General features: G+C 65.8%; 51 protein-coding genes (2 of these 51 only partly in view). 22 read left to right on the top strand and 29 right to left on the bottom strand.

The features are described 5' to 3' along the window. Positions 1-365, top strand: partial view of a galactokinase gene (galK, locus tag ATC04_RS01070; protein ID WP_047120499.1) — the final stretch only. The gene continues 820 nt to the left of window position 1, outside the view; 365 of the gene's 1185 nt are visible here — the last part of the coding sequence; its start codon lies beyond the left edge, outside the window; it ends in the stop codon at positions 363-365. Then, on the top strand, positions 362-1321 hold the full coding sequence (gene galE / locus ATC04_RS01075) for a UDP-glucose 4-epimerase GalE (protein WP_047120498.1): 960 nt from the start codon (positions 362-364) through the stop codon (positions 1319-1321). The genes galK and galE overlap by 4 nt, the downstream gene beginning before the upstream one ends. Positions 1322-1406: 85 nt before the next feature. Here the strand turns inward: galE and ATC04_RS01080 are convergent, their stop codons facing one another. Beyond that, positions 1407-1880 carry a hypothetical protein gene (locus ATC04_RS01080; protein ID WP_047120497.1) on the bottom strand — a complete coding sequence of 158 codons (474 nt, stop codon included), beginning with the start codon at positions 1878-1880 and terminating at the stop codon, positions 1407-1409. A gap of 67 nt (positions 1881-1947) precedes the next feature. Continuing rightward, positions 1948-3564, bottom strand: a complete 1617-nt coding sequence (locus ATC04_RS01085; RefSeq protein ID WP_047120496.1) for an amidohydrolase — start codon at positions 3562-3564, stop codon at positions 1948-1950. Between the two features lie 101 nt (positions 3565-3665). Between ATC04_RS01085 and ATC04_RS01090 the strand changes: the two genes are divergently transcribed. Further along, positions 3666-4355, top strand: a complete 690-nt coding sequence (locus ATC04_RS01090) for a TetR family transcriptional regulator (protein ID WP_052772549.1) — start codon at positions 3666-3668, stop codon at positions 4353-4355. 324 nt (positions 4356-4679) lie between these two features. Then, positions 4680-6044 (top strand): APC family permease, encoded by a 1365-nt coding sequence (locus ATC04_RS01095; protein WP_047120495.1) that lies wholly within the window; start codon positions 4680-4682, stop codon positions 6042-6044. A 123-nt stretch (positions 6045-6167) separates the two neighbouring features. Here ATC04_RS01095 and ATC04_RS01100 read toward each other — a convergent pair whose 3' ends face one another. Further along, a complete protein-coding gene (locus ATC04_RS01100; protein WP_047120494.1) occupies positions 6168-6962 on the bottom strand; it encodes a carbon-nitrogen hydrolase family protein in 795 nt (264 codons plus the stop codon). A 267-nt stretch (positions 6963-7229) separates the two neighbouring features. Here ATC04_RS01100 and ATC04_RS01105 point away from each other — a divergent pair, with 267 nt between their 5' ends. Then, positions 7230-8177 (top strand): patatin-like phospholipase family protein, encoded by a 948-nt coding sequence (locus ATC04_RS01105; protein ID WP_152666917.1) that lies wholly within the window; start codon positions 7230-7232, stop codon positions 8175-8177. Between the two features lie 170 nt (positions 8178-8347). On the opposite strand, the gene ATC04_RS01110 is transcribed toward ATC04_RS01105, so the two are convergent. The 4 genes from ATC04_RS01110 to ATC04_RS01125 all read right to left on the bottom strand — a co-directional run bounded on the left by ATC04_RS01110 (position 8348) and on the right by ATC04_RS01125 (position 12226). Then, positions 8348-9496 (bottom strand): AlkA N-terminal domain-containing protein, encoded by a 1149-nt coding sequence (locus ATC04_RS01110; protein WP_152666916.1) that lies wholly within the window; start codon positions 9494-9496, stop codon positions 8348-8350. Positions 9497-9926: 430 nt separating this feature from the next. Next, positions 9927-10613, bottom strand: a complete 687-nt coding sequence (locus tag ATC04_RS01115) for an SDR family oxidoreductase (RefSeq protein WP_047120493.1) — start codon at positions 10611-10613, stop codon at positions 9927-9929. Positions 10614-10666: 53 nt separating this feature from the next. Continuing rightward, positions 10667-11569 carry an EamA family transporter gene (locus tag ATC04_RS01120; RefSeq protein ID WP_047120492.1) on the bottom strand — a complete coding sequence of 301 codons (903 nt, stop codon included), beginning with the start codon at positions 11567-11569 and terminating at the stop codon, positions 10667-10669. Between the two features lie 42 nt (positions 11570-11611). Further along, positions 11612-12226, bottom strand: coding sequence for an XRE family transcriptional regulator (locus tag ATC04_RS01125; RefSeq protein ID WP_047120491.1), 615 nt, complete (start codon positions 12224-12226; stop codon positions 11612-11614). Positions 12227-12579: 353 nt separating this feature from the next. Between ATC04_RS01125 and ATC04_RS01130 the strand changes: the two genes are divergently transcribed. Beyond that, positions 12580-13842 (top strand): MFS transporter, encoded by a 1263-nt coding sequence (locus ATC04_RS01130; protein WP_047120490.1) that lies wholly within the window; start codon positions 12580-12582, stop codon positions 13840-13842. 255 nt (positions 13843-14097) lie between these two features. On the opposite strand, the gene ATC04_RS01135 is transcribed toward ATC04_RS01130, so the two are convergent. Both ATC04_RS01135 and ATC04_RS19810 read right to left on the bottom strand, forming a co-directional pair. Then, on the bottom strand, positions 14098-15711 hold the full coding sequence (locus ATC04_RS01135) for an amino acid permease (RefSeq protein ID WP_231735870.1): 1614 nt from the start codon (positions 15709-15711) through the stop codon (positions 14098-14100). Positions 15712-15904: 193 nt separating this feature from the next. Beyond that, positions 15905-16087: a hypothetical protein gene (locus ATC04_RS19810; RefSeq protein WP_152666915.1), complete on the bottom strand. Its 183-nt coding sequence runs from the start codon at positions 16085-16087 to the stop codon at positions 15905-15907. Positions 16088-16116: 29 nt separating this feature from the next. Between ATC04_RS19810 and ATC04_RS01140 the strand changes: the two genes are divergently transcribed. Both ATC04_RS01140 and ATC04_RS01145 read left to right on the top strand, forming a co-directional pair. After that, positions 16117-17367 (top strand): low temperature requirement protein A, encoded by a 1251-nt coding sequence (locus ATC04_RS01140; RefSeq protein WP_052772547.1) that lies wholly within the window; start codon positions 16117-16119, stop codon positions 17365-17367. 60 nt (positions 17368-17427) lie between these two features. Continuing rightward, positions 17428-18393: an ROK family protein gene (locus tag ATC04_RS01145; protein WP_047120489.1), complete on the top strand. Its 966-nt coding sequence runs from the start codon at positions 17428-17430 to the stop codon at positions 18391-18393. A 107-nt stretch (positions 18394-18500) separates the two neighbouring features. Here ATC04_RS01145 and ATC04_RS01150 read toward each other — a convergent pair whose 3' ends face one another. Both ATC04_RS01150 and ATC04_RS01155 read right to left on the bottom strand, forming a co-directional pair. Beyond that, on the bottom strand, positions 18501-19124 hold the full coding sequence (locus ATC04_RS01150; protein ID WP_160309110.1) for a TetR/AcrR family transcriptional regulator: 624 nt from the start codon (positions 19122-19124) through the stop codon (positions 18501-18503). A 35-nt stretch (positions 19125-19159) separates the two neighbouring features. Beyond that, positions 19160-21331 carry a copper-translocating P-type ATPase gene (locus ATC04_RS01155; RefSeq protein WP_047120487.1) on the bottom strand — a complete coding sequence of 724 codons (2172 nt, stop codon included), beginning with the start codon at positions 21329-21331 and terminating at the stop codon, positions 19160-19162. Between the two features lie 455 nt (positions 21332-21786). Here ATC04_RS01155 and ATC04_RS01160 point away from each other — a divergent pair, with 455 nt between their 5' ends. Then, entirely contained in the window at positions 21787-23640 is a 1854-nt protein-coding gene (locus tag ATC04_RS01160; RefSeq protein ID WP_047120486.1) for an ABC transporter ATP-binding protein, read from the top strand. Between the two features lie 152 nt (positions 23641-23792). Here the strand turns inward: ATC04_RS01160 and ATC04_RS01165 are convergent, their stop codons facing one another. Continuing rightward, positions 23793-25514, bottom strand: coding sequence for a 3-ketosteroid-delta-1-dehydrogenase (locus ATC04_RS01165; protein ID WP_047120485.1), 1722 nt, complete (start codon positions 25512-25514; stop codon positions 23793-23795). Positions 25515-25913: 399 nt separating this feature from the next. On the opposite strand from ATC04_RS01165, the gene ATC04_RS01170 reads away from it, so the two are divergent. After that, positions 25914-27074, top strand: coding sequence for a hypothetical protein (locus ATC04_RS01170; protein ID WP_060616985.1), 1161 nt, complete (start codon positions 25914-25916; stop codon positions 27072-27074). Positions 27075-27164: 90 nt separating this feature from the next. Here the strand turns inward: ATC04_RS01170 and ATC04_RS01175 are convergent, their stop codons facing one another. Continuing rightward, entirely contained in the window at positions 27165-27938 is a 774-nt protein-coding gene (locus ATC04_RS01175) for an IclR family transcriptional regulator (RefSeq protein WP_047120483.1), read from the bottom strand. A 217-nt stretch (positions 27939-28155) separates the two neighbouring features. Here ATC04_RS01175 and ATC04_RS01180 point away from each other — a divergent pair, with 217 nt between their 5' ends. The 5 genes from ATC04_RS01180 to ATC04_RS01200 all read left to right on the top strand — a co-directional run bounded on the left by ATC04_RS01180 (position 28156) and on the right by ATC04_RS01200 (position 34242). After that, on the top strand, positions 28156-29541 hold the full coding sequence (locus ATC04_RS01180) for an NAD-dependent malic enzyme (RefSeq protein ID WP_047120482.1): 1386 nt from the start codon (positions 28156-28158) through the stop codon (positions 29539-29541). Positions 29542-29621: 80 nt separating this feature from the next. Continuing rightward, entirely contained in the window at positions 29622-31253 is a 1632-nt protein-coding gene (gene aceB / locus ATC04_RS01185; RefSeq protein WP_047120481.1) for a malate synthase A, read from the top strand. Beyond that, positions 31250-32506: an aldolase/citrate lyase family protein gene (locus ATC04_RS01190; RefSeq protein WP_047120480.1), complete on the top strand. Its 1257-nt coding sequence runs from the start codon at positions 31250-31252 to the stop codon at positions 32504-32506. The genes aceB and ATC04_RS01190 overlap by 4 nt, the downstream gene beginning before the upstream one ends. A gap of 11 nt (positions 32507-32517) precedes the next feature. Beyond that, the gene (locus ATC04_RS01195) at positions 32518-33351 is read left to right on the top strand and encodes a bifunctional allantoicase/(S)-ureidoglycine aminohydrolase (RefSeq protein WP_047120479.1); all 834 of its coding nucleotides are present in this window, start codon (positions 32518-32520) and stop codon (positions 33349-33351) included. Between the two features lie 339 nt (positions 33352-33690). Beyond that, complete coding sequence (locus tag ATC04_RS01200) at positions 33691-34242, top strand: hypothetical protein (protein WP_047120478.1); 552 nt, start codon at positions 33691-33693, stop codon at positions 34240-34242. A gap of 4 nt (positions 34243-34246) precedes the next feature. On the opposite strand, the gene ATC04_RS01205 is transcribed toward ATC04_RS01200, so the two are convergent. From ATC04_RS01205 to ATC04_RS01220, 4 genes are all read right to left on the bottom strand, one after another. Next, positions 34247-35002 carry an ankyrin repeat domain-containing protein gene (locus tag ATC04_RS01205; protein ID WP_231735871.1) on the bottom strand — a complete coding sequence of 252 codons (756 nt, stop codon included), beginning with the start codon at positions 35000-35002 and terminating at the stop codon, positions 34247-34249. Between the two features lie 126 nt (positions 35003-35128). Continuing rightward, positions 35129-36058, bottom strand: coding sequence for a VOC family protein (locus ATC04_RS01210; protein ID WP_047120477.1), 930 nt, complete (start codon positions 36056-36058; stop codon positions 35129-35131). A 65-nt stretch (positions 36059-36123) separates the two neighbouring features. Further along, a complete protein-coding gene (locus ATC04_RS01215) occupies positions 36124-36354 on the bottom strand; it encodes a hypothetical protein (protein WP_047120476.1) in 231 nt (76 codons plus the stop codon). Between the two features lie 30 nt (positions 36355-36384). After that, entirely contained in the window at positions 36385-37569 is a 1185-nt protein-coding gene (locus tag ATC04_RS01220; RefSeq protein ID WP_047120475.1) for a hydroxylase, read from the bottom strand. A 233-nt stretch (positions 37570-37802) separates the two neighbouring features. Between ATC04_RS01220 and ATC04_RS01225 the strand changes: the two genes are divergently transcribed. Both ATC04_RS01225 and ATC04_RS01230 read left to right on the top strand, forming a co-directional pair. Further along, positions 37803-38705, top strand: coding sequence for an alpha/beta fold hydrolase (locus ATC04_RS01225; RefSeq protein ID WP_047120474.1), 903 nt, complete (start codon positions 37803-37805; stop codon positions 38703-38705). Then, entirely contained in the window at positions 38702-39757 is a 1056-nt protein-coding gene (locus ATC04_RS01230; protein ID WP_047120473.1) for a ferredoxin--NADP reductase, read from the top strand. Before ATC04_RS01225 ends, ATC04_RS01230 begins: the two co-directional genes overlap by 4 nt. Before the next feature lie 644 nt (positions 39758-40401). On the opposite strand, the gene ATC04_RS01240 is transcribed toward ATC04_RS01230, so the two are convergent. Further along, the gene (locus tag ATC04_RS01240; protein ID WP_047120471.1) at positions 40402-40674 is read right to left on the bottom strand and encodes a hypothetical protein; all 273 of its coding nucleotides are present in this window, start codon (positions 40672-40674) and stop codon (positions 40402-40404) included. Continuing rightward, positions 40674-41714 carry a hypothetical protein gene (locus tag ATC04_RS01245; protein ID WP_152666914.1) on the bottom strand — a complete coding sequence of 347 codons (1041 nt, stop codon included), beginning with the start codon at positions 41712-41714 and terminating at the stop codon, positions 40674-40676. Before ATC04_RS01245 ends, ATC04_RS01240 begins: the two co-directional genes overlap by 1 nt. A gap of 253 nt (positions 41715-41967) precedes the next feature. On the opposite strand from ATC04_RS01245, the gene ATC04_RS01250 reads away from it, so the two are divergent. Then, positions 41968-43524, top strand: coding sequence for an FAD-dependent oxidoreductase (locus ATC04_RS01250; RefSeq protein WP_047120469.1), 1557 nt, complete (start codon positions 41968-41970; stop codon positions 43522-43524). 190 nt (positions 43525-43714) lie between these two features. Here ATC04_RS01250 and ATC04_RS01255 read toward each other — a convergent pair whose 3' ends face one another. The 5 genes from ATC04_RS01255 to arsB all read right to left on the bottom strand — a co-directional run bounded on the left by ATC04_RS01255 (position 43715) and on the right by arsB (position 49223). Further along, positions 43715-44395, bottom strand: a complete 681-nt coding sequence (locus ATC04_RS01255) for an enoyl-CoA hydratase/isomerase family protein (RefSeq protein WP_047120468.1) — start codon at positions 44393-44395, stop codon at positions 43715-43717. Next, positions 44388-46043 carry an AMP-binding protein gene (locus tag ATC04_RS01260; RefSeq protein WP_047120467.1) on the bottom strand — a complete coding sequence of 552 codons (1656 nt, stop codon included), beginning with the start codon at positions 46041-46043 and terminating at the stop codon, positions 44388-44390. Before ATC04_RS01260 ends, ATC04_RS01255 begins: the two co-directional genes overlap by 8 nt. A 250-nt stretch (positions 46044-46293) precedes the next feature. Next, positions 46294-47718 (bottom strand): FAD-dependent oxidoreductase, encoded by a 1425-nt coding sequence (locus tag ATC04_RS01265; RefSeq protein WP_047120466.1) that lies wholly within the window; start codon positions 47716-47718, stop codon positions 46294-46296. An 8-nt stretch (positions 47719-47726) separates the two neighbouring features. Continuing rightward, complete coding sequence (locus tag ATC04_RS01270) at positions 47727-48134, bottom strand: arsenate reductase ArsC (protein ID WP_047120465.1); 408 nt, start codon at positions 48132-48134, stop codon at positions 47727-47729. 3 nt (positions 48135-48137) lie between these two features. Then, positions 48138-49223, bottom strand: coding sequence for an ACR3 family arsenite efflux transporter (gene arsB / locus ATC04_RS01275; protein ID WP_047120464.1), 1086 nt, complete (start codon positions 49221-49223; stop codon positions 48138-48140). Between the two features lie 98 nt (positions 49224-49321). On the opposite strand from arsB, the gene ATC04_RS01280 reads away from it, so the two are divergent. Both ATC04_RS01280 and ATC04_RS01285 read left to right on the top strand, forming a co-directional pair. Further along, positions 49322-49672 carry a metalloregulator ArsR/SmtB family transcription factor gene (locus ATC04_RS01280; RefSeq protein WP_047120463.1) on the top strand — a complete coding sequence of 117 codons (351 nt, stop codon included), beginning with the start codon at positions 49322-49324 and terminating at the stop codon, positions 49670-49672. Between the two features lie 2 nt (positions 49673-49674). Further along, positions 49675-50103: a hypothetical protein gene (locus ATC04_RS01285; protein WP_052772546.1), complete on the top strand. Its 429-nt coding sequence runs from the start codon at positions 49675-49677 to the stop codon at positions 50101-50103. On the opposite strand, the gene ATC04_RS01290 is transcribed toward ATC04_RS01285, so the two are convergent. Next, positions 50100-50687, bottom strand: a complete 588-nt coding sequence (locus ATC04_RS01290; protein ID WP_047120462.1) for a TetR/AcrR family transcriptional regulator — start codon at positions 50685-50687, stop codon at positions 50100-50102. The two genes, ATC04_RS01285 and ATC04_RS01290, sit on opposite strands and share 4 nt — an antisense overlap. 227 nt (positions 50688-50914) lie before the next feature. Between ATC04_RS01290 and ATC04_RS01295 the strand changes: the two genes are divergently transcribed. Together ATC04_RS01295 and ATC04_RS01300 are read left to right on the top strand one after the other, a co-directional pair. After that, complete coding sequence (locus ATC04_RS01295) at positions 50915-51895, top strand: alpha/beta hydrolase (RefSeq protein ID WP_047120461.1); 981 nt, start codon at positions 50915-50917, stop codon at positions 51893-51895. 70 nt (positions 51896-51965) lie between these two features. Beyond that, positions 51966-53081, top strand: a complete 1116-nt coding sequence (locus ATC04_RS01300; protein WP_047120460.1) for a PrpF domain-containing protein — start codon at positions 51966-51968, stop codon at positions 53079-53081. Positions 53082-53121: 40 nt separating this feature from the next. On the opposite strand, the gene ATC04_RS01305 is transcribed toward ATC04_RS01300, so the two are convergent. The 4 genes from ATC04_RS01305 to ATC04_RS01320 form a co-directional block, all read right to left on the bottom strand. After that, on the bottom strand, positions 53122-54381 hold the full coding sequence (locus ATC04_RS01305; RefSeq protein WP_047120459.1) for an NADH:flavin oxidoreductase: 1260 nt from the start codon (positions 54379-54381) through the stop codon (positions 53122-53124). Positions 54382-54504: 123 nt separating this feature from the next. Beyond that, complete coding sequence (locus ATC04_RS01310; RefSeq protein ID WP_047120458.1) at positions 54505-54783, bottom strand: hypothetical protein; 279 nt, start codon at positions 54781-54783, stop codon at positions 54505-54507. An 85-nt stretch (positions 54784-54868) separates the two neighbouring features. Further along, complete coding sequence (locus tag ATC04_RS01315; protein ID WP_197413501.1) at positions 54869-56056, bottom strand: Rieske 2Fe-2S domain-containing protein; 1188 nt, start codon at positions 56054-56056, stop codon at positions 54869-54871. 132 nt (positions 56057-56188) lie between these two features. Beyond that, positions 56189-56664 carry the 3' portion of an SDR family oxidoreductase gene (locus ATC04_RS01320; RefSeq protein ID WP_047120457.1) on the bottom strand. 283 nt of this gene lie beyond the right edge of the window, so only the last 476 of its 759 coding nucleotides appear in the window; the start codon falls outside the window, past its right edge — the gene reads right to left on this strand; the stop codon is at positions 56189-56191.

A 56664-nucleotide genomic window follows, 5' to 3' on the forward strand; every position in this document is an offset into this window, starting at 1 on the left:
TGGTCAAGCGCCGGGCCCGGCATATCGTCACCGAAAACCGCCGGGTGCTGGATGCCGTGGCCGCGCTGCGGGACTCGGATCTGCAGGAGGTGGGCCGGCTGCTCTACGAATCCCACGAATCCATGCGGGACGACTACGAGATTTCCGCGCCCGAGCTCGACGTCGCGGTCCAGGCGGCGCGTTCCGCGGGCGCCGTCGGGGCGCGCATGACCGGAGGGGGATTCGGCGGCAGCGCCATCGCGCTGATCGACCGGGGGAAAATCCAGGAAACCAGCGAGGCGGTGTACCGGGCGTTCAGCCGGGCCGGCTTCCAGCGGCCGTCGATCTTCACCGTCAGCGCCGACGAGGGGGCGGGCAGGGCATGAGCTGGCTGGTGACCGGCGGCGCCGGATATATCGGATCCCACGTGGTCCGCGCGCTGGATGCCGCGGGGCTGGCCCCGGTGGTGGTGGACTCGCTGTCCAGCGGGCTGCGCGAATTCGTCCCGGACCACGTGCCCTTCATCCAGGCGAGCATCCTCGACGAGGACACGCTCACCGCGCTCCTGGTCGAGCACCAGGTGGCCGGCGTGATCCATCTGGCCGGCTACAAGTACGCGGGGGAGTCGGTGTCGCATCCGCTGCTGGCCTTCGAGCAGAACGCCACCGGCACCGCACGGCTGCTGGCCGCCATGGAACGGGCTGGCGTGGACCGCATGGTGTTCTCCTCTTCGGCCGCCGTCTACGGAACCCCGGGCGAAGCGCTGGTCACTGAGCAGACCGGCACCTTCCCCCAGTCCCCGTACGGGCAGAGCAAGTTGATCGGCGAGTGGCTGATCCGCGACCAGGCGGTGGCCGCCGGACTGAAGCACACCTCGCTGCGCTACTTCAACGTGGTCGGCTCGGGCAGCGAGGAGCTGTTCGATACGAGCCCGCATAACCTGTTTCCGCTGGTATTCCGCGCGCTGAACTCGGGCCAGGCCCCGAAGATCTTCGGCACCGACTACGACACCGAGGACGGCACCTGCGTGCGGGACTACGTGCACGTCGCGGACCTGGCCCTGGCGCATGTCGAGGCGGCGAAGCAGCTGGCGGCCGGATCCGGGCTGGAGCCGGTGTACAACCTGGGTTCCGGCGACGGGGCCTCGGTGCGCCAGATCATGGATGCGGTCGCAGCGGTCACCGGCATCGGATTCACCCCGCTGCTCGAGCCGCGGCGCCCTGGGGACCCCGCGCGCATCGTGGCCGACGGCACGCTGGCCGCCCGGGACCTGGGCTGGAGAATGCGCCACAGCCTGCAGGACATGGTGGACAGCGCCTGGCGGGCTTCGCGCGCCCGGTAGGCACGCGGCCCGCCCCGGGGCTTACCGGCCGGGCAAAGGCTGCGGTGGACTATTCCATCGAGGTGCTCGAAGGGTCCGGAACCATTTAGCCTCGGGCCGGTCGAGGAGGAATCGGGTCCGGGCGACCGGCGTTCAGCTTTTGCCCGGTAGCGCGTATCGCCCGTTGCATGCACCAAGCGGCGACCGCTGAGCCCAAGGCGACGAGCGCCGCGGCCGGCAGCAGGTACCCTGCGCCTTCCCAGCCGGCGAGCCCGGTCGTCATCAGACCCGCAGGAATGCAGAGGACCGCCGCAGTTGCGGCGGCTGTCGGAACCAGCCGCTGCATGACGCCCCCGGGCCTGCGCCGATGCCCGAAGGCGAGCACGGCGTAGACCCCACCGGCAACCAGCAGTCCGTACAGCGCACCGAAGGGTACGCCATACAGGAATGTGATGACGGTATACTCACGCAACTCAAGAATCACGATGCACAACACAGCGACGGCAACACCGGCAACGGTTCCGCGGGTCAAGAGCGCGAACAGCAGCTCCGAAGGATGCGTCAGGCGAAGGCGGGTCATCTGCCCAGACTAGGCCATCACGCCTCCGCGATGCGCGCTCGCCGGCAGGCTGCCTGCCTGCCGTTGCTCAGGCGGTCAGCAGCGGGTCGCCGGCGTTGACCGGCTGCCCGTCGAGGTACGTTCCCAGCACGTCGACCGTGCACAGCTGCTCGGGAGCCAGCGAGAGCGGATCTTCCGCGAAAACTGTCAGGTCCGCAGGCGCGCCGAGCACGATCCGCCCGCCAACAGCACCGGTGCTGGCGTGCACGTTCACGGTGTACCCCTCCAGGGCCTCGCGTGCGCTGAGCTTGTGGCGGGGCTGGGCCGAATCGCTGCCCGGCACCTCGGTACGCCGGCGGGTCTGGGCGTCGGCCAGGATCAGGCGCGGATCGTACGGCGCGATGGGCCAGTCGGACCCCAGGGCCAGGACCATGCCTGCGTCCTGCACATCGCGCAGGCGGAAGGCGAACGACGCGCGGTGGCCGCCCAGCCGGCGGGACCAGGCGTCGGAGCCGTCGGCGCGCACGAAGTGGGTGCAGTGGGTCGGCTGCATGCTCACCGTGGCGCCGCTGGACTTGAGCGCGGTGAAGTCTTCGTCGTTCATTTCCTCCAGGTGCTCGATCCGGTGCAGGACCCCGTTCCCAGGCAGCTCGCTGATGGCCTTGATGACGAACCCGATGCCTTGGTCGCCGATGGCGTGGGTCGTGGTGGTGATGCCGGCTGCGGCCAGCGTCCGCAGGTTCTCGACGTACCGCTGGGGCTCAGGGTACAGGGACTCCGTGGACTCGCCCTCGGTGTCCGGTTCGTAAAGCCAAGCGGTGCCGTTGTCGACGGTGCCGTCGATCATCAGCTTCACGCCCCGCACCTGCCAGCGCCTGCCGTGCTGTCCTTGCAGCTCGATCAGATGCCGCAGTTGTTCGGGAGCGTCGCTGGCCATGATCCAGGGAGCGACTCGCAATTTGATCGGCAGTTCCGTGCGTTCTTCGAGCCTGCGCAGGATCTCCAGCGAGTCGGGATCCGCCAGATCCAGCATTTCACCACCGGTCAGGCCGCTGGCGGCCATGCCGCGCAACAGGCGTTCCAGTCCGTCGACCTTGTCCTCGATGGTCAGCGGCGGCAGGGCCTCTTCCACCAGGGCCATGGCGGAGAATTCGCGGATGAAACCCGTAGGCCGGCCCTCGGAATCCACCACGATGCTGGAGGCGTCGTCAAACGTCTCCGTGCCGGTGATGCCGGCTGCTGCCAGCATGGGCTGCGAAGCCAGCGCCGAGTGTGCATCAAAGCAGGTGACGTAGCTGGCCCGGCCGGGAGCTGCCTCGTCGAGCAGCCCGCCGTGGGGTTCGGCTTCGCCGAAGACCGCTACGTTCAGTCCGTAGCCGAGCACCGGTGCATCTGCAGGCTGTGACTCGGCATGGAGGGCGAAGATCCTGCGTGCGTCGTCCAGGTCCTTGGCATCGCCCAGGAATACTCCGCGGGCGACCGACTGGCCGAATATCGGATGAATGTGCGCATCGACGAGGCCGGGAGTGATGGTTGCCGTCCCGTGGTCGATCACCTTGGTATCCGGTCCTGACCACTCCGTTGCCTCGGAGCGGGAGCCGAGGTGCGTCACTACTCCCGCGGTGATGCCCATGGCGGTGTACTGCTTTTCACCGTCCAGGCTGTGAATGGTGTCCGCGAAGATCACGGTTTCGGGCGTCTGCATCAGCTCGACTCCTAAATGAATAGTGTTAATTATCGTTGAGTCTAACCACTGGGCCCTCTACTGTCCATGATTGGATAGGAAATAACCAAGGGAGTTAGTGCATGTCTTCTACGCCGCATCGTGTTGCCGGACGCCCGGCCACGCCGATCCTCACTCAGCAACGCATCGTCGAGGCCGCCTTCTCGCTGCTCGATGAAGGTGGGGCCGAAGACTTCTCGATGGGTAAGCTCGCCCGTTCGCTGGGCGTGCGGACTCCGGCGCTTTATAACCACGTGGACAACCGGCAGCACCTGGTTAACCTCATGCGTCGCGACATGATTCGCTCCATTGACCAGAGCCTGATCGCCGAGCTCCCGTGGCCAGAAGCACTGCTCCATTTCGGCCAACTGTTCCGTGACGCCTTGCTGCGGGTTCCTGCGGCCGTCGAGCTGATCGTGGCCACGCCGATCACGGAAGAATCCGAATCAGGGCTCATCTATGAGGAGCTGGGCGGCATCCTTCGCAGGGCAGGGGTGGCCGTTCCCCGGATACTCATGATCATGATTGCCTTTGAGTCCCTCGTGGTTGGCGCAGCCTTGGACATCGTGGCTCCCGGAGCCCATGTTGCCGTAGTGCCCGAGGGGGATTCGGGGGCCCGCCAGACCCGCCATGTGGAAGTCCTGGAGCTGGGGGAGAAATTTGCGCGGCAAGCGCGCTCGACAGTCAGCGAGCAATCGTTCGACTTCGGGCTGCGCGCCATCATCGCGGCCGTTGAGCGAGAAGTGGGACAGCGCGATCACGTAGGCATGTAACACCAATGTTGCGTGGAAATTAACAATATAAATTTTCTTTTGCGGCCGAACATTCGATGTCCACCGGCCGGTTCGAGTGTCAACAATCCCCTGTTTCGCCTAGTCGGTGGCTCTTTTGCCTTGCAATTAAAGCCTTGCTCGCGATGTCAGGCGGGCTTTTCGGCGCCCTTTGCGCCGGCGGTTGCGCCAGCCCGCCCCTTGCGCCAAGTGACTCCAGTCACTACCTTTAGTGAACGTTCTTCATTTAAATCTGGCCCTTGGCTTCCAGCCCCTGCACCTCTGGCAGGTGGATTATGCCGGGTAGCGGACGGAAAGGTGCTCATCATGTCGAAATCTCCACTCAAGCCACCGGGTGGCGCAGTGCTTGCCACCGACCAGATGAACCGGGTCCTGGGCCTGCCCAATCTGGTGCTCTTCGGCATGGTCTACATGGTTCCGCTGACTATTTTCAGCACCTACGGCATCGTCACCGAGATTACCGGTGGGCGATTGCCGCTGGCGTACCTGATTACCATGGTGGCGATGATCTTCACCGCACGCTCCTATGGGCTGATGTCGCGGGCTTTCCCGGTGGGCGGGTCGGCATATGTGTACACGCAGCGATCCTTCGGCCCGAATATAGGGTTCATGGCCGGCTGGGCGCTGCTGCTGGACTACCTCTTCTTGCCGATGATCAATTACCTGCTGCTCGGGATCTACATGCATGAGTTCTTCCCGGCGATCCCACCATGGGCGTTCATGCTGGCTGGAATGGTCGTGGTGACGGTGCTGAACGTCGTTGGAATTGTCTCCGTGGCGCGGACGAACATCGTGATCATCGGCTTCCAGTTTCTCTTCATCATCCTGTTCGTCATTTTTTCGGTTGCCTACCTCAAGGAGCAGGTCTCCGTGGATCTCTGGGCACCGTTCCGGGGGAACGGAGAGCCCGGCGGCTTCGCGCCACTGGCTGCGGGAGCGGCGATCTTGTGCCTGTCGTTCCTCGGGTTCGACTCCATCACGACCTTCGCCGAAGAAGCACGCAACCCGAAACGGGACATGCCGCGGGCAATTCTGCTGACCACATTGATCTGCGGACTAATGTTCGTGGGCCTGGCTTACCTGTCTCACTTGGTATACCCCAGCCACGAATTCGAAAATGCTGACTCCGCATCGATCCAGGTGATTTTCGCGGCGGGCGGAGATTTCCTGGCCATCTTCTTCACGGCAGGATTCATCTGCGGCGCACTCGGATCCGCCCTGATTTCGCAGGCATCGGTGGCGCGTATTCTCTACAGCATGGGCCGGGACGGAGTTCTGCCGCGCAAGGTGTTCGGCTATCTGCACCCGCGATTTAAGACACCGACCTTCGTGATCCTGATCGTCTCGCTCATTTCGCTCACGTCCTTGTTCGCCAGCCTGGAAATGGTGTCGGCGATGATCAGCTTCGGCGCTTTGGTGGCATTCTCCGCAGTCAACCTTGCCGTGATCAAGTACTACTTCCTAGCCCACCGTCAGCGAGGTCTGGCGTCGACCGTGAACTACCTGTTGCTGCCGCTGGTCGGCCTATGCCTGACCATCTGGCTCTGGACCAGCCTGAGCCCGTTGTCGCTCCAGATCGGCCTGGCGTGGATTGTATTGGGTCTTGCCTACCTCGGCTACGTCACCGGCGGATTCAAGCGCAAGGCGCCAATGCTGGATCTATCCGAGTAGCGGGAGCGCATCGCCTGCCCGGGTAAGGCCAGACCGGGGATCCATGCAGCGCTCTTGAGCAGGCACTTGGCAATCGCCGGTGCCCGCTCCGCGGTGTTGTCCAGGGGTTCTGAGCGAGCGAGCCTAGAGGTCGACGGCGTTGGCCAGCACCGGAAGCTTCCTGCGGGCTTCCTCGATCAGGCCCAGGTCCAAATCCACGATCAGCAACTCGGGCGCGGGTCCTGCCTGAGCGATGACGCGGCCCAGCGGGTCGACGGCCATCGAGTAGCCCACACCCAGCGGAGCGGCACCCTTCAGCGGCCGGCCGACGCTTTCGGGATCGGCCTGGTCCACGGCGATCACGAAGGTGGTGGTGTCCAGTGCGCGGGCCTGGGCCAGCGCCTTCCACTGCTCGGCCTTGCCCTCGCCGCCGCCCCAGGACGCGGTCACGATGTTGATCTGGGCGCCGGCGCGGGCATGGCGCACAAACAGCTGCGGGAAGCGCAGGTCATAGCAGATGGCCATGCCGATGGTGGCTCCATCCAGCTCGAACTGCACCGGGGTGTCGCCAGGGGTGACGGCCTCCGACTCCAGATAGCCGAAGGCGTCGTAGAGGTGGATCTTGTCGTAGTGCGTGTCCACGCCGCGGCCCACGACCAGCAGGGTGTTGCGCACCCGGCCGCCCTCGCCGGGGGTGAACATGCCCGCCGCGATGGCGATGCCCAAGTCGCGGGCCTGCTGGCGCAGCAGCCCGGCCCAGCGGGCGTTGACCGGCTCGGCGAACTTTTCCACGGGGTTGCCGAAGGCAACCTGCATGGCTTCGGGGAAGACGATCAGCGATGCGCCAGCCTCGGCGGCCTGCTTGGCATGGTCGCGGATGATCGCCAGATTGCGCTGGGGATCGCCGGTGCTCAATACCTGTGCCAGCGCGATCTTCATGATGTTCTCGTCCCTTCGCCGGCGGCGCGTGGAGTACGCCGCATCTACGTCGACTCTACGTAGGCGGGCCAAAAAATGGCAATGCGGCCGGTCGCATGCGTCTGATACGGCCTTATGATGAATGCACGCAGTTCAAACCCGTTGCAGGGAGGTGGTACCCGATGTCCGCACGATCGACCGTGGGCGCACCCCTGTCCCGTACGACGGCCCGGCACTCCTAGCCAGGCTGCGGGTGAGCCCGAGGAATTCTTCCGAAAGGCACCCGCCATGAACTCATTCTCCTATCCGACCTCCCGCGCCAGCACGGCGTATCCCTATCTCTCCGGCCTGCCCAAAACCACCGGCGCCCGAGCCCTGGTGCTGGGCGGCGGAGGAGCCACGGGGAACGCTTGGCTGATCGGCGTGCTCGCCGGGCTGGCCTCCGAAGGCCTGGACGTCAGCGCGCCGCAATTGACGGTGGGAACTTCCGCCGGCGCCACCGCGGCCGCCCAGCTTGTCGGCTCCACCCCGGCCGAGCTCTACCAAGCGGTCATCGACGCACCGGCGCCTCCGGCGGCTGCCCCTCGACCTGCAACCGCACCGGCTGCGCCCCGAGTTCCCGACCAGCTGTCCCGCATCAGGTCCATCAGCTCCGCTTCCTCCGGACCGGGGGACATGCACCGGAGGATGGCTGCCGCCGCGCTGAATCTGCCCGGTGCCTGGGGCAGGGAGCTGAGCGCCCGGTGGAGATCCATCGTGCAATCACGCATGGCGCAGGCCGACTGGCCGCAGCGGCTGGTCTATCTCACCGCAGTGCAGGCGCAGGACGGCGAGTCGGTGGTCTTCGACAACTCCAGCCGGGTTCCGCTGGTCGATGCCGTGGCCGCCAGCTGTTCCAGCGGCCCGCCGTATTGGCTCGGGGAGCGCGCCTACATCGACGGCGGCTACCGCCGGAATGAAAACGCAGATCTGGCGCAGGGATACGACAAGGTGCTGGTGCTGTCTCCGCTGGGCGGTCGGAGCCTGCACCCGGAGAGCTGGGGCATGCAGCTGTCGGCGCAGGCGGACCAGCTTCGCGCGTCCGGAAGCAAGATCCAGATCATCGTGCCGGATGCCGCCGCCGAAGCCTACGTGGGCGTCAACGCCATGAACCAGTCCCTGCGCTCGACGGCTGCCCGCGAGGGATTCCGCCAAGGCCGGGAACAGGTCGGAGAGATCCGGGAGTTTTGGCGTTGATCCGTCGCGGTTTCCTGCTCCGTGCGGGCTGATTCTCCTCGCGGTCCCTGACGGCTGACCAGGTGTCCTTCCGGCACTCGCCATCCATCCGGATCGCGAGCGTCCGGGTTTCCGAGGCGTTGGATGGACGGGGTCATCTTGCGCGGCAAGTCGTCGATATACGAAGAGGATCAGCCGGAGGCTGCCTGCCATAGGTGCATGGAGGCATAGGAGCGCCAAGGGGACCAGCGCCGGGCGTACTCTTCGAGCAAACGGTGACTGGCGCTTTTCGAGGTCTGCGCCTCCAGAATGCCGAGCCGCACTGCTCCGGAGACCAATGCAACATCGCTGCGCATCCAAGCGTCGGGATCACCAAGCACGCGCATTGCGAGGTAGGCGGCGGTCCAAGGCCCGATTCCAGGTGTTCGGAGCAGGCTCTCCCGCGGCAGCTGGGGATTGCTCTCGAAGCCGACCTCCAGTTCACCGCTCTGAAGTGCAATGGCTGCACTTCGAAGCGTAGAGATCGAGCGGCGGGGGAGCTTCAGGACGCGATCGGGATCCAGCGGTAGATCTGCTCCGGGGTCGTGCACGGTTTCGATGATGTCCGCCGGAGCGGGAAAGATCCTGTCCAAACCGGTAAAGCTCGAAGTGTAGGCGGCTCCGGCCTGAGCTACGAGTCGGGAAAGATGGGTTCGAGCGGCCTTGACCGAAATCTGCTGGCCGATGATGGCCCGGATGACCAGCTCATGAGGGTCGACTGCGCCGGGCACCCGGATGCCCGGGGTTCGAAGGATACTCGCTTCCAGTGCCGGGTCTCTGGACAGGTTGAGATCGATGGCGCTTGAGTCGGCGTCCAGATTCAAGAGGCGCCGTATCCGGAAAATTGCGGCAGCTTGATCGCGCAAATTTTGGAGTTCAAGCTGAGCTTTCAGGACCCAGCTGGCGGATCCATAGTTACGAGCGATAAGCCTAATAGCCCCTGGCCCACTTGGGAACATGAGTGTTCGGGCATATATCAGCCTGTCTTTCTGCGAGAGATCTGTGGTCTCTACACCGGCAATCGCCCTTGCTTCCAGAAACGAGAAAATGCCTTGGGCGTCAAAGGGGTGCTGGATCGGCAAGTCGATGTTCAGAACTATGGGGGACTGTTTGCCGAAACATCGCGTCCCGAAAGGAGTCGGTGAACTTGGGTGCTTCTGGTTGCTTCCTGCACTCATGTTGTCGCCCCAATCATCCGACGAAGTTTCGAAGTCACCTTGAGTGTAACTAATTGATCGAAAGACTGATTCTGACGCGAAAGCGCCACTAGAAATTAGATTAAAATTCAGAATGAAGCACACTCGGCCGTTCTGAATTCAGCATACGCAAGAAGCTGCTCGCATTAGACGTGACCGAAATTCCGTCCATGGCACCTGCCGGTCTCGCGAACGACCTGAAATGAACAAATTTATTGATCGTAGAACGCCTCTTCTCGTGGAGCGCGTGGAAGTCTCATTCGCAGTGGAGATCCGCAAGCGGAAACTGAAACTGAACAAGTTTTTTGATCATTTTTCCGCAGACTATCGTTCGGCGCGACGGTACCCGAGCGCTCGCGATACTGCCGCCCGTGGAAGCTGTGGGTGACCCGGTGAGGTCTCATCTGAACAAATTTTTTGATCAATTTGCCGATCGGGTCTTGCCGGGCATCAAGAAAATGAATGTGGGGAGACTGCCAGGAACCATGAGAGGATGAACAAATTTTTTGTTCAACTTCGCATGGCGGCCTCAGTCCTATGGTTGCGGTGAAGGGTTGATATCGATCGAATCCAAGTTCGCGCGGTCACCCAGGGAAAGCGCGGTCATTAGAGCCTCGGCAATCTGTTCGGGGCGGACCCAGTTTTCCGCATCGTAGGTTTTCTCTTCCCAAGAGTGCAGCTGTTCCTGCATCGGCGTGGAAACGCGCCCCGGGTGGATGGAAGTGACCTTGATGCCGTTCGAAGCTTCTTCGATCCGGAGGGCGTCGGCGAATGCCTTCATGGCGAATTTGCTGGCGCTGTATGCGCCCGATCCCGCAATGGTGCGGTGCCCGAGACCTGAATTGATCATGAACACGTGGCCACGTGCCCGGCGCAAGGCAGGCAGCATGGCGCGGGTGAGCTCCACCGGAGCCAACACGTTGATCTGCATGCTCTGTGCCCAATCCTCCTGGCTAGTCTCCTCCACGGTGCCCATGCGGAGTATGCCGGCGCTGTGCACCAGAACATCGAGTGCGGGGATCTGCGCGGCAAGGTCGCCCATGCGGCCGGGGAACCCAAGGTCCGCGAGCAGCGGCGTGGCGGATCGAAAACCTTCTGCGGCGCGTTGCAGCGGCTCGAAGTCTCGCCCCACCAGAAATAGGTGATGGGTTGGCGCCAAGGCCTCGGCTATGGCGCGGCCAATGCCGCCGGTGGCTCCGGTAATCAGTGCGCTGGGTGTCATGTGGTCATCCTTGCTTGTCTGCTCGGTTCGAATCAGGGATCAGGGAACGAGCGCTACTTCGTGCTTTGCTCGGGAGCGGGGACTTCGGTGAGGTTGCCGCTGGTCTTGCGCGCTCCGTCCCATTGGGCAGCGGCGCCGGCGGTCACGACGATGACAACGCCGACAGCCTGGAAGACCGACGGGGCTTGGCCGAGGACCAGAAGTCCGATGAGCACGCCGAAGGCCGGTTCGACTGACAGCAGCGTGCCGAAGGCCGTGTGGTTCATGCGCTTGAGGGCCAGCATCTCCAGCCCGAATGCGATGACCGGGGTGATCAAGGCGATGCCGGCTGCCGCAGGCAGGACCCACCAAGCGAGGTTGCCGTTGATCACCTGGGGGAGCCCGACGGGCATGGTAGCCAGTGCGGCGATGGGGATGGTCAGCGACAGGCCGCTGATGCCGGCGAAACGGTCGCCGACACGCTGGGTGAGGACGTTGTACGAGGCCCAGCATGCGCCTGCTGCCAGCGCCAGCCCGACGCCGATGGGGTCGAAGGATCCGGACCAGGGTTCGGTCAGCAGGACGATGCCCGCCAAGGCCATCGCAGGCCAGATCAGCGCCCTGCGGTTGCCGCTCATGAGGCCGGCGACAATCAGTGGACCGAGGAACTCGATGGCTACCGCGGTGCCCAGTGGAATACGCTCCACGGCGCCCAGGAAGAACACTGTCATGAAGCCGGTGACCATGCCGAGGATAAGCAGCGAGGGGAGATCCCTGCGGCGGATGGACCGGAGCGCCGGACGGGAGATGATCCAGAGGAACACCGCTCCGAAGCAGAGGCGCAGCCATGCGGTGCCCGCCGGGCCGACTTCGCGCAGCACTCCCACCGACAGGGCGTTGGCCAGCTGGATGGACAGCATGGCCGCGATGGCCATGGTCCATGGAGGAAGGCTGGTGACGGTGAGGCGGGCCGTCATTGGGGTCTCCTTGGGCGGTTCTGGGCTGAAGCCGGGGTGTGGCTAGTCGGCTGGAGCATCGGATTCCAGCTGGCGGTGGGACGTTCCGACGCCCGGTTCGAAGACGGCCAGCGTGAAACGCAGCGGCGCATCTGAATTGTTCTCGTAGGAGTGGGGCTCATCGCCCGGGAAACAGAGTGCGTCGGACTCGGACAGCGCGTAAATTTCTGCGCCGACCTGGACCGTGAGTTCGCCTTCCAGCACCTGGAGGAGTTCTTCGGTGCCCGCGACGTGCGCGTCGCTGCCGTGGCGTTCGCCCGGCTTGAGCGTCCAGTCCCACAGTTCGATGACATTGGGGGAGCGGGTGCCGCCCAGTAGCACGCCCCGGCCGCCGTGCTTCCCGCTCCATAGCTCGGCGCCTTCGCCCCGGCGGGTGATCTTGACGGCCTTGGCGGTCGGCGGTTCGACCAGCGCGGGGAGGCCGACTCCGAGGGCGTCGCTGAGCCGAAGCAGCGTGCCGATGCTGGGATTCACGGCTCCCTGCTCGACGTTGACCAGCATGCGTCGGCTGATCCCGGCATGCTCTGCCAGCTGATCCAAGGTCCATTGGAGGCCCAACCGCTCCTGCTTGACCCGCGCGCCGATGGAATGTGCAAGGATCTGGGTATTTTCGTCCACAAATGCATAATAGTGCACTAGTGGTGCACCGTTCTACACGCCTAGCGTGCTCGATCGCTGCGGACGTGCGGCATTTCCGTGCGTCTGCCAAAATTTACATAGCAAACCTATGTAAATAAATGTATAGTGGGACTATGCAATAACGCGTGGGACCGAGTGCTCCTGCGAGTTGCAGATCCCCGAACACCGTGAAGCTGCCAAGCGGATTGCAGCGATCGCGCGGCCGGATCGTCCCCCCGGGGCATCCGTTCGGCGTGGCCGCATCGCGGGAGGACAGGCGTTTGCCACGAGTATCTACGAAGAGCGCAGACTACGCACAAAACATCGCACCAGCAAGGAATGAGAACGATCGAATGACGCAAGCCGGAAACGTACAGACATCGCTGTTGAAACAGCCTGGCTCGGTCTGGGCCATCGCCTTTGCCTGCATGGTCTCCTTCATGGGCATTGGCCTGGTCGACCCCATCCTTCCGGCCATCAGCCGAGCGCTGGAGGCAAGCCAGTCCCAAACCATGCTGCTCTTCACCAGCTACCTGTTCATCACCGGCATTGCGATGTTCTTCACCAGCTGGGTTTCCGGGCATTTGGGTGTGAAGAAGACCCTGGTTATCGGCCTGGTCCTCATCGTCGCCTTCGCCGCGCTTGCCGGTGCCAGCTCCAACGTCAACGAGATCCTGGGCTTCCGCGCCGGCTGGGGATTGGGAAATGCCCTGTTCATCTCCACCGCCTTGGCGGCTATCGTGGGCGCCGCCAGCGGCGGAAGCCGGCAGGCCATCGTCCTCTATGAAGCCGCGCTAGGTGTCGGAATGGCAGTTGGGCCGCTGGTTGGCGGCGTCTTGGGCAATCTGTCGTGGCGCGGACCGTTCTTCGGCACCGCGGTGCTCATGGCCATTGCCCTGGTGGCGATCCTCGCCTTCCTGAAGCTCCCGGCCGGGGCGCCGGCGCCGGCCAAGATCTCCATCGCTGCCAGCTTCAAGGCGCTGCGCAACCCGGCCCTGCTGGCCCTGTCCGTCACGGCAGTGTTCTACAACTTCGGTTTCTTCATCCTGCTTGCCTACACTCCCTTCCCGCTGGAGGCCGCGGCGCATGCGGCGGGGCTGGACTTCGGCGCCACCGAACTCGGGCTTGTCTTCTTCGGCTGGGGATTGGCGCTGGCGATTACCTCGGTGCTGGTGGCGCCGCCTGCGACCCGCACGTTCGGGCTGCGTCCGGTGCTGTTCACCATGCTGGGCCTGCTGGCCGTGCTGCTGGGTGCGATGGCGGTCTTCCACGAGCAACTGAAGGTCCTGATCATTCTGGTCGTCGTCGCCGGCCTGGTGCTTGGCGTCATGAACACCGCGCTGACCGAAGCGGTCATGGAAGCCACCGACTTACCGCGCAATGTCGCCAGCAGCACCTATTCCGGCGTGCGCTTCCTGGGTGGTGCGGTGGCCCCTGCTGTCGCGGGTCCGCTGGCCGCCGCACTGGGCGCTGCCGCCCCGTACTGGCTGGGTGCCGGGGCGGTAGTGGTGTCGATCCTGGTGCTGGCTCTCGCGGGGCACAAGCTAAGCCACATCGGCGCTGCCCATGAGACGCCGCAGGAGATCGCCGAGGACGTGCTGCTCGGCGAAGCCTAGTGCGTTCTGCTGGCTGACTGTCATGGATTCACGGCGTATCGGAACACTGGCGTGGAGGCCGCAGTCCGAGGACCTCGGTGGGCAGTCCACGCAGGGGCCGGCAGAAGCTGCAGACCTTTGTGCGATTCTGCCATCCCAGCACCCGGTGCCGTCGAGCACCTGAGCGCAGTTCCCACGTTGGGTGGGCGGCTCAGCCCCGGACTCGACGCGGGCCGCACCATGGAATGAGGGCCTGCCTACGTACTCTCCCGCTTGCTACTTGGCCTCATCCAACGGGTGGGGAAGCTCTGAAACGGTGCCCGCCAACGGCTTCCCCTCGCGGAGCAGCGCGCGCTTGCGCAGGTGCCAGAAGACCGCCAGGATAATGAACCACACCGGGGTCGCCAATGTGGCCCAGCGGGTGCCGTCACTGTAGAGGAACGTGCAAATTAGGAATACAAAAAATACGAGAACAACCCAGGGCGCCAAGCGGGCGACGGGTACTCGGAACTTTGATTCCTGGTGGCGTTGCGGATGCTTCTTCAGAAAAACGATGTAGCTGACGACTATCGAACCCCAAGTGAACAAAACCATCGTGGCGCACATCGTCGAGACGAACCCGAAGGCCGTTGCCACGTCGTCTCCAGCGTAAAGCAGCGGGACTGCGGTGAACAGAAGCACCGCGGTAGCGAATACGGCCCGACGTGGAACGCCGCGTGAATCGGTGAACGCGATCTTGCGTGGAGCGTGGCCGTCTTTGGCCAAGCCGAACAGCATACGCGTTCCGGAGTAGACGCCGGAGTTCGCGCTGGATGCCGCGGAGCTGAGCACCACGAGGTTGATCACCAGCGCGGCCGGGACAAATCCGGCAAGCAGGAAAGTCTGCACGAATGGGCTCTTGCCCGCTTCCAGCGCTGTCCACGGCGAAATGCTCATGATCACGGAGAGCGAGAGGACGTAGAAGACAAGAATGCGGACCACGATCGAATTGATGGCCTTGGGCAGATTCTTCCGCGGGTTTTCAGCCTCAGCGGCGGCGGTGCCCACCAGTTCAACACCGATGAACGAGAATACGCCCATCTGGAAACCGAGCACGAAGCCGCTGATCCCCATGGGGAAGAAGCCCCCTTGGTCCCAGAGGTGGGTGATTGAAGCCTGGAATCCATCATGGGTGAACCCGGTGAAGATCAATACCGCGCCAACTGCAATCAAGGCCAGGATCGCGACGATCTTGATGATCGCAAACCAGAATTCCATTTCGCCAAACCAGCGGACGGGCTGCAGGTTCAACACCAGCAGGAAAAGGGTCGCGGCGAGGGCCGGTAGCCAAAGGGGCACTTCTTCCCAGAAAAACTGGGTGTAGGCAACAATGGCGGTAATGTCGGCGACGCAGGCAACCACCCACGAAAACCAGTAGTTCCATGACACGAAGAAGCCGGCCCAAGGCCCGAGGAAATCCTTGGCAATATCGCCAAAGGTTTTGTAGTGGAGATTGGACAACAGCAGCTCGCCGAGCATGCGCATGACCAGGAAAACGAAAAAGCCGATGATCGCGTAGACGAAGATGCTCGAAGGCCCGGACACCGATACGATCTGGCCTGAACCCATGAATAGGCCGGTGCCGATAGCACCGCCAATGGCGATCAGCTGAAGATGGCGGTTTTTCAGTCCGCGCCGCATTTCTTCCGATGCCTCGGGCACCGCAGAATGGTCCTGCTGCGGTGGTTTGGGTGATTCCGGGGCCACGGAGCTCTCCTTTGGTATACGGTGCTTTCCGTTTTCATGCACATCGAACAACCCTAGTCGTGATTTGGCGGGTGATTCGATCCAGGACGTCGGCACGGTGTGGTGAAAGGCGGACCGGACAAGCGGCCATGTGACTCGACTCATGCCGGACGCCGGTTTTTCCAGTGCGGTCGATCAGGAGCGCAGGCGGCCGGCCTCGGAAGCCAGGGAAGGCGCCGATCTCGCGACAGGTGCAGGGATCACTGTTTCCCGAGCACCGGAAAGCCCTGCGAGACAGGGCTGCTGCAGATGGACACTCGCCCACACAAGCACGGCCTGCATTTTGATGAGGCAGGGTTTAGTCCTTGTCCGCAAAGCCGCCAGCAATGCTCCACGCCAGACCACCTTGGCAGAGCAGCGTCGTTGCGCTCGCCGGGGCGGAAAAATTGTACATCCCACGCGGCCAAGGCGGCCGGACCAAACACAGGTTTTCCACACCGGACGTGGAATATTTGCCGCCGAGCTTCGTATTCTTGAGCAACAGATACTTTTTAGACTCAGGAACGAAGCGTGGTCGCCGTGCAGGACAACCATCCCTACGCCCCGGGCAAACTGCGGGTGAAACGCATGCGCCCGAGGGATCCCTCGGAGATCTTCAGGTCTTCCAGTCCGCTGGAACTGTTCTTCGACCTGATTTTCGCGGTATCCGTCTCGCTGGCCTCCGCCCAGCTGGTGGCCGCCGAAACCCACGCCGATATCGCCGGCGGGCTGCGGGCCTACCTGATGGTATTTTTCGCGGTGTGGTGGGCCTGGATGAATTTCACCTGGTTCGCCAGCGCCTTCGACGCGGATGACTGGCTCTACCGGGTGCTGGCGCTAACCCAGATGGCTGGCGTGGTGATCCTGGCGGTGGGAACCACCCCGGCGATGGCCGACGGGAATTTCCACCTCATCATCGCCGGATACGTGGTGATGCGCCTGGCGCTGGTCGTGCAGTGGATCCGGGCCTCGCGCAGCCATGCCGGGCTGCGGAACACCGCCTTGCGCTACGCGGTGGGCATCGCAGTGGTGCAGGTGTTCTGGGTCTGCTATCCGCTGGCTCCCGCCGGATGGGCCGTACCGGTGTTCCTCCTGTTGGTCGCCTTGGAGCTGCTGGTGCCGTTGATCGCCGAACGGAGCGGCCAGACGCCATGGCATCCGGAGCACATCGCCGACCGTTACGGATGCTTCACGCTGATCGTGCTGGGCGAATCGGTGCTGGCCTCCACCATCGCGGCGGCCAACGCCGTCGAGAACGCCAACCAGCTGCTCCAGTTTTCGCTGCTTGGCGTGGGCGGATTCATCCTGGCCGCCGGCCTGTGGTGGGTGTACTTCTCTTCGAACGCCAGTGCCTGGCTGCGCAGGCGCCGGGCGCCGATGATCTTCGGCTACGGCCACTATTTTGTCTTCGCCGCCGCCGGCGCGTTTTCCGCCGGAGTCAAGGTGCTGCTCGACCACGAGGCCGGCAGCTCGGGGCTGAGCTCCGCCGCGGCGGTGGCCACGCTGAGCATTCCGGTGTCGGTTTTCCTCCTGGGCGTCTGGGTGCTGATCCTGCGACTGTGCCTGCGCGGCGCGTACAAGTGGCTGTTCCCCGTGGGCGCGTTGCTGATCGGCTGCGCTCCGCTGCTGGCGCAGCTGACGCCCACCGCCGAATCCGACGTGCAGATTGCGGTGATCTCGGTGCTGGGCGCCGCGGCCGTCATGGTGCTGCTGGTGGTGCTGATCGAGGCCTCCGGGGTCCGCGAACAGGAGGAGCCCGGCACGGCCCCAGCGGCCGGGTAGCGCATCAAGAACGTCCTCCGCTTTCCGGGATGGCCGCGGCCGGGTTTATGCTGTGTGACTATGCAACCCTCCGAACCTTCCATCGGCGTCGACATTGGCGGAACCAAGATCCGGGCTGCACTGGTGGACGCCCACGGCGCCGTCACCAGGCAGATCCACCGCCCCACGCCCGCCCGTGACGTGGCCGCCACCGAGCGGGCCATCGTGGAGCTCGTCCGGGAGCTGGACGACGGCGGCCTGCACTGCCCCGTGGGCGTGGGCGCCGCCGGCTGGATGAACCGCGACTCAAGCCGGGTGCTGTTCAGCCCGCACCTGTCCTGGCGCGACGAGCCGGTGCGCGATCGGCTGGAAAGCCAGCTGGGCCGGCCGGTCACCCTGGTCAACGACGCGGACGCGGCGGGATGGGCCGAATACCGCTTCGGCGCCGCCCGCGGAGTCAACGACGTGGTCTGCCTGACCCTTGGCACCGGGATCGGCGGGTCGATTATCCTCGGTGGCGAAATGTACCGCGGGAACTCGGGTATCGCCGGCGAATTCGGCCATCAAGTGATCGTGCCCGGCGGGCACCGCTGCGCCTGCGGTAACCGCGGCTGCTGGGAGCAATACGCCTCCGGCAATGCGTTGGGCCGCGACGGCGCGGAGCTGGTGCGTTCCAAGTCGCCCATCGCCCACAACTTGCGCGAGGCCTGCAACGACGACCCTGCAGCGGTGACCGGCGCGCTGGTCACCGAGCTGGCAGCAGCCGGGGACTCGGCCTGCCGCGACCTGATCGAGGAGATGGGCCAGTGGCTGGGCCTGGGCATCTCGAATCTGGTCTCAGTGCTGGATCCGGGCATGGTGGTCATCGGCGGCGGTTTGGGCTCCGCGCAGACCGAGCTGCTGGCCGTCGCCGAAGCGCACTACCGGCGCACGCTGTCCGGGCGCGGATACCGCCCCTTCGCGCAGGTCTGCCGCGCACAACTGGGGCCTTCGGCGGGACTTATCGGGGCTGCGGACCTGGCTCGGGTTGCTGCTTCAGCGGCATGAAAACGTGCCGAGACTCCGTAGCGAACTGGAACATGGGTCTCGGCGCGCGGCTTGTGCGGTTGTCAGCGACTTGTTGGCAACGGGGTTTCGCGGCGCTTGCTGGAATCTCAGGCGTTGATGGCGCAGCGCTGCAGCACGGGGAGGACGACGTGGTCGATGAGCGAGGTGATGTAGGCGCGGTCCACCGGCAGCCGTTCGACCGCCAAACGGTGGAAGACCAGTCCCGGGATGATGCCGCGGGTTCTCTCCACGGCGGCCGTCGTGGCCAGCTCGCCGCGGGCCGCCGCCTGGTCGAGGACCTGCTTCACCAATTCGGCCCGCGGTCCGGCGAGCTTGGAGATGTAGAGCTCGTGCAGCGTATCGTCCTGCGGCAGCGCCGCGAGCAGGTTCACGAAGATCGCATCGCGCTGTGGGTCTTCGGCGAACCATACGTCGGCCAGCGCAATCAGGTCGGCGCGCAGGCTCCCGGTGTCCGGTGCCTTTGCGGACCACTCAAGGGTGCTGATGGCCTCGGCCAGCAGCTGCGTGCGGGATGACCAGCGGCGGTAAATCGTGGCTTTGGACGCCCCGACGCGGGTTGCCACTGCGTCCATGGTGAATGCCGCGAATCCGCATTCGGCCAGCAGCTGCTGCGCTGCGCCCAGGATCTGCTCGTTTTTCCCCGCCTGCCGGGGGCGGCCGCGCTTGGCGGGGGCCGGTGCGCCAGTGCTGGATTCTTGGTCGTCGCTCACCCGCATCAGTCTATCCAGAGTCAGTGCGCCGTGGTTCAAGCCAGCTGCCGCGGGTCGAGCTCCACCCGGCGCAGCAGCTGCGCGTTCAGTGCGACGACGATGGTCGACAGCGACATCAGCACCGCGCCGACCGCCGGGGAGAGCGCGAAGCCGACCGGCGCCAGCACGCCCGCGGCCAGCGGCACGGAGAGCACGTTGTAGCCGGTGGCCCAAGCCAGGTTCTGCAGCATCTTGCGGTAGCTGGCGCGGGACAGGTCGATCATGGAGAGCACCGCACGCGGATCGCTGCCCGCCAGCACCACGCCGGCAGATTCCATGGCCACGTCGGTGCCGGCGCCGACGGCGATGCCGACCTCCGCTCTAGCCAGCGCCGGGGCGTCGTTGACGCCGTCGCCCACCATGGCCACCTTGTGCCCGCGCTCCTGCAGGGCGCGGACCTTGGAGTCCTTGTCCTGCGGCAGCACGTCGGCGAAGACCTCGTCGATGCCCAGGTCCGCGGCGACTGCCTCGGCCACCTGGTGGGCATCGCCGGTAATCATCGCCACCTTCACGCCGCGGGCGTGCAGTTCCCGGATAGCGGCCCGGGATTCGGGGCGCACCTGGTCCTCCAGCGCCAGCGCACCGATGATTTCCCCGTCGCGCAGCACGTGCAGGATGCCCGCTCCGCGCTGCATGAACTGCCCGGTCTGCCCGGCCAGCTCGGCCGGAGGCTGCAGCTGTTTCTCGTGCAGCAGGTTCGGGCCGCCCACCTCGATCAGCGAGCCGTCGACCTCGGCGCGCACGCCGCGGCCCGTGGCCGAGCTGAAATCGCGTCCGGCCAGGCCCAAGGACTTCGCCTCGGGATCCTCGTTCGCTGCGCGGACGATGGCGCGGGCCACTGGGTGCTCGCTGTCGGATTCAGCTGCTGCGGCCAGCGCCAGCAGCCGGGTGCGGGGCATGCCCGCGACGGCCGCGATGCCGGTCACCGCGTGGGCGCCCTCGGTGAGGGTGCCGGTCTTGTCGAATAGCACCACGTCGACGGTGCGCATGCGTTCAAGCGCCATGCGGTTCTTGATCAGCACGCCGGCCCGGGCCGCGCGCTCGGTGGAAATCGCGATGACCAGCGGAATGGCAAGGCCCAGGGCGTGCGGGCAGGCGATGACCAGGACGGTGACCGTGCGGATGACGGCATCATCCGGGGCGCCGAGCAGCATCCAGGTGATGAAGGTGATCACGCCCGCGCCCAGCGCGAACCAGAACAGCCAGGCGGCGGCACGGTCGGCCAGCGCCTGCGCCTTGGAGGAGGAGGACTGCGCCTCGGAGACCAGCCGCTGGATTCCGGCCAGCGCGGTTTCCTCGCCCACCGCCTCGACCCGGATGCGCACCGCGTTGTCGGTAGCCACGGTGCCGGCCACGACCTTGTCCCCGGCCGAACGCGCGGCGGTCTTGGATTCGCCGGTGATCATCGATTCATCGAATTCGGCGCCACCCTGCTCGATGGTGCCGTCGGCCGGAACGCGGGCGCCGGAGCGGACCAGCACCAGGTCGCCGGCGGCCAGCTCGCCCAGCGAGACGGTTTCCGTGCCGGACTCGGTGACGCGTTCGGCCTCGTCGGGCAGCAGCGCTGCCAGCGCATCCAGCGCCCCGGAGGCCTGGCCGAGCGCCCGCATTTCCATCCAGTGGCCCAGCAGCATGATGACCACCAGCAGCGCCAGCTCCCACCAGAAGTCCAGCATGAACCCGCCGATGCCCAGGCTGGTCACCCAGGAGGCCGCAAACGCCACGGTGATGGCCATGGAAATCAGCAGCATCATGCCTGGCCGGCGCGAGGAGATCTCGGAAACGCCGCCGGCCAAGAACGGCCAGCCGCCGTAGAAGTAGATGACGGTGCCGAGGACCGGTGGAATCCAGGCGGCGCCCGGGACTTCAGGCAGGTGGTAGCCGAGCATGTGCGAAACCATGGGGCTGAAGAACACCACGGGCAGCGCGAGGACCAGGCTCAGCCAGAACTTGTTCCGGAAGGCGGCGGCATGACCGCCGTGCCCGCCGTGTCCCGCGTGGCCGGAATGCGCGGAGTGATCTTCGTGCATCTGATGGCCTTGGTGCTCCCCGTGGCCTGCGGGTGTTCCGTGCCCATGGGATGCGCCGTGCTTCCGGGGCGCTGGATGCTCATGTCCGGGGTGCTGGTCGTGCTCCACGGGATGCCCTGAATGCCGTTGGGTACTCATGATGTCCTCCCTTGCTTGTAATTTCGGATGGGTCGGCAAATTCCGAGAGGTGCTCGGATCCGCCGTTCAGCATCGAGAATATACCCCCCGGGGGTATAAGTCTAGGGTGTATGCCGATCTTTCCGGAGAGGTCAAGATTCGAGATCGGCAATCCGGGCGGCGTAGGGGAGGCTGCGGCGCGCGGGGGACTGCAGTCCAGGGTGCTGCTCCGGGGGTGCTGGCAATTGGCCTCGCCATGCGGCGGAATCCAGCAGGTCGGACGGATTGCCTTCGAAGTACCATGCTGCGCGGCGGAGGCTCCGGGCTTGCGGGACGTCCGGAAACTCGGCCGGTAACGGTTCTGGAGGCGAGGGCCGCCGCCTAAGCTGACCCTAGCTGGAATCAGCTGCCTGCCAGCTGGCACCATGGGCAGGTAGGTTGCAGCATTCGCCCGAGTAGGAACGCGAGAAGACACAATGAGCATGGAAAATGCCGCCTGGCATTCCCTCTGGAAGCTGTCGGGGGACAAAGGCAAGGCCTACGCGCCGACAACACCCAAACGCGTTCTGCAATTCGCCGCAGGCTACAAGACCCGGCTGCTCATCTTCGTGCTCTTCTCCATCTGCTCGGCGGTGCTTGCCGTCATCACCCCGGTGCTCGCCGGCCGGATCGTGGATGAAATCGTCGCCCGCAGCGGCATCCGGATCATCGTCAACCTGGCGCTGGTCATCGCGCTGGTGGCGGTGCTGGACGCGATCGTTTCCGTCGTGGTCCGCTGGTTCTCCTCCAAGCTCGGCGAGGGAATCATCTACGACCTGCGCACCGCGGTGTTCGACCACGTGCAGAAGATGCCGGTGGCATTCTTCGCCAGAACCCGCACCGGGGCGCTGGTCAGCCGCCTGAACAACGACGTCATCGGCGCGCAGGCGGCCTTCGCCGGGACCCTGTCCGGGCTGGTGTCCAACACCGTGGCCCTGATCCTCACCGCGGCGGTCATGTTCACGACTTCCTGGCAGGTCACCGCCATTGCGCTCGTGCTGCTTCCGGTCTTCCTGCTGCCGGCGCGGCACTTCGGCAAGTCGGTGGCGCTGCTGCGCAAGGAATCCGCGGATCTGAACGCCTCAATGGGGACGCAGATGACCGAGCGCTTCTCGGCGCCCGGAGCGACGCTGATCAAGCTCTTCGGCCGGCCCAAGGACGAATCCCACCAGTTCGCGCTCCGCGCGGGCCGCGTGCGGGACATCGGCATCAAGGTCACCATGCGCCAGTACTACTTCGTCGCGACCCTGACCCTGGTCGCCGCACTGGCGCTGGCCTTGGTATATGGCCTTGGAGGCATGTATGCGGTGCGTGGCGACCTGGCCGCTGGCGACGTGGTGGTCCTGGGTATGCTGCTGACCCGGTTGTATGCTCCGCTGACCGCGCTGGCCAATGCCCGCGTGGAAATCACCAGTGCGCTGGTCAGCTTCGACCGCGTGTTCGAGGTGCTGGACCTCCAGCCGCTGATCACCGATGCGCCCGACGCCCGCCGCCTGGAACCCGGGCCGGTGCCCGTGAAGTTCTCCCACGTGAACTTCTCCTACCCGAGCGCTGACAAGGTCTCGCTCGCGTCCCTGGAAGAGGTCGCGGTGCTGGATACCCGCGGCGGGCAGGAAGTCCTGCATGACATCGATTTCGAGGTGAAGGCAGGGCAGACCGTCGCCCTGGTCGGCTCCTCGGGCGCCGGAAAGTCGACCATCGCCTCGCTGCTGGCCCGGCTCTACGACGTGGATTCCGGAGCCGTCGAGCTGGCGGGAACCGATATCCGCGAGCTGAAGCTCGACTCGCTGCGCGAAACCGTCTCCATGGTCACCCAAGACGGGCACTTGTTCCACGAGTCGATCCGCTCCAACCTGCTGCTCGCCCGACCCGGGGCCGACGATACGCAGATCTGGGAAGCGCTTGAACGCGCGCGGCTGAAGCCGGTCATCGCCGCACTGCCCGACGGGCTGGACACCGTGGTGGGCGAGCGCGGCTACCGGCTGTCCGGCGGCGAACGCCAGCGCATGACCATCGCCCGGCTGCTGCTTGCCGCCCCGCAGGTCGTGATCCTGGACGAGGCCACCGCCGCGCTGGACTCCGCCAACGAGGCAGCAGTCCAGGCGGCCCTGACCGAGGCGCTGGAAAACCGCACCGCGCTGATCATCGCGCACCGGCTGTCGACCATCCGCTCCGCGGACCAGATCCTGGTGGTCGAGGGCGGGCGCATCATCGAGCGCGGAACGCACAACGAGCTGCTGGGCCTGGGCGGGAAGTACACCGAACTCTACGAGACGCAGTTCGCCCAGTAGCCGCAGGCACCGTGGTGGACCGGTGCACGGTTCCTCCTAAACGCAGACGGCCGCGCCTGGCTGGGGCGGCGGCAGTGGGCGGATCCGAAGGATCCGGTGTTCACTGCTGCCTGTCCAGCCGGCGCGGCCGCGGTCTCGGAAGGTAACGAAGGCTAGGCGCTGCGGACCAGTTCGCGGGCCTTCTGCGCTGCATGGGTGGCGATGATGGTGCCGAAGACCAGCCCCTGCCCAATCGTGGCGCCGGCCCCCGGGTACACGTTGCCGAAGATGTTCGCGGCGGTATTGCCCTGGGCGTAGAGCCCCTCGATGACGTCGCCGGAATTGTCCAGCACGCGGCCTTGGGCGTCGGTCATTACGCCGCCGCAGGTGCCCAGGTCCGATAGCACGATCTTCACCGCGTAGTAGGTCTTGCCGTCCAGCGCGCGCAGGTTCGGGTTCGGATTCTGGGTCGGGTCGCCGTAGTAGCGGTCGTAGGCCGACTCGCCGCGGCCGAACTGGTCGTCGATGCCGGTTCCGGCGCCCTCGTTGAATGCCGACAGGGTCTGTTCCAGCGCCTGCGCGGGAACCTCGATCTTGTTCGCGAGCTTGCTGATCGAGGACGACTTGTGGGCGATGCCCGCCTTGTACCAGGACTCGGGCAGGGCCATGCGCGGGTAGCACTGCCCGGCGAAGATGTAGCTGTCGCGGTAGGTCTGGTCGAAGATGAGCCACATCTCGCCCACCGGATCGCCGTCCGCCTCGCGGCGCAGGATCTCCTGGCCGAAGCTCATGTAGTCGGTGGACTCGTTGATGAAGCGGCGTCCCGACCGGTCCACCATGAACGATCCGGGCAGCGAACGCTCGGCCAGCAGGATCTTGGCCGAGCCGCCGGGCTTGAGCGGCGACACGGCCGGGAACCACCAGGACTGCTGCATGCTTGCCAGCTGGGCGTTGTGCTTCTGCGCCAATTCGATGGCATCGCCGTGGTTGCCCTTGGCGCCCAGGCTCAGGTCCTCGACCAGCGAGGGGCTCTGGTGCTCCTGGCGCATCTTCATGTTGTGGTCGTAGCCGCCGGCGGCCAGCACCACGCCGTACTTGGTGCGCACGCTCACGCGTTCGCCGGACTGTTCCAGGACCGCCGCGGTGACAACGCCATCGGTGAATTCAAGGTCGACCAGCTTCGCTTCAGTCCAGACGGGAATGCCGGCATCAAGGGCCCCGGCATACATGCCGCCGGCGATGGCCTGGCCTCCGGCGCTGTAGTTGCGGCCGAGAAGCAGTCCGCCGGCGCCCTGGATCAGGCGCTTCGCGATCAGCGGGAATGCCTTGTGCGGCGCCTTGGCAATGAGGTTCATCCACTTGTAGTCGGCGCCGGTCACCGGCATTGGCATGGGCGCTGCCATGGTGGCCGGCTGGAAGCGGCCGAGCTGGTCGCCGAGCTTGTTCAGGTCGAAGGGGCGCGATTCGACCGAGCGTCCGGCGGCGCTGCCGCCCGGCTTTTCGGGGTGGTAGTCGGAGTATCCCTTGGACCAGAAGAAGTTCAGCTGGGTCATGCGTTCGAGCATCTTGACGGTTTCGTCGCCGTATTCCAGGAAGGCCTTCCAGCGCTCCGCCGGGCCCGAGCCGTCCACGACGGATTCGATGTACTTCTCGCCGCGGTCCAGGGAATCAACGGCGCCGTCGCGCTTGAGCACCGTGTTGGCGGGAATCCAGAAGGCGCCGCCCGAGCGGGCGGTGGAGCCGCCCACGTACTTGGTTTTCTCGGCCACGGCAACGTTGAGGCCGAGCTCCTTGGCGGCCAGCGCAGTGGCCAGCCCGGTGCCGGAACCGATGACCAGCAGGTCGACTTCGAGCTGATCGATTTTGACGGGTGCAAGAACGGTTTTCGATGCCATGAAGCGGTCTCCTATGAACGACGCCGGGAAGTGGGTCCTGAGTTAGATCATGCTAGCCAAGCCGCAGCCCTGTCCGTCGCGCAGTCCCGATAACAGGGATCTGCAGCCTGATGGCCGGGGAACTGTCCTATAGGGGTGCGGCGGCGCTTCCCCGGCGGGGACCTGGCTTGTTGGCCGGGGACTGGTTAACGTGCGGTAGCGCGAAGATCACGATTCCCGGCCAGGGGTTGTAAACATCGATAGATTAATGAACCATGGGCGGAACGGACCTAATCCGATATTTATGGAGGTAATCCATCCATGCCACCATCGACTCGAACAATCCGTCCTCCGACCGTTATCGCAGGAATATGCGGACTTGGACTCGTCCTGGCCTCCTGCTCCAGCGGAGTAAGTGGCGTGGAGCAGTCTGCGGAAGCCTCGAATCCTCCGCGCGTTTCTTCCAGCGCTTCGGGCACCTCGACGACGGAGGATGCCAGCCAGCCGGCGGCTGAACGGCGGCGCCAGATCGAGGGTCTGAGCTGGGCGGATGGCACGACGGTTGAGGCTTCAGTTGTTTCAGTGGGGGACGCGGTGAAGCCGCCCGGCGACGCCATCTCCGATCGCGCAGCGCACGATCTTCCCGAGGGGGAGCAACTGCTGGGCGTCTTGAGTGATGCCCGACCCGTCGTACTGAGCAAGGGCCTGCCGTACACCGTCGACGAAACAGGGAAGTACTCGCTGTACTGGGCCGATTCCAAGCGGGACGCCGCCACTGACGACACCTCCTGGTCCATCCAAGGCGATACCGTGGTGGCTACGGTCCGCGGAGTCGACGGCGGAAGCGCAACCACCCTGATGGCCTACGACGACAAGGACGGGATCCAGGAGATCAAGGACTTCCAGAAGGCCAGCGACTCGAACAGCGAGTCCCTCGTTCTGGACGGCGGCAAGGTGTACTGGAGCGAAGCGGACGCGAAGAGCCGCCGGGTGGTATCGATCCCGTTGGCCGGCGGAAGCAAAAAAGTGGAAGCAGAGAACGCGGGGGCCGTCTACCGCACCGACCGGGGTGTCGCCGTGCTCACGCAGGAAGATCCTCAATCCGAGGACACAATGAACCAGATCGGCGGCGTGCAGCTGCTCGACGGCACTGAATTGCTCCACGCCACGGAAGAGTTCGAACTGGGTGGATTCAGCGGCGATCCGTATAGCCCGAGGCCGATCATGAATGGCGGTTCCACCCTGAGCTTCAACCTTGACAGGGGCGAGAACAGCTTCAACGTGGCCGTGCTGAATTTCGAGACCAAGCAGGCTTGGCTCATCGAGATACCGGATGGCCGGATCCCCTTCGGGCAGTCAACCTCGGGATCCTACTCCTTCATTGCCTGGTCTGCGGAGCAGATGGAGGAACTGGGGTCTCTTGGCAACGAAGCGGTAGCTCTCGATGCGTCGACGGGCGAGCTGTTCGCCTTCAGCCCGGAAAACAACTTCGAGAATATTTTCGGCAACGACAAGGCCCTGGCGTGGAGCACCAAGACCAGCTCGGGCTCAGTGAGCTTTGCCAGCGAGATCCTCGAATAGCGCGCATCAAGCTCCACGCCTATTAACAAGAAACTGCCCGGGCGCCGCATGATGACATGCCGGCGGCCCGGGGCAGCAGGGCTTGAATGGCTAGTCGGCGGCGGCCACCAGTTGGCGGCCGAGCTCGCGCGCGGCTTCCTGCAGTTCCGGGACCGCATGCTGCATGAATGCCTCGTCGACGCGGGTGACGGGGCCGGAGACCGAGATGGCCATCGGAGTTGGCGCTCCGGGCACCGGGACGGCGATGCAACGCACGCCCAGCTCCTGCTCTTCCTCGTCGATGGCGTAGCCGCGCTCGCGGGTCGCCTCCACATCGGTGAACAGCTTGCCCAGGGTCGTGATGGTGTTGGCGGTCTTCGGCGGCATGCCGGCCTGGGCCACGAGGCGCTGGACGCGCTCGTCGTCCAGCACCGAGAGCACCGCCTTGCCGACGCCAGAGTTATGCAGCATGGCGCGGCGTCCCACCTCGGTGATCATGCGCATTGAGTGCGGGGACTGCACCTGGGCGATATAGGTGACCATGTCGCCGTCCAGCACGGCGATATTCGCTGATTCGCCCAGCTTGGCGACCAATTCCTTGAGCACCGGCGAGGCCAAGGCGCCCAGCTGGCGATTGGCGACCTCGCCCAAGCGGATCAGGCGAGGGCCCAGCGAGTAGCGGCGGTTGGGCAGCTGGCGCACATAGCCCACGCCCACGAGCGTGCGCAGCAAGCGGTGGATGGTCGGCAGCGGCAGCGGGGTGTCGGCGGCCAATTCGCTCAGCGCGGCTTCGCCGCCGGCTCGGGCGATGACTTCGAGCAATTCAAAGGCGCGCTCGACGGACTGGACGCCGCCGGTGGTCGACTTGCTGGTTGTCTGCGTCATATACGACTCCTCGGTGCCTCTGAATCGTGGAAGTTGTCGGCACTTAACTTCTGCGATGCGAAATCTTTTCTCTAAGAATAGCCCCATGATGAACAGAGATTCCATGATGCGAGAAAAATTAGTGTGAAAAGTTGTGTCATACTGCACAAAATGGCCTTGCGTTTTCATTTTGAGGATATTAGTATCCACTATACGGAAACTTTTACAGGAGGACCTCATGGCAGCACCTAGCCCGGGATATTCATTGACGCTTCGCGTAGAGACCCCAGCGTCGATTACCGCGACCAGCGAACTGGCTGCAGCGGTTGGCTCGGCTGGTGCCCACATCACCGCCCTCGACGTGACCGAATCGCACCACACCCACATGGTGGTCGACGTTTCGTGCAACACCATGGATGTCGCCCACGGCGAGAAGGTCCGCGACGCGCTCAACGGGCTGGACGGCGTCAACGTCCGCAACGTCTCGGACCGCACCTTCCTGATGCACCTTGGCGGCAAGCTCGAAGTCGTCCCGAAGGTCGCCCTGCGCAACCGCGACGACCTCTCCCGCGCCTACACCCCGGGTGTGGCCCGCGTCTGCATGGCCATCGCGGAGAACCCCGCCGATGCCCGCAACCTGACGGTCAAGCGCAACACCATCGCCGTGGTCACCGACGGCTCCGCCGTGCTGGGACTGGGCAACATCGGCCCGGCGGCGGCCCTTCCGGTCATGGAAGGCAAGGCCGCGTTGTTCAAGCAGTTCGCCGACGTCGACGCCTGGCCGGTCTGCCTGGACACCCAGGACACCGACGAAATCGTCAAGATCGTCAAGGCGCTGGCCCCGGTCTACGGCGGCGTGAACCTTGAAGACATCGCCGCCCCGCGCTGCTTCGAGATCGAAGCCCGGCTGCGCGAGGAACTGGACATCCCGGTCTTCCACGACGACCAGCACGGCACCGCCATCGTCACCCTGGCCGCCCTGGCCAACGCGCTGAAGGTCGTCGAGAAGAAGATCGAGGACGTGCGCATCGTGGTCTCCGGCGTGGGCGCCGCAGGCAACGCCATCATCCAGCTGCTGGCGGCCCGCGGAGCGAAGAACATCATCGCCTGCGGCCGCAACGGCGCGATCACCCGCGACGAGCAGTACTCCGACGAGCACCGCGTGTGGCTGGCGCAGAACACCAACCCCGAGAATTTCTCCGGATCGCTGAAGGAAGCCGTGGTCAACGCCGACGTCTTCATCGGCGTCTCCGCCCCGAATGTCCTGGACGAAGCCGACATCGCCGCAATGAACGAGCGAGCGATCGTCTTCGCCATGGCCAACCCGGATCCAGAGGTGGATCCGGAGGTTGCAGGTCGTCACGCGGCGGTGGTCGCCACCGGACGCAGTGACTTCCCGAACCAGATCAACAACGTCCTGGCCTTCCCGGGCTTCTTCCGCGGCCTGCTGGATGCCGGCGTCGCAGACATCACCGATGAGATGCTGCTGGCCGCCGCAGACGCGATTTCCGCCCGGGTAACCGACGATGAGCTGAACCCCGGCTTCATCATCCCTTCGGTGTTCGACCCGCAGGTCGCCACCGACGTGGCCGTCGCGGTGGAACTCGCCGCGGCAAAGGACTAACCACAACCCGGGGCTAGTCACCCCTGGCCCTTTCGGGCCGCATCACTGGAACAGAGCACAGAGGTTAAGGAGCAACCCACATGAGCATTTCACTATCCCGCATTCCGGAGTTCGACGGCGCGGCAGACATCCTCTCGGATGACGCGCTGGCATTCATCGAGAAGCTGCACCAGAAGTTCGCCGGAACCCGCAACGAGCTGCTGGCCGCCCGCGACGTGCGCCGCAAGCAGTTCTCCGATGCCAAGGCCATCGACTTCGACCCGGCCACCGAAGAGGTCCGCAACGGCGACTGGAAGGTCGCCGAGGCGCCTGCAGCGCTGCAGGACCGCCGCGTGGAGATCACCGGCCCGGCCACCCCCGCCAAGATGGCAATCAACGCACTGAACTCCGGCGCCAAGGTGTGGCTGGCGGACCTCGAGGACGCCTCCACCCCGAGCTGGAACAACGTTATCGACGCGGTGAAGAACCTGTCGGACGCCGCCCGCGGCAAGCTGGCCTTCACCGATGAGAAGACCGGAAAGTCCTACGCACTGCGCACCGATGCGCCGCTGGCCACCGTGGTGGTCCGCCCGCGCGGCTGGCACCTGCCGGAGAACAACGTGCTGATCGATGGCAAGCCGGGCGTCGGCGCGCTGGTCGACTTCGGCCTGCACTTCTTCCACAACGCGAAGGTGCTCGCCGAATCCGGCCAGGGACCGTTCTACTACCTGCCGAAGATGGAGCACTACCTGGAGGTGCGCCTGTGGAACGAGGTCTTCACCTTCGCGCAGGCCGAACTGGGCATCGAGTACGGCACGGTGCGCGCCACCATGCTCATCGAGACCATCCCTGCCGCCTTCCAGATGGACGAGTTCCTCTACGAGCTGCGCGACCACGTTTCGGGCCTGAACGCCGGGCGCTGGGACTACCTGTTCTCCATCATCAAGACCTTCCGCGAAGCCGGCGACGCGTTCATCATGCCCGACCGCGCGGATGTCTCGATGACCGCGCCGATGATGCGCGCCTACACCGAACTGCTGGTCAAGACCTGCCACAAGCGCGGCGCCTTCGCCATGGGCGGCATGGCGGCCTTCATCCCGAACCGCCGCGAACCTGAAGTCACCGCCGCGGCCTTCGAGAAGGTGCGCGCGGACAAGACCCGCGAAGCGAACGACGGCTTCGACGGCTCCTGGGTTGCCCACCCGGACCTGGTCGGCACCTGCATGGAGGTCTTCGACTCCGTGCTGGGGAGCAAGCCGAACCAGCTGGACAAGCAGCGTCCGGAGGTCGAGGTCACCGCGGAGCAGCTGCTGGACATCGCCAGCGCCCCGGGCTCGGTCACCGAGGCCGGCGTGCGCCTGAACCTCTACGTGGCAGTGGCCTACACCGCCGTGTGGCTCTCGGGCAACGGCGCCGTGGCAATCCACAACCTGATGGAGGACGCCGCCACCGCGGAAATCTCCCGCTCGCAGATCTGGCAGCAGATCCGCAACAAGGTCGTGGCCGCCGACACCGGCAACACCATCACCGCCGAACTGGTGGCAAGCATCCTGGACGAAGAGGTAGAGAAGCTGCGCGGGGAGGTCAACGACGCCGAGCGCTTCGCGAAGTACTACGAGCCGGCCGCCACGCTGATCGGCACCCTGGTCTCCGGACGCGACGAGGACTTCGCAGACTTCCTCACCACCGGCGCCTACGAACTACTGGAAAAGGAATACGTGACCAAGCCATGAGCAACGTCTTCGATGAGTCAACGCTCGCCGCGGTAGAAGCCAAGCTGGCCGCTACCGACCAGCTGCTGGAATCCGCCTACCCGGGGGATACCGGCGTCCGCCAGCCCGTGCACACCGTGTACGTGCCGGGGGACAAGTTCACCATCGGCCTGCCGGAGGCCTGGGGCTCCAACGCCCTGGCCGCCGCCGGCAACGCCGCGGGGCTGGCCAAGCTGGCAGCCAAGCTGAACCTGGCCGAACCGGAGCGCCTGGGCGAGCTGGTGGCCGCGAAGCTGGCGAGCGAACCCATCGAAGATTTGCGTCTGGACTTTGAAGACGGCTACGGCAATCGGCCGGATGCCGAGGAGGATGCAGCGGCCCTGGCCGCCGCCGACTCGGTATCCGCCGCCGTAGCCGCCGGCAAGGCCCCGGCTTATATCGGAATCCGCTTCAAGTGCTTCGAGGCCCCCACCCGGGCCCGCGGCATCCGCACCCTGGACCTGTTTATCTCGCGGCTTCTCGCCAACGGCCCCCTTCCCGAGGGGCTGCGCCTGACGCTGCCCAAGGTCACCACCGTGGACCAGGTCGAAGCCATGGTCTTCCTGGCCGAAAAGCTGGAGGAAGCGCACGGCCTGGAGAACGGGCGCATCCGCTTCGAGGTGCAGGTCGAGACCCCGCAGGTGATCATCGCCGCGGACGGCAGCCACCCGGTCGCCGCCCTGATCCACGCCGGCCAGGGACGGGTCTCCTCTCTGCACTACGGCACCTATGACTACTCGGCCTCGCTGGGGGTGGCCGCCGGCTACCAGTCCATGGAGCATCCGGTGGCCGACTTCGCCAAGGACGTCATGCAGGTCGCCGTGGCCGGCACCGGCGTGGAATTGTCCGACGGCTCCACCAACATCATCCCGGCCGGCGACCCGGAGAACGTCGCCGCCGCCTGGGCGCTGCACGCCCGCCTGGTCACCCGCCACCTCACCCGCGGCATCTACCAGGGCTGGGACATGCACGAAAACCATCTGGTGACCCGCTACCTGGCCACCTTCGCCTTCTTCCGCGAAGGGCTGGAAGCGGCCGGCACCCGCCTGCGCAACTACGTGCACAAGATCGAATCGGCCATCATGGACGAGCCCGCCACCGCCCGTGCCCTGGCGCGCTACATCCACCGCGGGGTGGCCTGCGGCGCGGTGGGCGCGCAGGAAGTCACCGATCTTGCCCAAATTACACTTGCCGAACTGGAAGCGATCGCGCTGAATCGCTCCCACGCAAACTAGGAGATTTTCCCATGACCGTTCCAGCCCAGGTGAAGAGCCCGTACTACAACACCTACGGCGGCCACCCGCCGCAGACCGACCTGCTGACCGACCGCGCGATCGTCACCGAGGCCTACACCGTGATCCCCAAGGGTGTGCTGCGCGACATCGTCACCAGCGTGTTCCCGGAGTTCACCGACACCCGCGCCTGGGTGCTGAACCGCCCGGTCGCCGGCGGCCCCACCACCTTCTCCCAGGTGATCGTGGAGATCGCCCCGGGCGGCGGCGCCGCCAAGCCGGAACCTCAGGCAGGGGTCTCCAGTTTCCTGTTCGTCGTCGGCGGCGCGCTGACCCTGACGCTCGATGGCGAAGAGCATGTGCTGGACGAGGGCGGCTTCGCCTTCGTTCCGCCGAACGCCGTCTGGTCGCTGAAGAACAACGAGTCCGAGATCGTGACCTTCCACTGGATCCGCAAGCGCTACGAGGCGCTGGACTACGTGCCGGCCCCGAAGGCAGTGGTCGGCAACGAGAAGGACATCGAGCCGGGCCACATGCCGGACACCGACGGCAAGTGGCGCACCACCCGCATGCTGGATCCGCAGGACCTGGCCTACGACTTCGGCGTGAACATCGTGACCTTCGAGCCGGGCGCATCGATCCCGTTCGCCGAAACCCACGTCATGGAGCACGGCCTGTACGTGCTGGAGGGCAAGGCAGTCTACCGCCTGAACGACGACTGGGTCGAGGTCGAAGCCGGCGACTACATGGCGCTGCGCGCCTTCTGCCCGCAGGCTTGCTACGCCGGCGGACCGAGCAATTTCCGCTACCTGCTGTACAAGGACCAGAACCGGCAGATCACGTTGTAGCTTGATCTCCACCTAGAGCTCCGGGGCCGGAGCCCGCGAGAACCCGCCGTACGTCGGCGCACCATGTCCACCTCATGTTCCAGTGATGTTTCTTTTTGCTCGGACGTGGTGAACTGGCGTACGGGTTATCGCCGGGCGCTGGCCCCGGTTTTTTGCCCTTCCGGAAGAGCGTTCTCGGCTGGCGCGCCAACAGTAGGCAGCCGAACCGAGATACGAAGCCAAACCGGGGCCGGTGCGGAAACCGTCCCGCATCGAGTCCACCCAGGGTAGGAGACGTATCCGGGATGGTTCCGCCCCTGCGTTGATGCTCGCCGCGGCGGTAATTCATAGGGTTGAAGCATGCCCAAGAAAAAGTATGTGATGGCCAGCTTGCTGGCACTGCCCCTCGCCGCGGCGTTGACCGGCTGCGATGTCGGCGAACTGATGCAGGACAAGGCCGATAAGTCGACCACCCGCAACGCGGCCACCTCTGAGCAGGCCGTCAAGGACGGCATCCTGCCGGGCTGGGTCCCGTCCGGCGGAAGCAACGTCCAACTGGTCCAGCGCAACACCGGCAGCGAACGGATCTTCGTCATGGACTATGCCGGGAAACTTCCGGGCAAGTCCTGCACCCCGGTGAAAACACCGGGCAAGCCGAGCGGCAAGGAACTTGCCGCGGCCTATGCCACGGATGAGCGGGTCAAGCGCATGGACCCGGAAGAGATTTCAGCAACGCGGACCTTGGAAGCCGACTGGTGGCCGGACGAAGCGCAGTCCCGCACCACCGACTTGTGCGGACGCTTCTGGGTCCACCAGAGCGACGGCAAGCTTTACGCCTTCGCCCCGGATGCGGTGGCTACGGTGGAAAAGATCCAACAGGAGCGCCAGCAGGAGTCGGCGGCCAGCAACTAGCGGTTCAATGCTCCGCCAGGTGCTCATCCAGCACGTTGACGATTTCGGTATACCCCTGCAGATCTGCCAGTTCGCGGGGAAGCACACCATTGCCGTCAGGAATGCCCGGGTCAGCCCCGCCGTCCAGCAGCAGCCGTACCGACTCGACCTGCTTCGGGCCGCCGTCGCCGAGCACGATGGCTTCGTGCAGCGCGGTCCAGCCCAGGTCGTTGACGTGGTTCACAGGCACCCCGGCAGCCAGCAGGATCTTGATGGTTTCGGTATAGCCGTGTTCCGAGGCGGGAATCAGCGCGGTCCCGCCGTAGCGGTTGGTGCTGGCGACGTCGGCGCCGTGCGCGATGGTGAGTTCTAGGATGTTGTCCAGGCCTTCGGCACCTGCATAGAGGAATGCCGAGTCCTCGATCGGATCCTTTGCGTTCACGTCAGCGCCGGCTTCAATCAACGCCGCGGCCAGCGAGGTGTCCTCATTCTTCACCGCGCGCACCAGCAGGGGCATCCGGTCGGCGTAGCGGGCATTGGCATCCGCTCCGCCCGCGATGGCCGCCTGCGCTGCCGCCAGATTTCCGGAGTCCACCGCCGCCTGCAGCGCTGCCGTCTGGTCTTCGGTGTCCACGGTATGCTGCCCGCTTTCGGTCGGTGGTGGGGGCTCGGTGTTCGAACAGGCGCCCAGCAGCAGCGCCGAGCCGAGTGCCGCCGGCGCCAGCCAGGGGCGCATCGCGGAGCGGTGGAACCACCCGCCGCGCGGTCCGTGTTCTTTCATGCCTCCACCTTGCCAGCATCCAGCGGTCTTGCGCATCCGCCCCACGGGTCGTCCCGGACAGAAAAACGCTCCCCGGAGCCTGGCTGTTTCCAACCAGGCACCGGGGAGCGTCATGCGCGTCTGCGACTAGTTTGCCGCGGCGACTGCTGCCGGCGGCATGAAGGCCGCCAGCGGTTCGGCGCCCTCGTGCGAGTGGCCCCAGTAGCTCTCAGCGGTGATTTCCTCGGCGGTGTAGTAGGACTCGTCGACGAGCATGCCGTCGGTGCCGTACTCGATGTCCCAGCCGCCCGGTGCACGGACGTAGAAGGAAACCATGTGGTCGTTGGTGTGGCGGCCCAGCGATGCGGTGATGTTGAAGTCCATCTGGCGCACCTTGTCGTAGGCGCGGCCCACGGTGTCCAGATCCTCGACCTCCACCATCAGGTGCACCAGGCCCGGAGCCTCGCCGTGCGGAGCCGGGCCCATGGCCAGCGAGTGGTGGCGCTGGTTGCAGCCGTAGAAGCGGAAGCGGGTGGCCGGGCGCTCCGGGCCCAGGCGGACGGCGCCGCGCGGCAGGAAGCCGAGCACCTCGGTGTAGAAGGAGGTGGTCTCCTCCATCTTGGTGGTCGGCAGCACGACGTGGCCCATGCCCTGCGCGCCGGTGATGAACTTCTGCGCGTAGCCGGTGATCAGCGGGGTGTGGTCCATACGCGGGCCGAAGAAGATCTCCACCGGGTGGCCGGCTGGATCGGTGAACGTGATGACCTGCTCCAGGCCGCGCTCGTCGTTTTCCTCTTCGGTCAGCCAGGTCACCGCGATGCCTGCGGCCTCGACGTCCTTGGCCACGGCGGCCAGGGCGAACTGGTCGCGGACCTCCCAGCCCACTGCGACAACCTGGTCTACGTCGCCCGGGAGCACAATCAGGCGGGCTTCGCGCTCGTCCATGCGCAGGTACAAGCCGTCAGGGTTCGGGCCGACGGTTTCTGCGAAGCCCAGGGCCTCGACGGTCAGTTCGCGCCAGCGGGCAATGTGCTGGGTCTGAACTTTCAGGTATCCAAGTCCACGGATGTGAGTCATTGTCTGTTCCTTGTTTGTATCTAGTGAGTTCCCGGGCGTCGCCCGGTGCTCTTGGTGATCTGGTCCTAGACTGCCGCGGGCAACCTTAAGTTCATTGGCGGGTCGGCAATCGGGCGAATGGTGAATCCCATGCTCTTATCAATCAGAATGCGCTGCTGGAAGCGTTCCGCTTCCAACCAAAGCGCTTCGTCCGAGTCAAGAACATCCTTGACGAAACCTGTACGGACCAACTGTCCATCTTTGCGCAGTTCCACGTGTTTGCCCGAGAACTGGCTCCAGCTGGCTTTGCGTGCCATTGCGTCTCCTTTCGCTTGCGGGCTGTATGGCTAGACTGCCCAGACCAGGTTGGCCGCCGGTTCCACACCGATCTCTGTAAGGATTGCTCCGTGGTAGCTGGGGCCTGGGACGTGAATCGCGTGGGCCAGGCCCATATGGGCGTCGCGCCAGAAGCGCTGCACCGGGTTGTTCAGGCGCAGGCCGTTGCCACCCGAGCGGGAGAGGATCATGTCAATCGCATTGGTGGCGCGCCATGCAGCCTGGATCTGGGTGCGGCGGGCGACGGCACGCTGCTCCAAGCTGATCTCGCCGCCGGCTGCCACGGTGTCGTACAGGCGGTTGATGCTGGCCAGCAGGGTGTCTCGGGAAGCGCTGATCTCGCCGGCCGCCTCGCTGACCGCGTACATGGTGTACGGATCCTCGACGGACTTGAAGCCGTTGATCTGCACACGCTCGCGCTGGTAGTCCATGTGGGCCTGCAGCGCGCCCTCGGCGATGCCGATGACGGCGGAGGTCAGACCTACCGGGAAGATGCTGTAGAACGGCAGGCGGTGGATCGGCTCGGTCTTGCCCGCTTTGCGGGCCACTTCGCCCGCGAACAGCTCGGCTTGGTCGAGGGCGCGGTACTCGGGAACGAAGACGTCATCGATGACGACGTCCTTGCTGCCGGTGCCCTTCAGGCCCACGACATTCCAGGAGTCATCGATAATGGTGTAGTCCTTGCGCGGAACCACCACGTGCAGGAAGCGGGGCGGCTGGACCGGCTTGCCCTCGGAGTCGCCCAGGAAGGCCCCCAGGATGACCCAGTCCGAGTGGTCGGTGCCGGTGGAGAACTGCCAGTGGCCGGAGAAGCGGTAGCCGCCCTCGACTGGGGTCGCGGTGCCCATCGGTGCATATGGCGAGGAGACCCAGACTTCGTCGCTTTCGCCCCAGATTTCTTCCTGCAGCTTCGGGGACATGAGTTCCAGTTCCCACGGGTGCACGCCGACCACGCCGGCAACCCAGCCGGCGGAGCCGTCCAGGCTTGCGAGCTTCATGACGGTTTCGGCGAATTCCACAGGGTGGGCGTGGGTTCCCCCGTACTCCACCGGAGCCAGCAGCTTCATGACGCCGGACTCGCGCATGATCTGCACGGTCTCGTCGCTGAGCTTGCCCAGTTCTTCGTTGACGGAGGCCAATGCGCGCAGCTCATCGGCACGGGTGGTGAGGACGTCGCTCACGGTGGTAATCGTCATGGAATTCTCGCTTCCTAATCAAGCTCGTCAAACTTTGCTGCTGGCTAAAATCTAGGCAAAGAATCGGCTTAACGTGACCTATGTCTCAGCCATCGGGATTGTCGATTTCGACTCGATTTCCCGGGCTGGAATGCGGCATCCCGGTCATCGGGATCCGCCCTGTTTTGGCTCGCTCCACCGCAATAAGGTTCACCAAAGACCAATTTGTATCCGCAGATCGAGGAGCCAATCAGATGACTACGGAACTTCGCAATGCGCCGGGCGGATCGCCTGCAGCCGGCGCCGACGCAATCCTGCGTGAACTGCCCACCGAGCAGGGAACGCTGCGCTACTGGGAAGCCGGCCAGGGCCGCCCCCTGGTGTTCCTGCATGGATCGGGACCGGGCGTCAGCGGATGGCAGAACTTCGGCGACGTGCTGCCGGCCTTCGCCGAGCACTTCCACTGCTACGTGATTGAATTCCCGGGCTTCGGCGTCAGTGACCCCACCGACAAGCACCCCATGCCGGCGGCCAGCCAGGCGGTCATCGACCTGCTGGACGGGCTGGGCCTGGACAAGGTCGACATCATCGGCAACTCCATGGGCGGCATGGTCGGCACCCTGTTCTCCATGAGCCACCCCGAGCGCGTGCGCCGCCTGGTGACCGTGGGCGGCCTGGGCCTGAATGCCTTCGCGCCGTTCCCCGCCGAGGGAATCAACCTGCTGATCGCCTTCACCGAGGACCCGACCCGCGAGCGGCTGATCCAGTGGCTGCGCTCCATGGTGTTCGACGAGGAAACCGTCACCGAGGAACTGATCGAGAAGCGCTGGGCCCTGGCCACCGAGCCGAAGACCTTGGAAAGCGCGCGCCGCATGTACAGCTCCGCCGCCATGAAGGCGCAGATCGCCGCCCAGGCCGAATCCGATGATCCGCCGGCATGGTCCATGCTGCACAAGGTCAAGGCCAAGACCTTGATCCTGTGGGGCCGCGATGACCGCGTCACCCCGATGGACGCCTCGCTGATCCCGATGCGCACCATCCCGGACGTGGAACTGCACGTGTTCCCGAAGTGCGGGCACTGGGCCATGATCGAGCAGAAGGCCGCCTTCGAAAGCGTTGTCGTTGAATTCCTGAACCGTGAGGAGAGCACGTCATGACCAGCATCGTCAGCACCCCGCGGATCACCGCGCTGCAAACCCGCGTCGTCGAGGTCATCAAGGAAACCCACGACGCCCACACCCTGGTGCTGGAGCCTGCGGCCGAGCAGGCCGACAGCTTCCGCTACCGCCCGGGCCAGTTCCTGACCCTGCGCATCCCCAGCGACCGCGACCAGGACGCCGCGCGCTGCTATTCGCTGTGCAGCTCCCCGGAGCAGGACGAACGCCTGAAGGTCACCATCAAGCGCACTCGCGACGGGTACGCCTCGAACTGGATCTGTGACAACGTGGAAGCCGGCCACGTGCTTGAGGTGCTCAAGCCTGCCGGAACCTTCGTCCCGTCCTCCCTGGACACCGACTTCCTGCTGTTCGCTGCAGGCAGCGGCGTGACCCCGGTGCTCTCCATCCTGAAGTCCGCGCTGATCGCCGGCACCGGGTCGATCACCCTGATCTACGCAAACCGCGACGAGCAGAACGTGATCTTCAAGGACGAGCTGGTCGCGCTGACCAAGGCCTACTCGGGCCGCCTGCACGTGATCCACTGGCTGGAGAGCGTCCAGGGCATCCCTGACCTCGCCTCGATGACCGCGCTGGCCAAGCCCTACGCGCAGCGCGAAGCGTTCATCTGCGGCCCGGGCCCGTTCATGGACTGCATCGAGACAGTGCTGCAGAACCTGGGCGCCGCCCCGGAGCGCATCCACATCGAGCGCTTCAACTCGCTGGAGGCGAACCCGTTCGCCCCGGTGGATCCGCTGGTGGTGGATGCCGATGGCGAAACGGCCGAGGTCGAGGTGGAACTGGATGGCAAGACCAGCAACGTTGCCTGGCCTGCCGGCAACAAGCTGCTCGACGTCCTGCTCAACGCGGGAATCGACGCCCCGTTCTCCTGCCGCGAGGGCGCCTGCAGCGCTTGCACCTGCATCGTGCTGGAAGGCGAAGTGGAGATGGAGCGCAACGAGGTGCTCGAACCGCAGGACCTGGAAGAGGGCCTGATCCTGGCCTGCCAGGCCAAGGCGCTGAGCCCGAAGGTGAAGATCACCTACGAAGGCTAGAACCACCATCAGATGCCCCGCCAATGGCGGGGCATCTGCTGTTTTTGGCTGAAATTCTTCTATCGGGATTCCCGCAACATTCCCCGCTGTTGTGCAGGGCATGCAAGTGGAGGGTTCCAATGACCTCGATGCCCCACGCGCTGTATGCGGTCGAAAAGAAGATTCGTGATGATGCCGGGACCCTCGGGGGTCGCATCGACACCGCAGGGTTTGACCGTGAGGAGCGGAAAGTTCGGGATGAGGGGCTTCGCGGCATAAAACTCGACGTTGCGCGGGCATCTGCAAGGAATGTCGTCGCTCGCGCCCAATTCTTGAACTCCACCCTCTCGGCCCGGGAAACAGCCGAGCTGCTTGGCCTGGCCGCGGTTAGGCGCTGCAGCGCAGCCGGGGCTCTCCTACGTGATGGCGCAACTCCCGGTGGGAATCCATCCGCAGGCAACCGAAGGGTTCTTCACATCGGAGAATACGGAACTGGTGGCAGGAGGGCAGCGCTGCACTCCGGCGCAGTGGCTCGCCAGGGGAGGGAACCGCGACCCGTCGCCAGGCAGAAGGCGGCACTGGAGCTGGTGGTATGACTTCGGGCTACAGTGAGCCCGCAGGCGCAGGCCGGGGCATCCCCCGGCAACCGCGGCAGCCGGGCCCGGTCAGGAAGCCGCGGCCCGATCTGCGAGCTTGAGGTGGCCTTGCACCGTCTCATCGCGCACCGCCGCGCGCAGGGTCTCGCAGCCCACGAACTGGTCACGCGGCAGGTTGCCCGTAGAGCGGGCGGGGCGCTCGCGGCACAGGTCCAGCGCCTCGTCGTTCCACTGGACGCTGGTCTGCTCCCACGCGCTCTTGCGCACCTGAACCTTGGCCAGGCATTCGATGCAGCGCACCTGCTGCACTGCGGCGTCTTTTTCTTGCTCGAGGTTCGACATTACGCCAGCTGCTTTCCGTTGACTCGGCGGAGGATCAGGTTGCGGGCCGAGGACCTGGTCCACAGGTCCATCGGCATGGTGGTGTCCACCTCGTATTCGAAGCGCTCGGTCATCTGCGGGGAGACATCCTGCTCGTCGACGAAGAACTGGGAATACCAGCGGTGCAGTGCCGCGACGGGGCTGCTAGCCCCGCGTGCGGCCCGGCAGCCCGTTGCGGCTGCGTCGTCCAGCTGCGCGCGCACGGCCCCGGTGATGGAGCGCAGGATCTGCGTGGCGTGCCCGGCGGCGGCGGTCTTCAATTCAGGGGCCGGAGGCTGCTCGGTGCGGACCATAACCCCGGTCATCAGCACCAGGTGCTGTTCATCGATGGGGTAGTGCGCGGTGAGCACGATGGCATCGAGATTGCGGTCTTCCATCACATAGTCCAGCTGCGCAATCATGACGGCCGGCCCGTAGTAGCTGGCCACCGAGTCCGCCAGCTGGATCGCCGCGGCGTTGGGCGCCGGATCCTTCAGCTGGTAGCTGTGGTGCAGCGGCCCCTCGAAGTACTGGGTGGCCAGCTGTCCTTCGAAAACGTTCTTGAAGTACAGCTGCTCGCCCTTGGTGACGTGGGGCGAATCGGCCAGATGCACCACGTGCTCCATGACCTGGCCGGTGCTGGCGGCCAGGGTGGTTTCCTTCCACGCCCAAGCCGACCATTCAAGGTCCTCGTCATCCTCCGCGCCAGTACCGCTGCGCAGGCGGGGGATCGCCAGGTTCTGCGGCGGCGGATTGCCCTGCGGGTCGTGCCACACGTAGAACAGGCCGTCCTGCTCAAGGCAGGAAAGCTCCTGCGGGGACTGTTCGGTCTCCAGCCGGGCCGCCAACTGGTCTTGGCCATCGGCCTGCACCCGCAGGGTTGCGCCGAAGGCGGCGAGGCGGTGCGCGCCGCCGTCGCGGAATCTGTGGGACAGGCCAAGGCAGTGCCAGCCTCGCGCGTAGCGCGCGGGAACAGCGTTCGGCGGCTGATCGCCAAGCGGCTGCGGATCGACCCGAACCATGTGCATCCCATTCCTTCGTCACACCTGACCTGGAGACGCTCCTCCGGAGACCTGGTCCCGGAGAAGGCGTAAATCTATATCTAGCCATAAATTTCCGTTTTGGAAACGGTGAATCCCGGTGTGCGGGACGTCACAAAAACCGCCGGCTTGGGTTTGTCCCGAATTGTCCTACTGGATGGGATGCGCCATCCGCGCATCCTGCCGGGTCTGATTGGGTAGCGCTCACACCCATGTGGACGACAAAGGAGAAACTATGTCCAACAATCAGGTTTGGGACGATGAATACGAGGTCGTAGTTGTCGGCTCCGGCGCTGCGGCCTTGGCCGGCGCCTACACGGCGGCACGGCGCGGCCTGAAGACCCTGCTCGTGGAAAAGACCAACCTTCTGGGCGGCGCTTCGGCCTACTCCGGCGCCTCCTGCTGGCTGCCGGGCACCCAAGTGCAGCAGCGCGCGGATGTCGAGGACTCCGGCGAGTCCGCCAAGGCCTACCTGCAGGCCGTCATGGGTGACCACGAGGTTGAACGCCGCGAGGCGTTTGTGGACACCGCCCCGGAACTGGTTGAATTCTTCGAGTCGGATCCTGCCATCGAGTTCTACTGGACCGCATTCCCGGACTACTTCAACGCCCATGAGAGCAAGCCGCTGGGCCGCTCCATGATGCCGGTGGACCTGCCGCGCGAGGAAATCGGCGAGCTCGCCGATCTGGTGCGTCCGCTGGTCGAATACGACCGCTACAACCAGCCGCATCCCGACGGACCGCTGACCGCAGGCCAGGCGCTGATTGGCCGCCTGCTGCTGGCGCTGACCAACACCGGCAACGGCACCATCCAGCTGGAGACCGAACTGGTGGACGTGGTCTCCGAGGACGGCCGCGTGACCGGCGCGATCGTCAAGAACGCCGAGGGCACCCGCCGCATCCGCGCCACCGAGGGCGTCATCCTGGGTGCCGGCGGCTTCGAAGCCAACCAGGACCTGCGTACCGTGAACGGCACCCCGGGCAGCTCGGGCTGGACCATGGCTCCGGCAGGCGCCAACATCGGCACCGCCATCCGCGCCGGCCAGAAGGCCGGCGGCGCGGTGGAGCAGCTGCACCAGGCTTGGTGGTGCCCGGGCGCCGCACAGCCGAAGGGCAACGCGGCCTTCGCGCTGGGCTTCCGCGGCGGCGTGTGGCTGGATGCCAACGGAAAGCGTTTCGCCAACGAGTGCCTGCCCTACGACCAGATGGGCCGCGTGCTGGCCGCCGCGCCTGAGCGCATCCCGTCCTGGTTCATCTTCGACTCCCGCTTCGGCGGCGAACTGCCGGGCATTATGCGCCCGTTCAACACCACCCCGCAGGAGCACCTGGACGCCGGCACCTGGGTCAAGGCCGACACCCTGGAAGAGCTAGCTGCCGCCACCGGCCTGCCGGCCGACGCGCTGCAGGCAAGCATCGAGCGCTTCAACGGCTTCACCGTCACCGGCGTGGACGAGGACTTCCACCGCGGCGAGAACCCCTACGACCAGTTCTTCGCGGATCCTGAATACGGTCCGGGCCCGACCCTGATCCCTGTGGACCAGGCGCCGTTCTACGCCGCCCGCATGGTCCTGAGCGATCTGGGCACCAAGGGCGGCCTGCGCACCGACGTGGACGCCCGCGTGCTGCGCGAGGACGGCACCGCCATTGAGGGCCTGTACGCGGTGGGCAACACCAGCGCATCCTTCTCCGGCGGCTTCTACCCGGGTCCGGGTACCCCGCTGGGTTCGGGTATGGTCTTCGCCTACCGCGCAGCCCAGACCCTGAAGGCACCGGTCCAGGCGCAGGTCGGCTAGCCTCCGGAACCGTGCAGCATGAGGGCCGGGGCCGGCGGGAACAGCATGGTGTTCCCGCCGACCCCGGCCTTCGGCATGCCTGTCGAATGCGCCACCTGGCCGGTGCAACGGCGGCGGGCGCACCAACGAAGAGGGCCGGAATCCCTGTGGATTCCGGTCCTCCTCGCGCCCGTTCAGGCGGCTGGCTGCGTTAGCCCGCCAGCGCTCCGGCGGGGCGGTGCCCACGTTCCAGCGCGGACGCCGCGTCGGCGTACATGATTTCCTTGACGGCGCCCAGCGTCTGGGGGTGGGCCGGTACGTGGGCGGAGGCCAGCTGGACAGCTCGTTCGACAAGCTGATCCACCGGTACTGCCTCGTCCACCAGTCCGGCGGCCGCGGCCTGGTCGCCGTCGAAGCGGCGCCCGGTCAGCATGGCGTCGCGCGCCTGCGCCGCGCTGAGCTTGGACTGCACCAGGGCGGCCATGCCTTCGGTGAAGGCGATGCCGATGTTCACTTCGGGGAAGCAGAAGAAGCCGCGCTCGGTGCGCATCACCCGGTAGTCGTGGGCCATGGCCAGCAGCGCCCCGCCGCCGAAGGCGTGGCCGTTGACGGCCGCCGCGGTGGGCATGGGCAGCGTCAGCACGCGCCGGTACACCGCCTGCAGCTGGCGGACGTAGTCCGGGTCGAGTTCCACCGGGCCCTCGGCCTCGGCCACGTCCAGGCCGTTGGAATAGAACTTTCCCGTGCCGGTGGTCACCAGCGAGGTGGCCGGTGAGGCGAGGACCTCATCGAGCAGGTCGTTGACTTCCTGCAGCCAGATGACGCCCTGGCGGTTCTGATCCGCACCCAGATCCAGCACGGCGGTGGTGCCAATGAGTCGCAAGCTAGGCACGGGCACCTGCCGAGGCCGGTGCGAGCGGGCGGATGCTGCGCTTGAGGATCTTGCCGGCCGCGTTGCGCGGCAGCTGGGCGGTGATTTCCACGCTGCGCGGCACCTTGTAGTTGGCCAGCCATTTGCGGCAGTGGGTGATCACGTCCTGCTCGGTGAGCTGCGAGCCCGGCAGCACCTCGACCACCGCGTGCGCGACCTCGCCCATGCGGTCGTCGGGCTGGGGGAGCACTGCGCAGGCGGAGACCCCGTCCAGCGATCCGATGGTGTTCTCCACCTCGGCCGGGTAGACGTTGAACCCGCCTACGGTGAACATGTCCTTGATGCGGTCCACGATGCTCAGGTAGCCGTCCTCGTTGAGCTTGCCCATGTCCCCGGTGTGCAGCCAGCCATCGGCGTCGATGGCCTTGGCGGTGGCTTCCGGGTCGTCCAGGTAGCCGAGCATGACGTTCTCGCCGCGGACCAGGACTTCGCCGGCGGTGCCCGCCGGGACGTTGCGTCCGGCGGTGTCCACGACACGCACCTCGAAGCCGGCGGTGGGCCGGCCTGCGGTGCTGGTGACGGTGTGCGCGCTGTCGCCCGGACGGCACATGGTGACCACCACGGCCTCGCTCAGCCCGTAGGCGGTGGTCAGCTGCTGGACCCTGGCCTCGGTGCGCAGGCGCTCAAGCAGCCGGTCCGGGACCATGGCGGAGCCGAGCACGGCCAGGCGCCAGTTGGTTTCCTCGGCGGCAGGGAAGTTCGGGTGGTCGAGGATCGACTGGTGGATGGTCGGGGCGCCGGGGATCACGCTGATCTTCTCCTCGCGCAGCAGGCGGACCGTTTCATCCAGGTCGAAGGTCGCCATGGGGTAGATGGCCGCGCCGGTGGCCAGGCAGACCAGGATGCCGACCTTGTAGCCGAAGGTGTGGGAGAACGGGCTGACCACCAGGTAGCGGTCCTCTTCGGTGATCTGCGCGTGGTCGGCCCAGGCGTAGCTGACGCCCAGGGACTGGCGGTGCGCGGAAATGACGCCCTTGCTGCGCCCGGTGGTGCCGGAGGTGAAGATGACATCCGCGATGTCCTCCGCGGTAACCTGCGCGGCGCGTTCGGCCACCAGGGCCGGGTCCGCGCCGAGGCCGGCCGCCAGGAAGTCGTCCCAGCCGGACAGCGGGAGCACCGCGGTGTCCACCGGGGCGCCGGACTCCCCAGCTGGCAGGCTGACAAGGGTTTTCAGCTTCGGCAGGCCCGGGACCACGTGGGCCTCGTCGGTGTAGCCGAGCTGTGCGGCGCCCTCGACGAGCAGCCGGGTGTAGGAGGTGTCCAGGAAGCCTTCGGCCACGAACAGGACCCGGGCCTCGGCCCGGGAGAGGATCTGGTGCGCCTCGATGCCGCGGTAGCGCGAGTTCAGCGGAACCATGGCCGCTCCCACGCTGGTGGCCGCGAGCGCGGCGATCACCCAGCGTGCGGTGTTCGGCGCCCAGATGGCGACCTTGTCCCCGTGTTTCACGCCGCTGGCGATCAGCGCCGCGGAGGTCCGGCGGACCTGCTCGGCCAGCTCGGCGAAGCTCAGGCGCACCGGCCCGTCGACCAGTGCTTCCCGGTCGGTGAAATGCTCGGCGGCGTAGGCCACCAGGGCGGGGATGGTTTGCGGTTGCTCATGGCTCTGCATGCACGTGGCTCCCTTGTCTTTTCGCAGCACCGTCCTCAACTGTTGGGACGCTCTGTATTGGCGTAATCCAGCTGGAACTTCACCCCGGGCAAGCCTGTCGGGGCGTGCGCGGGGGAAATAGTTTGAGGCTACTGAGGTTGGGAATGCAACGCGGGAGCTGTCCCGGTGGGCGGGAGTCGGGCAAACCGCGGTCCGGCTGTGCAAGCAATGCCGGCCGATGGTTCATCCAGCGGAGCTTCGGAGAGCGGACCTACTTCACCAGGCCCTTGTTTCCGTGGAGGGTGCCGGTCGGGAAACCCAAGGTGACCGGTTGCGGCGACGCGCAGCAGGATTCGGGCTCCGGCTGGCCAGTTTCGCAGCCCGAGGCGTCCTGGGCCGGGGCATCGCAGGATCCGCCGAGATCCGTGGAGCAGACCCCGGTCTCCGGCAAGGAGAGCTGGACGCTCGCGGCGGCCTGCAGGTCGCCGGCCAGATGGGCGGCGATGGACCGGATTTGTTCGTAGCCGGTGGCCATCAGGAAGGTCGGGGCGCGGCCGTAGCTCTTCATGCCGGCAATGTAGAAGTTCGGCTCCGGGTGGGACAGCACGCGCTCCCCGTGCGCGCTGACGGTGCCGCAGCTGTGGAACTCCGGATCGATCAGCGGCCCGAGTTCGCGCGGGGCTTCCACCGCGGGGTCCATCTCCAGGCGCAGCTCGGAGAGGATCGACAGATCCGGGCGGAAGCCGGTGGCCGGAACGATGTAGTCCACGTGCAGTTCCCGCCCGTCGGCGCCCACGACCAGGGTGCGCTCGCCGTTTTCCAGGCGCACGATGGAGAGGTTTTCAATGAGGTCGACCTGCCCGGTATCGACCAGGCGGCGCAGGCTGGTGCCCAGCTGCCCGCGGGCCGGGAGCTGGTCCGCCGCGCCTCCGCCGTAGAGCTTGACCGGGTTGGCGGTTCCGCGCAGTCCCCACATGATCTTCGTGTCCGCCTGGGCGCTCTTCAGCCGGCCCAAGGAAATCAGGGTGTTCGCCGCCGAATGCCCGGCGCCGAGCACCAGCAGCGTTTTGCCTGCGAAGGCGTCCCGGTCCGCGCCCAGCGGATCGGGCAGCGGCGAGGTGATGGCGCCGCGGGAGCGGGCTTCTGCCTCGCCCGGGGCTTCGAGCCCCGCGCGTCCGACGGGATTGGAGGTATTCCAGGTGCCGGAGGCGTCGATCACCGCACGGGCGGTGACGTCACGGATGCCTTCGGGGGACTGGGTGCGGACAAGGAACAGCGCCTGGTCGCGACCTGCCGTGCGGGTCTTGTCCAGGCCGATCCCGTCGTCTAAGACGCGCGAAACGCCGATGACGCGGTGCAGATAGCGGATCGAGGGTGCCAGGGCGGGGTGCGCGGCCAGCGGCAACAGATAGTGCTCCACCAGTTCGCCGCCGGTGGGCAGGGAGGTTTCCCGCGGCATGTCCCAGTCGCCCAGGCAGCTTCCCGCCGGTGTTTCCAGCAGCCGCCGGGCGGCCGCGTCGACATTGAATTTCCACGGGGAGAACAGCTTGATGTGCGCCCATTCATGCATGGACGCCCCGGCAGCTTCGCCTGCTTCGAGGACCAGGAACTGCTCTCCGCGCTCGCTGAGGTGCGCGGCGGCGGCCAGTCCGATGGGACCTGCGCCAATGATCACGATGGGATGGCTGTTGTTCACGGGGGTTCCTAACGCTGTGGGAGAAGTTCGCTGATGAGATGTTCGATGCGGGTGCGGATCTCGTCGCGGATCTTGCGCACCGGCTCGATGCCCTGGCCTGCTGGATCATCCAGCGTCCAGTCCTCGTAGCGTTTGCCGGGGAAGATGGGGCAGGTGTCCCCGCAGCCCATGGTGATGACGACGTCGGAGGCCTGCACGGCCGCCGTGGTGAGGATCTTCGGGGTTTGGGAGGAAAGGTCGATGCCCTCTTCCTGCATGGCCTGGACGGCGGCCGGGTTCACCTGGTCGGCCGGGGCCGAACCTGCCGAGCGGACTTCGATCCGGCCTTCGGCCAGGTGCTGCAGGTAGGCGGCGGCCATTTGGGAGCGTCCCGCGTTGTGGACGCAGACGAACAGCACCGAGGGCTTGGTATTCATGGGTCAGCCTTTCAGCGGCGAAGATGCGGCGGGGAAGAATTTGCGCGACCAGAGCGCCACGTAGACCAGCGCCACGAGGATCGGCACCTCGATCAGCGGGCCGACCACCCCGGCCAGGGCCTGGCCGCTGGTGGCGCCGAAGGTGGCGATGGCGACCGCAATGGCCAGCTCGAAGTTGTTGCCGGCGGCGGTGAAGGCCAGGGTGGTGGTGCGCTCGTAGCCCAGCTTCAGGGCGCGTCCGATCAGCATCCCGGCGCCGAACACCACAACGAAGTAGATCAGCAGCGGCAGGGCCATGCGGGCCACGTCCCAGGGGTTGCTGATGATCGCGTCCCCCTGCAGCGCGAAGAGCAGCACGATGGTGAACAGCAGCCCGTACAGCGCCCACGGGCCGATCTTGGGAAGGAAGGCGCCCTCGTACCAGTCGCGGCCCTTGGCCCTTTCGCCCACGGTGCGGGTGAGGAATCCTGCCAGCAGCGGGATGCCGAGGAACACCAGGACGGAGAGCGTGATCGCGCCGACGGAGAATTCCGCGCTAGTGGTCGGCAGGCCCAGCCAGGCGGGGAGGACCTGCAGGTAGAACCAGCCCAGGGCGCCGAAGGCCACGACCTGGAAGATCGCGTTGACCGCCACGAGCACGGCGGCGGCCTCGCGGTCGCCGCAGGCCAGGTCATTCCAGATCATCACCATGGCGATGCAGCGGGCCAGTCCCACGATGATCAGCCCGGTGCGGTATTCGGGCAGGTCGGGGAGGAACAGCCAGGCCAGCAGGAACATGAAGGCCGGCGCCAGCAACCAGTTGAGCACCAGCGAGGTGATCATCAGCTTCTTGTCGGCCAGCACGCGCCCGGTTTCGTTGTAGCGGACCTTGGCAAGGACCGGGTACATCATGACCAGCAGTCCCAGCGCGATGGGCAGCGAGACGCCGGCGACCTGGACGGAATCCACGATCTGGCCGAGCTGCGGGACCAGCCGGCCCAGGCCGAGGCCCAGTGTCATGGCCAGCAGGATCCAGACCGCTAGGTAGCGGTCCAGGGTGGAGAGCTTCCCCGGAGCCCGGCGCGCAGCGGGAGTTGTCGTTGGTGGCACGAAGCATCCTTAGGTAATATTGATGTTCATCGATATAGGTTTCCGGTTCGAGTATGATGACTTGCATCGAAGAATGTCAATTTAGGTAGGTGCTCCGAATGACGGCAACCCCGGTGGCGGATGACGCCGCGAGCGCGGCCTGCTGTGCCACCTGTGCCGCGCCGGCCCTGGCCGAAGCCGCGGCACGTGAAACCGCGCGGCTGCTGAAGGCGATTGCCGACCCGAACCGCCTGCGGCTGCTGTCCATCGTCAAGCACGGGCCCTCGGACGGCACGTGCGTGTGCGATCTGACCGAACCGCTGCAGCTGGGCCAGCCCACGGTCTCGCACCACCTGAAGATCCTGGTGGATTCCGGGCTGCTCGCCCGCGAGAAGCGCGGGACCTGGGCCTATTACACCCTGGTTCCGGAGTCATTGGACAAGGCCGCCGAGCTGATCTCGGAACTTTGAGCGTGAAGCCGCCCGCCGGTGTTCAGCTGCGCCCGATGGCCGCTGGGCAGTGGCCGGGCGTGGAGCGCATCTACCGCCAAGGCGTCGCAGGCGGACTGGCCACCTTCGAGAGCGCCGTCCCTTCCCGGGAGGACTTCTCGGCGCGAAAAATTGCGCAGCTGGGTCTGGCCGCGGTCCACCGGGACAGCACCGTGATCGGCTGGATTGCCGCGTCGCCGGTGTCCGCACGCCGGTCCTATCGTGGCGTGATCGAGCATTCAGTATACGTCGACGCCGCGCAGGCGGGCCTGGGCGTGGGCACCGCCCTGCCCGGAGTGCTGGGCTACCGGGAGCGCAGTGCCCAAGCGCCGGCAGGCCCCCTGTCGGGCCGGTGGATCGACACGGTCCTGTACGAGCTGCGCCTGGAGCCGGGCGCAGCAACGCACACCTAGGCCACGATTCCGTCGAGGAACAGCGCGCTGCAGTCCTTGGTCAGCTGGTCCAGCGTGTACTTCTTGGACGGGGAGAACCAGCGGGCGGTCAGCCACAGGGCGTCGCGGACCAGGCGGTGCACCACGTGGGCATCCAGGTCCTTCTTGAACACGCCGGAGGCGATGCCCTGCTCGATGACTTCCACCCAGAGCTTGGCGATGTCGCTGCTGATGGCGCGCGCACCGGTGGACTTGGGCAGCTTCTGGATGTACGCGACCTCGTTCTGGTAGATCTGCGTGGCGTACGGGAAGTCGCGGATGATTTCCAGGGTGATGCGGATCAGCTGGTTCAGCGCCTCGCGCGGTTCGGTGCCCGAATCGGTGACGCTGCGGTAGCGGCCCTGCAGCTCCTCGAGGAACTCGGTCAGGATCTCCTCGACCATTTCGTCCTTGGAAGCGAAGTGGTGGTAGAGGCTGCCCGAGAGCATGCCCACCGAGGCGGAGATTTCGCGCACCGAGGTGCCGCCGATGCCCTGCTCGGCGAAGAGCCGGGCAGCGTTGTCGAGGATGACAGTCCGTCGGGCCGGGGCGGTCTTTTCAGCCATATGTCGCTCTTTCGCAGAAGGTGCAGGTGCAGGAGGTTCCGGGTATTCGCCGCGCGCCGGGCGCTGCGGAGTCGAATTCCATCCTAACAACTAACCAAGCGCTCGTTATTGGCGTGGGGCGCGTCCCGGCCACCGGGATGCATCGCTCGGCCCGCCATGGCGCCGGGATGTAATGGTGGGCGGCGCGAAGTAACCGCCGTCGATTTCTTTCCCCGAAGGAGCAGCCCATGAGGAACTGGACCCACCACTACGCCCGGATCAACGGCATCCAGATGCACTACGTGGAAGAAGGGCAGGGCCCGCTGGTTCTCCTGCTGCATGGTTTCCCGCACACCTGGTTCAGCTGGCGGCACCAGATCACCGCGCTCGCCGAGGCCGGCTACCGCGTGGTGGCTCCGGATCTGCGCGGCATGGGCCAGACCGAGGCGCCCGAAGAGCTTGCGGCGTACCGGGCCGATGTCATCACCGCGGACCTGGTGGGCCTGCTGGACCACCTGGGGGAGGAACAAGCGGTGGTCTCCGGCATCGACTACGGCATGTTCGCCGCCTACGACCTGGCCGCCGAACACCCCGAACGCGTGCGCGCGCTGATCGGCCTGCAATACGCCGGGCTGCCGCACTACGACGCGCTGCCTTCGCTCACCGAAATCGAGCGCGGCAAGGAAGCCTTCAACCACATGGCCTACTACCACGTGGATCCGCAGGGCGCCCGCGCCGACTACGACGCGAACCCGCGCGAGATCATCTCCAAGATCTTCCACGTGCTCTCCACCGACGGCGACTTCGGCGCGGTGTACGCCAACCCGCCGGGAACCGCTTACCGCCAGGCGCTGCCGCAGCCGCCGGCCCTGCCCTGGTCCTGGCTGGATGAATGGGAACTGGAAACCTATGTCAGCGACTTCTCCCGCAGCGGCTTCGGCGGCGGCATCAACTGGTACCGCGTGGCTGACCTGAACTGGGAATACCGCAATGCCCGCGCGGCCGGACGCACCAATGTCCCGTACTACTTCCTTGGCTCGGAGACCGACCTGCAGCTGGCCGAGCAGTACGGCGACGGCATCCAGGCGCAGCTCGACGCACAGCACGAGGACGTGCGCTCGGTGCAGACCGTGCCCGGGGGCGGCTACCTGATCGCCATGGAGCGCGCAGCGCAGGTCACCGACAAGTTCCTTGAATTCCTGCACGACATGGACCGGGTGAACGCCTGAGGCTGAAGCGCACCTAGAATTGCCGCAGGGGCCGCATTGCGGTCTGCGAGGACGGCAATGAGGAGTTTGCGTGCAGTGGATTGAGGCGGCATTCGTCCGCGGCGGAACCAGCAAGGGCCTGTTTTTCGCTCAGGACTGGCTTCCGGAGGATGAATCCGACCGGAACCGGGTCTTCGCCGAGGCGCTGGGCTCCCCGGACCGCTTCGGCCGCCAGCTGGATGGCCTGGGCGGCGGGATCTCCTCGCTGTCCAAGGTCATGGTGGCTTCCCGCTCGCAGCGCGAAGGCGTGGACCTGGACTACACCTTCGGGCAGGTCGCGGTGGATACCGGTGAAACGGACTACGCCGGGAACTGCGGCAACTTGTCCTCCGGCGTGGTTCCCTTCGCCCTGGAAGCAGGGCTGGTCCAGGCCCCGGACGGTCGGCGGGAATTCACGCTGTACAACACGAACACCGCGAAAATCGTCCGGGTGGTCCTGACCGTCATTGAAGGGCGCGCCGCGGTAGGCGGGAAGCTGTCGCTGCCCGGGGTGCACGGCACCGCCGCGCCCATTGAACTGAGCTACCCCGACCCGGCGGGAAGCCGCAGCGCGGGGCTGCTGCCCACCGGCAACCCGGTGGATACGCTGCGCGTCGAGGGGCACGACTACCCTGTCACCCTGGTCGACGCCGCGCTGCCCACGGTGGTCATCGAGGCGTCCCGGCTGGGGTTGGAAGGCACCGAAAGCCCGGAGCAGATCGACGCGAACAAACCGGTGATGGAACTGCTGGAGAAGATCCGCCGGGCCGGCTCCGCGGCCATGGGGCTGTGCGCGACGTCTGAAGATGCCGCGTTGGTGATGCCGAAGATCGTGCTCGCCGCGGCTCCCGCTCCCGCGATGCTGCTGGACGGGACGCTGAGCGATGCCGCGGAGTCGGATCTGGTGATCCGGGTGATTTCCATGGGGCAGACGCACAAGGCGGTTCCGGGCACCGGGGCCATGTGCTTGGCGGCCGCGGCGCAGGTTCCCGGCAGCATCCCTGCCGCGCTGGCCAGCGGCCGGCAGGGCGAGGTCATCCGCCTGGGCACGCCGTCGGGCTCGGTGTCCGCCGCCGCGCACTTCGACAACGCGGGAAAGCTGGCGCACACCTCGCTGCTGCGCACCGCGAGGGTCTTGATGAAGGGCTTCGTGCAGCTGCCGCGGTAGGAATCCCGCGGCAGCCGCACGATGCTTTCAGAGCGGACGGTTAGCCGACGCTGCTCAGCGGCAGCAACCGCTCGCGGTCCGCCGCGTACGGCGAGTCGGCTTCCGGCAGCGCGCCGTGGTGGCTGTTCGGCTCCATGACGCAGTGCGTACGCCCGTAGACCGTATACATGCACTTGTTGCAGTGGATGCAGCGGCTGGTGACCGTGGAATCCTCGCGGATGCGGTTGACCAGGTCGGGCTCGCGCAGCAACCCGCGGCCCATGGCCACGAAGTCGAAGCCCTCGCGCATGCCGGTGTCGATGTGTTCGCGGTTGTTGATGCCGCCGAGCAGGATCAGCTTGGTGTGCTTCATGGCCGGCACGAACTGGCGCGCCGCGTCCAGCATGTACAGGTCCTTGTACGGGAAGCTGCCCAGGGCGAACTTGCCGAACAGCCGCACGCCGGTTTTCATCGGTTCCTTCACCACCGCCGCGAAGTCAGAGACCGGCACGTCGCCGCGGAACAGGTACATCTGACGGATGATCGAGGACCCCTGGGTCAGCTCGATCGCGTCAAGGTTGCGGTCCTCGTCCAGCAGCTGCGCGGTGCGGATCGAGTCGTTCAGCCAGATGCTGCCCGGCAGCCCGTCGTCCATGCTGATCTTGGCGATGACCGCGATCTTGGACCCGACCTCCGCACGCACGCGCTGGGCGATCTCGCGCACGAAGCGCGAACGGTTCTCGATGCTGCCGCCGTATTCGTCCTTGCGGCGGTTCAGCAGCGGGGAGAGGAAGGAGCTGGGCAGGTAGTTGTGCCCGAAGTGCAGCTCCACGGCGTCGAAGCCGGCTTCCACCGCGATCCGGGCGGCCGCCCCGAATTGCTCGATGACCATGGCGATTTCCTCGCGGCGGATGGCGCGGCAGTATTCCATGGAGGAGGGGTTCACGAACTTGCTCGGTCCCATGGAGGTCACGCCGGTGATCTTCTTGGAGGCGACCATGCCCGCGTGGCCCAGCTGCGCGGAGATCGCACCGCCCTCGGCGTGGATCGCGTCGGTGAGCCGCTTGAGCCCTGGCAGCGACTTCTCGCTCATCAGGATCTGGCCCGGCGCCGAGGCGCCCTCGGGGGAGACGCAGCAGTAGGCCACCGTGGTCATGCCCGCGCCGCCGCGGATGAAGTCCAGGTGGAAGTCGATCAGGTCATCGGTGACCAGGCCCTTGGGGGAGCGCCCCTCGGAGGTGGCGGCCTTGATGATGCGGTTGCGCAGCGTCACCGGGCCCAGGGTGACCGGGGCGAACGGATCGGGAATTGTCGTGGTCATGCTCATCCTTTTCGCGGCACGAGGCCGGGTGGTGGGATAGGGGATAACAAACAGAGACAAGGGGCCCCCACCATGGTGCGGACCGTGGTGGGAGCCCCTTTGCCGGGTGCGCCGCCGAAATTCCTAGAGGGCGTCGGCGACAAGCGCGTCGCCGATGACCGGCTCCACGCGGGACTTGATAGGCAGGCGGCCCTCGCGCACCGCGTCATCGATGCTCTGGCTCAATGACGAGCAGCTCAGTGCGGTGGTGCCGCACACGCTGTCCCGGGCATCGGCCGTGGCTTCGGCGAAGCGGGGGCACGAGGTCGCCGCATCGCTGACCCACTGCACACTGGTGTGCGGGATGCTGAACTTCTCCACCAGGACGGCGGTCCCGCACTGCTGGCAATCGATCTGTTTCATGAGGTGCTCCTCGCTGGCCCGTTTCCGGGCCGATAGTACTTTTCCCCTGCATCGATGCGCCGGGTGCGTGGTTAGTCGGTAAAGGCTAGGCCTTGGCCTTGGTTGGATCCTGTTCCGGAACGATGCCCTTGGCCACGTTTTCAGCGACCTCGACCTTCCAGGTCTCCAGTGCCTTGGTGGTGTCCACTTCGAACTCGAAGCGGGCGACCATGTCCTCGGTGATGTCCTCGACATCCACGAAGAACTGCTCGTACCAGCGGCGCAGCTGGTAGACCGGGCCGTCTTCGGCGGTCAGCAGCGGGTTCTCGATGCGGGTCTTGTGCTTCCAGATCTCCACGTCCTGCTTGAACTGGGTCTCGACGCCTTCGGTGAACATGTCGGCCATGGCGTTGGCCTGCTCCTGGGTGACGCCGTCGATGGTGTGCACCGAGGTGCCAAACATCAGCACGAACGAGTCCTGCGAGATCGGGTAGTGGCAGTTGACCAGCTTGGTTTCAACGGTGGTGTCGCCGGCAACGGTGTACACGGTGTCCAGCATGAAGGACGGGCCGTAGTAGGCGGCGTCGGAGATGGTCTCCGAGTCAGGCATGTCCAGCTGCACGCCGGTGTGGATGTCGTCGCGGCCGGTCGAGCGCATGTGCTGCGCGGCGACGTGGCCCTCGAAGATGTTCTTGAAGTACTGCGGCATCTGGTAGTGCACGTAGAAGAAGTGCGCCATGTCCACCACGTTGTCCACGATCTCGCGGCAGTTCGAGCCCTCGACCAGGAAGGTGTTCCAGGACCAGTCGCTCCACTCGTCGGTGCCGAAGCCCGGAATCTCCGGGATGGTCACGTCAGCCGGAGGAGGGTTGCCCTGCGGGTCGTTCCAGACGAACAGCAGGCCGTTGACCTCCATGGTTTCCCAGGCGGCGGTGCGGGCGCGCAGCGGCACGCGCTGTGCGTACGGCACGTCCTTGCACTTGCCGTCGCCGCCCCAGCGCCAGTCGTGGAACGGGCACGAGATCTCGTCGCCCTTGATTTCACCCTTGGACAGGTCGCCACCCATGTGGCGGCAGTAGGCGTCCAGCACGTTGAGCTTGCCCTTGGTGTCGGCCCAGATGACGACCTTGGTGCCGAAGACCTTGATGGTGTGCGGCTTGCCGTCGCGGAAGTCCTTGGAGCGGCCCAGGCAGTGCCAGCCGCGGGCGAAGCGGGTCGGGTTGCTGCCCGCGTCGATCAGGCGGACTTCGTCGAACTGCTCGGAATCGGTGATTTCGGTCATGTCAATGGACATGGCTTCTCCTTTGCGTTGGTGTGGTGCCGGCGATCCGTAAGGTGCCGCCGAAGGGTAGCTGCGCACCGATGGCAGGGCCATCATCGGTGAAGGCCTGTTTGGTGCAGCGAGCTGGGGGTCTTGCAGGGTTGCTCAGCGCATGAGCACTTGCCCGCCGTCCACCGGCAGGGAATGCCCGGTGATGTAGCGGGAGTTTTCCGAGCAGAGGAACACGACCGCCGGGCCGATGTCCTTCTCGGTGTCACCCATGCGCCCCAGCGGAATCGTCGCGATGTACTCGCGGGCTTCCTTTGGGTTGATGCGCTCCCAATGCTCAAGGGAGGGCGAGGTGGCCAGCGGAAGAATTGCGTTGACCCGGATGCCGTCGGCTGCCCATTCGCAGGCGGCCGTGCGAGTCAGCACGCGGATCGCTTCCTTGGCGGCCGCGTAGCCGCCGTAGCCGGTCGGGTTCCACCGCACGCCCGCGGCCGAACCCAGGTTCACGATGGCGCCGTCATTGCCCTGCATATGCGGGTGGCAGGCGCGCATCAAGCGCCAGGTGGCCAGCGGGCCGGATTCCATGCCGCGCAGGTAGTCCTGCTCCGCCAGGTCCAGCAGCTGTCCATGCA

Source organism: Arthrobacter sp. YC-RL1 (genome assembly GCF_001454985.1).
GTDB lineage: Bacteria > Actinomycetota > Actinomycetes > Actinomycetales > Micrococcaceae > Glutamicibacter > Glutamicibacter soli.

Bases quoted from the DNA above. Each gene is read 5' to 3' on its own strand.
- ATC04_RS01085 (WP_047120496.1), bottom strand. From the start codon at position 3,564: ATGCAGACGCCCGAAACCGTGATCTTCGCGGACACCATTCACAGCCTG.
- ATC04_RS01250 (WP_047120469.1), top strand. From the start codon at position 41,968: ATGTCCAACAATCAGGTTTGGGACGATGAATACGAGGTCGTAGTTGTC.
- ATC04_RS01230 (WP_047120473.1), top strand. From the start codon at position 38,702: ATGACCAGCATCGTCAGCACCCCGCGGATCACCGCGCTGCAAACCCGC.
- aceB (WP_047120481.1), top strand. From the start codon at position 29,622: ATGAGCATTTCACTATCCCGCATTCCGGAGTTCGACGGCGCGGCAGAC.
- ATC04_RS01080 (WP_047120497.1), bottom strand. From the start codon at position 1,880: ATGACCCGCCTTCGCCTGACGCATCCTTCGGAGCTGCTGTTCGCGCTC.
- ATC04_RS01180 (WP_047120482.1), top strand. From the start codon at position 28,156: ATGGCAGCACCTAGCCCGGGATATTCATTGACGCTTCGCGTAGAGACC.
- ATC04_RS01155 (WP_047120487.1), bottom strand. From the start codon at position 21,331: ATGAGTACCCAACGGCATTCAGGGCATCCCGTGGAGCACGACCAGCAC.
- ATC04_RS01315 (WP_197413501.1), bottom strand. From the start codon at position 56,056: ATGTCCATTGACATGACCGAAATCACCGATTCCGAGCAGTTCGACGAA.
- ATC04_RS01290 (WP_047120462.1), bottom strand. From the start codon at position 50,687: ATGGCTGAAAAGACCGCCCCGGCCCGACGGACTGTCATCCTCGACAAC.
- ATC04_RS01240 (WP_047120471.1), bottom strand. From the start codon at position 40,674: ATGTCGAACCTCGAGCAAGAAAAAGACGCCGCAGTGCAGCAGGTGCGC.
- ATC04_RS01245 (WP_152666914.1), bottom strand. From the start codon at position 41,714: ATGGTTCGGGTCGATCCGCAGCCGCTTGGCGATCAGCCGCCGAACGCT.
- ATC04_RS01135 (WP_231735870.1), bottom strand. From the start codon at position 15,711: ATGAGTCGAGTCACATGGCCGCTTGTCCGGTCCGCCTTTCACCACACC.
- ATC04_RS01145 (WP_047120489.1), top strand. From the start codon at position 17,428: ATGCAACCCTCCGAACCTTCCATCGGCGTCGACATTGGCGGAACCAAG.
- ATC04_RS01270 (WP_047120465.1), bottom strand. From the start codon at position 48,134: ATGAATACCAAGCCCTCGGTGCTGTTCGTCTGCGTCCACAACGCGGGA.
- ATC04_RS01130 (WP_047120490.1), top strand. From the start codon at position 12,580: ATGACGCAAGCCGGAAACGTACAGACATCGCTGTTGAAACAGCCTGGC.
- ATC04_RS01120 (WP_047120492.1), bottom strand. From the start codon at position 11,569: ATGACGGCCCGCCTCACCGTCACCAGCCTTCCTCCATGGACCATGGCC.
- ATC04_RS01215 (WP_047120476.1), bottom strand. From the start codon at position 36,354: ATGGCACGCAAAGCCAGCTGGAGCCAGTTCTCGGGCAAACACGTGGAA.
- ATC04_RS01260 (WP_047120467.1), bottom strand. From the start codon at position 46,043: ATGCAGAGCCATGAGCAACCGCAAACCATCCCCGCCCTGGTGGCCTAC.
- ATC04_RS01195 (WP_047120479.1), top strand. From the start codon at position 32,518: ATGACCGTTCCAGCCCAGGTGAAGAGCCCGTACTACAACACCTACGGC.
- ATC04_RS01295 (WP_047120461.1), top strand. From the start codon at position 50,915: ATGAGGAACTGGACCCACCACTACGCCCGGATCAACGGCATCCAGATG.
- ATC04_RS01165 (WP_047120485.1), bottom strand. From the start codon at position 25,514: ATGGCATCGAAAACCGTTCTTGCACCCGTCAAAATCGATCAGCTCGAA.
- galE (WP_047120498.1), top strand. From the start codon at position 362: ATGAGCTGGCTGGTGACCGGCGGCGCCGGATATATCGGATCCCACGTG.
- ATC04_RS01190 (WP_047120480.1), top strand. From the start codon at position 31,250: ATGAGCAACGTCTTCGATGAGTCAACGCTCGCCGCGGTAGAAGCCAAG.
- ATC04_RS01205 (WP_231735871.1), bottom strand. From the start codon at position 35,002: ATGAAAGAACACGGACCGCGCGGCGGGTGGTTCCACCGCTCCGCGATG.
- ATC04_RS01100 (WP_047120494.1), bottom strand. From the start codon at position 6,962: ATGAAGATCGCGCTGGCACAGGTATTGAGCACCGGCGATCCCCAGCGC.
- ATC04_RS01225 (WP_047120474.1), top strand. From the start codon at position 37,803: ATGACTACGGAACTTCGCAATGCGCCGGGCGGATCGCCTGCAGCCGGC.
- ATC04_RS01200 (WP_047120478.1), top strand. From the start codon at position 33,691: ATGCCCAAGAAAAAGTATGTGATGGCCAGCTTGCTGGCACTGCCCCTC.
- ATC04_RS01310 (WP_047120458.1), bottom strand. From the start codon at position 54,783: ATGAAACAGATCGATTGCCAGCAGTGCGGGACCGCCGTCCTGGTGGAG.
- ATC04_RS01305 (WP_047120459.1), bottom strand. From the start codon at position 54,381: ATGACCACGACAATTCCCGATCCGTTCGCCCCGGTCACCCTGGGCCCG.
- ATC04_RS01210 (WP_047120477.1), bottom strand. From the start codon at position 36,058: ATGACTCACATCCGTGGACTTGGATACCTGAAAGTTCAGACCCAGCAC.
- ATC04_RS01220 (WP_047120475.1), bottom strand. From the start codon at position 37,569: ATGACGATTACCACCGTGAGCGACGTCCTCACCACCCGTGCCGATGAG.
- ATC04_RS01095 (WP_047120495.1), top strand. From the start codon at position 4,680: ATGTCGAAATCTCCACTCAAGCCACCGGGTGGCGCAGTGCTTGCCACC.
- ATC04_RS01090 (WP_052772549.1), top strand. From the start codon at position 3,666: ATGTCTTCTACGCCGCATCGTGTTGCCGGACGCCCGGCCACGCCGATC.
- ATC04_RS01115 (WP_047120493.1), bottom strand. From the start codon at position 10,613: ATGACACCCAGCGCACTGATTACCGGAGCCACCGGCGGCATTGGCCGC.
- ATC04_RS01280 (WP_047120463.1), top strand. From the start codon at position 49,322: ATGACGGCAACCCCGGTGGCGGATGACGCCGCGAGCGCGGCCTGCTGT.
- ATC04_RS01105 (WP_152666917.1), top strand. From the start codon at position 7,230: ATGAACTCATTCTCCTATCCGACCTCCCGCGCCAGCACGGCGTATCCC.
- ATC04_RS01160 (WP_047120486.1), top strand. From the start codon at position 21,787: ATGAGCATGGAAAATGCCGCCTGGCATTCCCTCTGGAAGCTGTCGGGG.
- ATC04_RS01175 (WP_047120483.1), bottom strand. From the start codon at position 27,938: ATGACGCAGACAACCAGCAAGTCGACCACCGGCGGCGTCCAGTCCGTC.